Here is a 47,690-nt window from a genome sequence, read left to right on the forward strand (position 1 = left end):
AGGCGGTCAGGGCCGCCACCGTGGTCTTGCCGGCGCCGCCGCGCAGGGAGACCACCGCCAGGCGCCGTCCCGTGGTGACGGGGGACTGGACCGCCGAGGCGGAGGCGGCCAACCGGTCCCGGTTCCGGTCCGGCCCCCACAGGCCGCCGAGGGCCCGCCAGCCGCGGGACCAGAGGGACAGCGCCGGGCGGCGGGAGTAGTCGCGCTGGAGGCGGGTGGCCACGGACTCGAAGCCGGTGGTGGGGTCGTCCTGGGACCGGGAGATGTCCCGGCGGAGCTCGGACCGGCTGGACCACAGCGCATCACCCTGGTCTCCCGGCGCGGAGCCGGGGCGCGGACGGGCCGGTGCCGGGCCGGCGTCGTTCCAGGGGTCCAGGGGGGCAGAGGACATCAGAAGGTCTCCAACAGGGTGGCGTAGATCCCGTAGTAGCCGATGAGCAACGGGATCGGGGCGAGCAGGACGAGGGATTCGACGGTGTCACCGGCCTTGCGCATCCGGGCCTGCGAGTGGTCCGGCAGGTCGATGGACAGTCCGGCCCCGGTCGCCAGGGCCAGGACCAACAGGACGGCCAGGAACGCGCCCTCGTAGTCGGGCTGGAAGCCGCAGGCCAGGCGGACCAGCGCCAGGACACCGAGACCTGAGGCCAGGTACAGGGGGATGCGCTGGGAGGCCAGCGGGAAGGACCGGGCGCGCAGTCCCAGTCCCAGGACCAGACAGGCGAGGAGTGGGAGCGAGAAGGGGTAGGCCAAGGTGTCGCCACCGACCAGCCAGAGGGCCAGTCCGGCCGAGACGGCGCCGACGACGGCACTGGCCACCAGACCCCCGTGGGCGGAGTCGAGGGCGGTGCGCACGTCACGGCGCAGCACGGCCGCCCCGTTGGCGTGGCGGTCGTCCATCCCCGCCAGTCCCGAGACACCCAGGGCGATCTTCGGGAGCATGCCCAGCACGAGCAGGGTGGCGATCCCGGCGATCGCGGCCGCGCCCACCACCGGGTCCGCGCTCCTCTCGCCGATGGCCCACACGGAGACGGCGGGGGCCACGGCCCAGACGGCCACCAGCACGCCGATCACGGCGGCGGCGATGAACATGGACAGGGGGCGGTTGACGATGAAGCCGAGGACCCCGAGCACGACGGCGGCCAGGCCGCCGAGCGCGATGTACACCCAGGGCGTCGGCAGGCCCAGGCCCACGAGCCCGGAGACGGCGAACAGCGTGCCCGCCCCCGCGAGCGTGGCGGAGACCGCCTGTTGGCGGCCGGGGGAGGACAGCGCCGCGGCCGCCAGCAGTGCCGCGGCCGCCAGTCCCAAGGCGATCCAGTCCTGCTGCCCGGCGGCGTAGGTGGCCAGCAGCCCGGTGATGGCGAACCAGGAGCCGAGCGCGGCCAGCACGCCGCAGATGAGGTACCTGTAGACCGGCGACCAGCGGCCGGGGACGTCCTCGGTGGCGTCCGAGACCGTGTCGTTGAGGTCGTAGACGATGGGCGAGGGCGGTGCCTCCGTGCGGGAGACGAGGCGCAGCCGCTCGCCGTCGAGCACCTCGGCCTCGCTCAGCGACTGTCCCGCGGGAACCTCCTGCCCGTCCGGCCGGACGAGCAGCTTGGTCCCGAGCGAGTCCTGGGGCTGATCGTGGAGCACGTCCAGGATCTGGGGCATGAGGGTGCCGAGGGGGGTGTCGGAGGGCAGCAGGAGGTCCGCATTGCGACGCTGGCCCACCAGGGAGACGCGGGTATAGGGGGTGGGCACGTCAGGATCTCCAGGGGGTCGGCGGCTGGGTGGTCGGCTGGGTGGTCGGCAGGGTGGCCGGCGGCAGGGCGGCCAGCACGGTGGAATCCGCGGGCGAGGCGGCGGGGGGTGCTGCCGGCTGGGTGGGCGTGGGGGGCAGCAGGATGTCCCGCTGCTGGTCGAGACCTCGGCTCTGCTGTTGCGGTTGGTTCCGGGCCTCGCGTTCGGCCAGCCAGTTGCCGATGATGTTCACCACGAAGGAGATCCCCACGCAGAAGGCGCAGATCAGGGCGGCCAGGATGAGGCCGAAGACGAACAGGTTGGTCCGGTCCTTCCAGCGGCGCTCGGTGGGGTTCAACCCGAAGAGGAAGGAGGCGCTCAGACGTTGTCTGCGCACCTCGACCGACTCGATGAGCTGTGAGTCGAAATCCATGGCCATGGGCGGGGCCCCTTCCCCCGGAGACCTCCGGGCTCGTCAGGTCCCGGCGCATCCCGGCGCCGTGACCTCCCTCATCATTCCAGTATTCCTCTGGTCGTGGTAACGGAGGCGGTGGGGGTGGATGGGGAGAACTCCCCATCGGATCCGGTTGACCGGACTCCACCGGGAGTTGAAGGATGTAGTCATCGGGCCGGCGGGTCGCACTTCACAAGGACACGCCAGGCGCACAGACAGCGGACCACCGGTCCGAACCAGATCCACACAAGGGGAGAAACATGTCTAACGAACGTCTTGAACTGCAGGAGGGCGTCGACGCCTTCGACAAGGCCGCCAAGGACTCCGGTGATTCCGGCGAGCTCCTGATCGTCGAACTGCAGAACCTCGAGGACGCCGTCGTGTCCTTGGAAAGCAGCTTCAAGGGCGCCGGTGCCGCGGCCTACCGGGAGTTCATCAACAAGGTCAACCTGTGCCAGGGCGAGGTGATCGAGGCCCTGTCCCTGATCAACGTGGGCCAGGCCGAGCTGTACAAGGCCTACACCGAGCAGGAGCAGACCGAGCTCGACGACGCCCGGGCGCAGAGCGCCGGCGCCGAGCTGTCCTGGTAGGGCTCCCGGACCACCGCTTCCTCACCCTCCAACCCTCCGCAGTTTTCTCCGGGACACCCGGAACCCGAAAGGACTAGATCATGGTTATCAAGTATGACGCCGGCGAAGCCGCAGCCTATGAGTACCAGGTCGGCCAGATCGCCGACCGCATCGAGGGCATCATCGGCGATCGCGAGCAGCAGAAGGCCTACATGGACGAGAACTTCCAGTCCAGCTCGAACTCCGAGGAGTACCAGGCCGTCGAGACCAAGTGGCTCGACGCCTGCGAGCAGGCCAAGCAGCTCGTCCGCGACGCCCGCACCCTGATGGAGAAGAACGACATCACCGCCGCCGAGGCGGCCAAGGCCGCCGGCGCCGCCATCGGCGCCGCTCAGTTCCGCTGAGTTCCGCTGCGTTCCGCTGAGCGCTTCGCTCGATAGCTGAGGGGACCGGTCCTGCAGGGCCGGTCCCCCGGCCGTTAATGGTGTGGAAACGGTGCGGAGGCCCCCGGAACGTGCATTGCGTCACGGACACTGCGCGTATTTCGCCCCGTCCCGTTAGAATGGATCGCTGGCGGGACCTCTCGCCGGCCCACGACCCCGCGTGATTGGACATCCAGTGACCTCTGCCCCCGACCGCCCCCTCCGCCTCGCCATCATCGGTGCCGGCCCGGCTGGCGTGTACACGGCAGACCTGCTGACCAAGGCCGAACGCGACTTCGAGGTCAGCATCGACCTCTTCGACCGCTACCCGGCCCCCTACGGCCTGATCCGTTACGGCGTGGCACCGGACCACCCGCGCATCAAGGGGATCGTCAAGGCCCTGCACAAGGTCATGGACCGCGGGGACATCCGCTTCCTGGGGGGCGTGGACTTCGGCACGGACATCACCCTGGAAGACCTGCGCGAGCACTACGACGCCATCGTCTTCTCCACCGGCGCCATCAAGGACGCCGACCTGCACATCCCGGGCACGGACCTGCAGGGGTCCTTCGGCGGCGCCGACTTCGTCTCCTGGTACGACGGCCACCCGGACGTGCCGCGCGAGTGGCCGCTGACGGCCCGCGAGGTCGCCGTGATCGGCAACGGCAACGTGGCCCTGGACGTGGCCCGGATGCTCTCCAAGCACGCCGACGACCTGCTGGTCACCGAGATCCCGGAGAACGTCTACCAGGGGCTGAAGTCCTCGCCCATCACGGACGTGCACGTCTTCGGCCGCCGCGGACCAGCCCAGGTGAAGTTCACCCCGCTGGAGCTGCGCGAGCTGGCGCACTCGAAGGACGTGGACCTGGTGCTCTACCCGGAGGACTTCGAATTCGACGCCGCCTCCGAGGAGGCGGCCACCTCCAACAACCAGATCAAGACCATGGTCGGCACGCTGACCAACTGGCTGGTGGAGGAGCAGGACACCGGCGCCTCCCGCCGCCTGCACCTGCACTTCCTGCAGCAGCCCGTGGAGATCCTGGAGGGGGAGGGCGAGCAGGCGGGCTCCGTGGCCGGGCTGCGGATGGAACGCATGGAGCTGGACGGCACCGGCAACGTCAAGGGCACGGGCGAGTTCACCGACTACCCGGTCCAGGCCGTCTACCGCGCCATCGGCTACCACGGCTCCGAGGTGCCCGGGCTCGGCTATGACGAGCGCCGGGGTGTCATCCCCAACGACGCCGGCCGCATCCTGGGCGCCGACGGCGCCCCGGTGCCCGGACTGTACGCCTCCGGCTGGATCAAGCGCGGCCCGGTGGGCCTGATCGGCCACACCAAGGGCGATGCGCTCGAGACGATCGGCTGCCTGCTCGAGGACCAGCCGGGCCTGTGGACCGCACGGAACCCGGATGAGCAGGCGGTCCTCGACCTGCTGGAGTCCCGCGGGATCGACTACACCTCGTGGGAGGGCTGGCTGGCCCTGGACGAGCATGAGCTCGCCCTGGGGGCCGAGGCCAGTTCCACCGGTCCCGTGGCGCGCGAGCGCGTCAAGGTCGTGGAGCGCGAGGAGATGACCCGCATCAGCCGCGGGATCCTGACGCACCACGCCTGAACCCGGCCGGGCTAGGCTGTGGCGGTGCCCCGCCTCCTCGCCGACCTCACCCCGCTGAAGGTCAGCCCCGCGTACCGGCGGCTGTGGATCGGCAACTCGCTCTCGGCGATCGGCACCCAGCTGACCCTGGTGGCGGTCAGCCTGGAGGTCTTCCACCTGACGGGCTCCTCCCTGGCGGTCGGGATGCTGGGGCTCTTCGCCCTGGTGCCGCTCGTGGTGGCCGGCCTGTACGGCGGGGCCGTGGCGGACCACGTGGACCGGCGGAAGCTGGCGCTGGGGTCCTCCGGCGTGCTGTGGCTGACCACCGTGCTGATCGCGGCCCACGCCTGGCTGGGCGTCGAGAGTGTCTGGGTGCTGTACGGGCTGGTGGCGGTGCACTCCGGGGCGTCCGGCATCAACCAGCCCACCCGGGGCGCCATCATCCCCGCCCTGGTCGGCGTCAAGCTGCTGCCGGCCGCCAACGCCCTGAACATGATGACCTTCTCCGTGGCCATGATGCTCGGACCGCTGCTCGCCGGGGTGCTGGTGGCCGGTGTGGGCTATGCCTGGACCTACTCGGTGGACGTGGTGACGTTCCTGGCCGCGCTCTATGCCGTCTGGCGGCTGCCCGCCCTGCCGCCGCAGCACGACCCCGAGACTGAGGGGCGGCCGCGTCGCGTGGGCTGGCGCTCCGTGGTCGAGGGCTTCACCTTCCTCGCCTCCCGGCCCAACCTGCGGATGACCTTCCTGGCGGACATCGTGGCCATGGCCACCGCCTTCCCGCGCGCCCTGCTGCCCGCCGTCGGCGCCGTGGTGGGTTCCGCGATGCTGGGAGGCGGGGAGGCCGCCGTCGGGATGTTGCTGGCCGCCATGGCGCTGGGGGCCTTCCTGACGGGCCTGTTCTCCGGACCGCTGACCCGGATCGTGCGTCACGGGGCGGCCGTGTACGGCGCGATCATGGCCTGGGGGCTGGCGGTGGCCGGATTCGGCGTGGTGGTGTACTTCGCCTCCCGGGCGGACGCCGCCGGTCAGGACCCGGCGCCGTACCTCTGGGCGGCGGCGGGCTGCCTCGCGCTGGCGGGCTGCGCCGACTCCGTCTCCTCCGTGTTCCGGAACACGATCCTGCAGACGGCCACCCCGGACCACCTGCGCGGCCGCCTGCAGGGCGTGTTCATCGTGGTGGTGGCCGGCGGGCCGCGGCTGGGGGAGATGCTCACCGGCGGCGCGGCGGAACTGGTCACCGAGCCGGTGACCCTGATCGCCGGCGGCCTGCTGTGCGTGCTCGGGGTGAGCGCCCTGATGCGCTGGCAGCCCGGATTCCTGCGCTATGACGCCAGACACCCCGTGCCCTAGCAGGTTCCGCGCGGACTAGGCTGAAGGCATGAACAGGCACTACAACGGATTGAAGACGACGCTGCTGTTCGCGGGCCTGTTCGCGGTCCTGCTGGCCATCGGCGGGGTGATCGCCGCCGGCACCGGCCGGGCGATGTGGATCGGGGTCTTCGCCGTGATCGGGGTGGCCACCACCGCCTACAGCTACTGGAACAGTGACAAGATCGCCATCCGGTCCATGCGCGCCTACCCGGTCACCCAGCAGGAGCAGCCGGAGATGTACCGGATCGTGGCGGAGCTGTCCCAGGCGGCGAACCAGCCCATGCCCCGGCTCTACGTGGCACCCACCGCATCCCCCAACGCCTTCGCCACGGGACGCAACCCGCAGCACGCGGCCGTGTGCTGCACCGAGGGGATCCTGAAGATCCTGAACGCCCGTGAGCTGCGCGGGGTGCTGGGCCACGAGCTGATGCACGTCTACAACCGGGACATCCTGACGTCCTCCGTGGCCGCCGCGGTGGCCGGGGTCATCACCTCGGTGGCCCAGTTCATGCTGTTCTTCGGGGCCGGCCGCGGCAACCGCGGCGGCAACCCGCTGGCGATGATCGCCCTGGCGATCCTGGCCCCGCTGGCCGCCTCCCTGATCCAGATGTCCATCTCCCGTACCCGCGAATACGACGCGGATGAGGACGGGGCCCGGCTGACGGGGGACCCCCTCGCACTGGCCTCGGCACTCTACAAGCTGCAGAACGGCATCCGGGCGGCGCCGCTCCCGGATGACCAGCGGCTGCAGAACACGGCACACCTGATGATCGCCAACCCCTTCAAGAACGTGAAGAACATGTTCTCCACGCACCCGCCCATGACCGAGCGCGTCCAGCGGCTCGAGGGGATGGCGCGGGAGCTGGGGCAGGGGTAGCCCCCGCGGGGCGGGCTAGGTGGCCGGGACCAGCCCGCCGGCCCGCTGCCAGGCGCGGGCCAGCCGGTCCTTGACCGGCGCCTCCAACAGCTCCTCGGCCGCGGCCTCGGCCCGGCGGATCGAACCGCCGGCGGCCTGGCGGGCCTCTTCGGTGATCGCCCGCTGACGGCGGTGCCAGTCCCGGTCCTCGTGCCGGGGCTCCGCCGCGATGGACTGCAGCTGGGCGGCGATCCGGTTCTGGTTGCGCTCGGCGGCGCGCAGCCGCTCCGGCTCCAGCACCTGGTCGATGAACCCGCCGTGCACCACGAGCCCGACCCCGGCATCGAGCCCGTGCCGCAGGGCGAGCGCCAGCACCTTCTCCGGGGAGACGCCGCCGGCCACGGACGGCTGGGTCTGCCAGGGCTGCCGGGCCAGGGGCCGGCCCCGCTGGGCATCCACCAGGGCGTCGCCGAGCCCGGCCTGGGTGGTGCTGACGATGCCGTCAGGGGTGATCAGGTAGAGCATGGGGGGATCCTCAGCGGAAGTTGATGAACTGCAGGTCGGCGTCCTCGAATCCCTTGAGCAGGCTGATGGTGGCCTGCAGGTCATCGCGCGACTTGGAGGAGACGCGCAACTCGTCGCCCTGGATGGTGGCCTTGATGGACTTCGGGCCCTCATCCCGGATCAGCTTGGTGATCTTCTTCGCCGTCGGCTGGTCGATCCCCTCCTTGATGCTGGCCTCCAGGCGGTACTCCTTGCCGGAGGCGTAGGGCTCACCGGTCTCGAGGGACTTCAGGGAGATGTTGCGCTTGACGAGCTTGGACTGGAACACGTCCAGGACGGCCTTGACGCGTTCCTCGGAGGCGGCCTTCATCAGGATCGACTCGCCGCTGAAGTCGACCTCCGCGCCGACGCCCTTGAAGTCATAGCGCTGGGCGATCTCCTTCTGCGCCTGGTTCAGGGCGTTGCTGACTTCCTGCTTGTCAACCTTGCTGACCACATCAAACGTTGAATCGCTGGCCATGGCTCCTCTTCGGGTCCTCGGGGGTGGGTCTCGCCGACAGCCTACCGGTGGGCTGAGACCGATGGGCAGACCGGGCGGCGTCCCGATTCGAAATCTCGGCCCGGCTCCGCTAAAGTGAGGTGTCGCCGACCGAACGGACTGGTCCAGATCAGTTCCGGACGGGTGGCTGGCCCCGGCAGATTACCCGAGTGGCCAAAGGGGGCTGACTGTAAATCAGCTGGCATTGCCTTCACTGGTTCGAATCCAGTATCTGCCACACCGGGGGAAACCGCGGGAGTCGTCGGACTCCCGCGGTTTTCTCGTTTCTGGGCCCTTGATAGAAGCGGGCTGCTTTAGAAGCTCAGCACGAGGCGTCCGCGGACGCCGCCGGCCTCCAGGCGCCGGTGGGCCTGCGGGGCCTGTTCCGCGGGCAGGGACTCCGCCACGCGCAGGCTCAGCACGCCGTCCTCCGCCTGCTGCCGGAGCGCGTCCAGCTTCTGCTGTTCCCGGGCGTAGTCCACGACCAGGACCGGCTGGAACCTGACACCGCGTTCGGCCGGCTCGTCGTAGCCCCGGATGGTGACGACGGTGCCGCCGTCCCGGACGGCGGGGACGAGCGCGGAGTGCAGCATCGCGCCGTCGACGGCACCGTCCACGCCGTCGGGGAACCGCTCACGGACGCGCTCGGAGAACCCCTCGCCGCGCGCCAGCACGACGTCGGCGCCGAGGTCGGCGACCAGCTGTTCGTCCTGCTCCGCCGCGTCGGCGACGACCTGCAGGCCGTCAGCCTTCGCCAGCTGGACCGCGTACCCGCCCATGGCGCCCGCGGCCCCGGTGACGGCGAGGACGCTGCCGGAGGGCAGGCCGAGGGAGTCCAGCGCGAGGCGTGCGGTGAGCCCGTTCATGGGCAGGGTGCTGGCCTCGTCGTGGCCGGCGCCCCGTGGTGCGGCGGCCACGGACTCGGCGGGCAGGACCACCTGCTCCGCGTAGGCGCCGTGGGTGCCGCGCGGCACCACGATCGCCATGACCGCGTCACCCACCCCGAGCGTGGTCTCGGTGCCGGGACCGATCTCCTCGAGCACCCCGGCGACGTCCATCCCAGGCACCAGGGGCCGGGGTTGCCGGGACAGGTCCCGCTGTCCGGAGCGGAGCAGGGTGTCGGTCGGGTTGACGGCGGCCGCGTGGACGCGGATCCGTACCTCTCCCTCCGCAACCTCGGGTCGGGGCAGGTCAACGACCTGCAGGGCGTCGGGTGTTCCTGGTTCGTGTACTCCAATGGCTCGCATACCCCGGGGAACCGGCCCGCCCGGGGGATTATTCCGCCTGAGCGTGGTTCAGGGTGGCTTACGCCGCAGCGGGCAGGGGCGTGAGGTCCCAGATGGTGCAGTAGGCGCGGTCCGGGGCGCCCATGACCGCCTGGTAGTAGGCCCAGGCCCACGCCGGCGCCCCGTTGGAGTCGGGTGGGGCCACGGGGCAGGTGCCGGGGCTCAGCCACCGCCCGTCCGCGCAGATGAAGTCCAGGTGTTCCGCCACGGACCCGTCCTGGGGAGGGCGCAGGGAGTCCTTGAGGTCCTCGGCGAGGGCCACCCCGTAGAGCTCCGTGGCATCGGTGTCCAGGGCCAGTCCGCAGTCCCGTTCGAAGGCGTGCACCCACTCGAGGGATTCGCGCAGTGCCTGTTCCGGCTCGTCCTGCTGGACCACCACCATCAGGGTGGCGCGCCGTCCGGGGGCCATCCGGCCCGGATCGGCCGGTCCGTGCTTGGACTGCGGCGGGGGAAGGTGTCGGGGGGAGAGTTCGTGCGTCATCGGATGCTCCTGCCTGTGGCGTCTCTGCTGGTCTGGTGGATCGGCTGGTCTGGTGTATCGGTGCATCCGAGGCTAGGAACGCGGCTGGGCCCCGCATCAGGGGGCCGGACCGTGACGGTGGGCGACACGCGGGCGGGATGTCCGCTGTGGAGTGACGGGCAGCGCCTGTGGATGCAGCGCCTGTGGATCCCGCCTTCGCCGTCACAGGCCCTGCCGTTAGGGTGGGTGCATGGCTACCACTGAGATCACCGAAGCCGGTTTCGAACAGACCCTGACCGAGAATGACATCGTCTTCGTCGACTTCTGGGCCGGCTGGTGCGGACCGTGCAAGCAGTTCGCCCCCGTCTACGAGGAGGTCTCCGGCGAGCACCCGGACGTCGTCTTCGGCAAGGTGGACACGGAGGCCGAGGGCGGCCTGGCCTCGGCCGCCAACATCACCTCCATCCCGACCCTGATGGCCTTCCGGGACCAGGTCCTGGTCTATGCCCAGCCGGGCGCCATCAACTCGGCCCAGCTGCAGGAGCTCGTCACCGCCGTCAAGTCCCTGGACATGGACGAGGTCCGGGAGAAGCTGGCCGGCAACCAGAACCCCGACCAGAACTAGTCCGGCCCCGCCGGCTACCGCCGCCGGTGGTCCGCGGGCGCCAGCTTGGGACCGAAGCGGCTGTACCGGTAACCGGACAGCCCGATCAGGCGGACCACCCGCTGGCGGTGTCCGGCCCAGGGGGACAGCAGCCGCAGCATCCCGGCGTCGTCGGTCCGCCGGCCTGAGAGCACCTCACCCACGTGGTGCGCCAGGTGGTAATCGCCCACCGCCACCGTGTCCGGCGCCCCATGGGTCCGTTGCACGGTCTCCGCGGCGGTCCAGACGCCGATCCCGGGCAGGGTGGTCAGGGCGGACACCGCGCCGTCCGGGCCGTCGACCGGTCGGCCGGCGAGCCGTTCCAGGGCGGTGGCCCGTTCGGCCACCCGCAGCAGGGCCCGGGACTGCGCCGGCTGCACCCAGCCGGCGTGCCACTGCCAACTGGGGATGCGCCGCACCACCTCGGCGGTGGGGGCCAGCAGCATCCCCGCTGGCGCCGGAGCCGGGGCCGGCTCCCCGTGATTCCGCACGAGCCACCGCCAGCCCGCGCGGGCCTGGTCGTGGGTGACCTTCTGTTCCAGGACCACCATGAACAGCTGGTCCACCATCCGCCCCGTGGCGGGCAGTCGCAGCCCGGGATGCGCCCGCCGGGCCCGGATCACGGCGTGCGGCAGCGCCGCACCCCCGTCCCCGGCCACGTCCGGGGCGAGCCGCGCATCGAAGGCCGACCAGTCGTCGTCGAGCCCCAGCAGCCGGTGCGCACCGTCCACCGCCGCCCGCGCGCCCGGCCCCCACGCCAGCACCGGCACGGGCCCCGGCACCAGGGCGGAGGGCGCGGGCTGCACCAGCACCGTCACGGGATCCCCGCTCGCCGGGATCCGGAAGCAGAGCCAGACCCCCTCCGGCCGGGACTGCACGGTCGGATCCGCGTGGCCGCGCTGCAGCACCCCGAGTGTCAGCCGCACGTCCACGGGCACGTCCGGGCAGAGCAGCGTCGAGGCATCGGGGGCGGGCAGGGGAACGGGCACCCCACCATTGTTCCAGTCACGCGGATTCATGATCTTGGCGCGTCCCCGCGGCCCGGCGGTACCGTGGGGCCCATGACAGATCATCACGGCATGAGCTATGCCGACAACGTCCTCGGCCTCATCGGCGACACCCCGCTGGTGAAGCTGAACCGGGTCACCGAGGGCATCAAGGCCACCGTCCTCGTCAAGCCCGAATACCTGAACCCGGGTGGTTCGGTGAAGGACCGCATCGCCCTGAAGATGATCGAGAACGCCGAGGCCGAGGGCAAGCTGGCCCCCGGCGGCACCGTCGTGGAGCCGACCTCCGGCAACACCGGGGTCGGTCTGGCGATGGTCGCCCAGCTCAAGGGCTACCGCTCCGTGTTCGTCACCCCGGACAAGGTGGGCCAGGAGAAGCGGGACGTGCTGACGGCCTACGGCGCCGAGGTGGTGGTCACGAAGACCTCCGTGCCCCCGGAGTCCGAGGAGTCCTACTACGGCGTGGCCAACCGCCTCGAGCGGGACATCCCCGGCGCCTACCAGCCCAACCAGTTCTTCAACCCCTCCGCCCCGGAGTCCCACTACGAGACCACCGGCCCCGAGATCTGGCGGGACACCGCCGGGAAGCTGACCCACGTGGTGATCGGCGCGGGCACCGGCGGCACCATCACCGGCACCGGCCGGTACCTGCACGAGGTCTCCCAGGACCGGCCCTCCGGCCCCGTCAAGGTCATCGCCGCGGATCCGGACGGCTCCATCTACTCCGGCGGCACCGGGCGCCCCTACTCCGTGGAGGGCGTGGGCGAGGACATGTGGCCCGGCAACTATGACAAGACCGTCCCGGACGAGGTCATCGCCGTGGACGACGCCGCCTCCTTCGAGATGACCCGCCGTCTCGCCGCCGAGGAGGGCCTGCTCGTGGGCGGCTCCTCCGGCATGGCCGTCGTGGCGGGCCTGCAGGCCGCGCGGGACCTCGGCGAGGACGACGTGATGGTCATCATCCTGCCGGACTCCGGCCGCGGCTACCTCGGCAAGATCTTCAACGAGGCCTGGATGGAGGACATGGGCTTCACCACCACGCGCCAGGACTCGGTGCTGCCGGTAGAGGACGCCCTCCAGGCAGGGCCCGACGTCGGCCCCGCGGGTTCCGCTGTCCCGGCGCCCGGCGCGGTGCCCGCCGCCTGGGACGCGCGCGTCGGCGAGATCCTGGCGGAGAAGTCCGCCTGGCTGCCCGGTGCCCTGCCGGCCGTGGTCACGGCCCCGAAGGAGGCCACCCTGGCCGAGGCGATCTCCACCATGAACCGCTACGGGGTGGATGCCCTGCCGGTGGTCGGCGCCCCCCGGGACGATCTGCGGGTCGGCGAGATCCTCGGCGCTGTGGACGTGGCCACCCTGACCGACCTGCTGGCCTCCGGGCGGGCCCGGCCCGCGGACACCGTGTTCGAGCACGTCGGCGCCCCGCTGCCGCGGGTCAGCGTCAACGCACCGCTGTCCACCGCCCGTGAGGCCCTGCGCTCCGCCCCCGCCGTGATGGCCACCCACCAGGGTGTGGTCACCGGCATCGTCACCCTGCACGACCTGCTGGCCCGCGTGGCCCGCTGAGAGAGCCGAGAGGAACAAGCATGAGCACCTCAGATTTCACCGGTTTCAACACCCGGGCCATCCACGCCGGCCAGGCCCACGAGGAGGTCTACGGCGCGGTGGTCCCGCCCGTGCACCTCTCCACCACCTACGCCCCCGTGAAGGTGGGCGAGTTGCGCCACGGCTATGACTACGGCCGCGGCACCAACCCCACCCGCGACTCCCTCCAGGTGCAGCTCGCCGCGCTCGAGGGCGGGGTGGACGGGACGGCACAGGCCTTCACCTTCGGCTCCGGGCTGGCTGCGGAGAACGCCCTGATCCACGCGATCGCCGGCCCCGGCGCCCACATCGTGATGGGCAACGACGTCTATGGCGGCACTTACCGCCTCGTGGAGAAGATCCTCGGCCCCTGGGGCGTCGGGCACACCGTGGTGGACATGGGGGACCTCTCCGCCGTGGAGCAGGCCCTGACCGCGACGGCCACCACCGAGACCCGCATCCTGTGGTTGGAGACCCCGTCCAACCCGATGATGAAGATCTCGGACATCGCCGCGCTCGCCGAGGCTGCGCACGCCGTGGGCGCGCTGCTGGTGGTGGACAACACCTTCGCCACGCCCTACCTGCAGCTGCCGCTGGAACTCGGCGCCGACGTGGTGGTCCATTCCACCACCAAGTACATCGGCGGGCACTCCGACGTGATCGGCGGCGCCGTGGTGGTCAACGACCCGGAGATCGCCGAGAAGGTCAAGTTCCAGCAGTTCGCCGCCGGCGCCGTCAACGGCCCGCTGGACGCGTACCTGACCACCCGGGGGCTCAAGACGCTCGGGGTGCGCATGGACCGTCACAACGCCAACGCGGGCACGATCGCCCAGTACCTGCAGTCGGTCCCCGGCGTGGAGCGCGTGCTCTACCCCGGCCTGCCGGACCACCCCGGGTACGGACTGGCGGGGAAGCAGATGCGTGGCTTCGGCGGCATGGTCTCCGTGCAGTTCACCGGGGGAGCGGCCGCGGCGAAGCAGGTCGCCGAGACCACGCGCCTGTTCCAGCTGGCCGAGTCCCTGGGCGGCATCGAGTCCCTGATGAACTACCCGGCCGAGATGACCCACGCCTCGGTGGCCGGCACCGAGCTGGCCGTCCCGGACAACCTCGTGCGCCTCTCCGTGGGGATCGAGGACGTGGCCGACCTGATCGACGACCTGGACCGCGCGATCGGCTCCCTCTAGCGGAGGTAGCGGCGGACGGCGGGCACCCAGAGCAGGGCGGCGCCGGCCAGCAGCACCGCGGCCAGGGCGATCAGCGCCGGATGGCCGCGGACGATCAGCGGGATCCCCACGATGACGGCCACCCCGGTGAGCAGGCCGGCTGCGCTGCGCCGAGACCGCAGCAGCTGGACGGTGCCGGTCCCGGCGGCCACGGCCAGGACGCCGGCCAGTCCCGCGAGGACGAACTGCCCGGTGGGTGTGGTCTCCGGGGCGGCGACATCGAACCCGCCGGCTGATCCGGCCGTGGTGTTGAGTCCGGCCAGGAGGAAGGCCACGGCCACCAGGGCGAAGAGCGCGGTCGCCACGGCCCACCACCAGCGGGCCACCGTCAGGGTGGCCGGGGTGGCCGCCCGGCGGGCCTCTGCGGCCCGCTCCGCGGCCGCCTCGCCAGCTGCCTTGCGCTCAGCCCGTTCAGCACGCTCCACGCGGGAACGCTCGGCGTCGTCCTTCGAGGTATCCAGGAAGGAGCGGGTGGCCTTGCCCGCGGCGCGGGCGAAGCGGTGGTGTGGTTGGTCCTCAGGCACGTGACGAGCCTAACGGCCCGGATCGGTGTCCGGGCCACCGCCATGCGTTAGACTTGCTACACCATTCCGGTCAAATCCCCTGTGTATGTCCCGCCGTAGTTGATACAGCGAGGCATCGAGTTGTGTGGCCCGCTTCCGGCAGATTGCCGACGTTGCGGGCGGCCGGTCCCAAACCCCCTTCCGTTCCTCCGCTGTCGACCTGTGCCGCCCGTGCGGCTCGGACGCCCTCGGAACCGGCAGGGTGGGGACCGCCAGGAGAAATGGAACGGGCGTGATGTTGGACCACGCCACGGGGAGCACCGGAGAGCAACAATCCGATGCGTTGCGGCACCCAACCGGCCGCAATCACCGACCCCGTGAGGAATCACCGTGACTGATCACGCCCAGAATGACGCCCCCCAGACTGCCGTCCAGGACCCCGTAGAGGCCCCCGTGGAGGCCCCTGCCGAGACGCCGGCCGGCCCCACCTTCGCCGATCTCGGCATCGACGGCCGCGTCCTCGCCGCCGTCTCCGACCTCGGCTACGAGACCCCGTCCCCGATCCAGGCCGAGACCATCCCGCTGCTGCTGAACGGCCGTGACGTGGTGGGCCTCGCCCAGACCGGCACCGGCAAGACCGCCGCCTTCGCCATCCCGGCCCTGTCCCGACTGGCCGAGACCGCGGACGTCTCCGGGCCGGCGTCGTCCCCCCAGATCCTGGTCCTGGCGCCGACCCGCGAGCTGGCCCTGCAGGTGGCCGAGGCCTTCACCTCCTACGCCAAGCACATCAAGGGCGTGACCGTGCTCCCCGTGTACGGCGGGGCACCGTACGGCCCGCAGCTCTCCGGGCTGCGCCGCGGCGCCCAGGTCGTGGTGGGCACCCCCGGCCGCGTCATCGACCACCTGTCCAAGGGCTCGCTGGACCTGTCCGACCTGCAGTACATGGTCCTAGACGAGGCCGACGAGATGCTGCGCATGGGCTTCGCCGAGGAGGTCGACCAGATCCTCTCCGCCACCCCGGAGGGCAAGCAGACCGCCCTGTTCTCGGCCACCATGCCCCGCGCCATCCAGCGGATCTCCGGCAAGTACCTCAACAACCCCGTCGAGGTCAGCGTGGCCGCGAAGAACACCACGGCCGGCAACATCCGCCAGCGCTTCATGCAGGTCACCCACCAGTGGAAGCTCGAGGCGATGACCCGCATCCTCGAGACCGAGGAGCATGACGGCGTGATCGCCTTCGTGCGGACCCGTAACGCCACCGAGGAGCTCACCACCAAGCTCAACGCCCGGGGCTTCCGTGCTGCCGCCATCTCCGGTGACATCGCGCAGAACCAGCGGGAGAAGACCGTGGAGAACCTGCGCGCAGGCCGGGTGGACATCCTGGTGGCCACGGACGTGGCCGCCCGCGGCCTGGACGTGGAGCGCATCAGCCACGTGTTCAACTACGACATCCCGCATGACACGGAGGGCTACGTCCACCGCATCGGCCGCACCGGCCGCGCGGGACGCTCCGGCAATGCCGTGCTGTTCATGACCCCGCGGGAGAAGTACCTGCTGCGCGCCATCGAGAAGGCCACCCGCCAGACCGTGGAGCAGATGCCCATGCCGTCCGTGGCGGACGTCAACAAGACCAGGATGGGCCGTTTCAGCGCCCAGATCACCGAGACCCTGTCCCAGGGGGACCTGAGCGTCTTCCGCGAGCTCATCGACTCCTACGTGGCGGAGAACGACGTCGACGCCGAGGACGTGGCCGCGGCCCTGGCCAAGATGGCCCAGGGTGGCCGCCCGCTGCTGACCGAGGAGGCGGACATGCCTCCGGCCCGGATGGACCGCGGCGGACGGGACGACCGCTCCGAGCGGGACGGCCGGGGCTCCCGCGGACCGCAGCGCGGCCCCGCCGAGGGCAACGCCACCTACCGGATCTCCCTGGGCCGTCAGGACCGCGTGCAGCCGGGCAACATCGTGGGCGCGCTGGCCAACGAGGCCGGGCTGAAGTCGAGCCAGATCGGCCACATCGACATCCGCTCCAACCACTCCCTCGTGGAGCTGCCGGCGGACCTGTCGGGTGCGCAGTGGAACGCCCTGGGCAACACCACCATCAACGGCCGGCCGATCGAGATCCAGAAGGATACCGGGCGTCCGACCAACTCCGAGCGTGACTCCAAGCCCTTCCGCTCCGGCGGAGGCGGCTACCAGGGCAAGGGCGGCGGTTTCAAGGGCGGTTCCGGCGGCTACAAGGGCGGCGGGAAGTCCGGCTCCGGCGGCTACAAGGGCGGCGGCAAGAAGTCCTTCGACAAGCCCTCACGCGACCGTTACTGACCGGTTCTGACGTGGAGCCACCTCGATTTCATTTGTGTGAAAATCGCTGGTAGAGTTTCACGTCGTTGCCCCGATAGCTCAGTGGTAGAGCGCAGTCTTGGTAAGACTGAGGTCCCGGGATCGATTCCCGGTCGGGGCTCTGAATGAGAGCCCGTGCGTTGCGAGATGTCGCGGCACGGGCGTACTCATCTCATGGCGGCGTAGCTCAGCTGGTTAGAGCGCACGACTCATAATCGTGAGGTCGGGGGATCGAGTCCCCCCGCCGCTACGGAACTGGACCTGGACCCTCACGGGGCCGGGTCCTTTTTCGTTCCGGCTCTCGGCTCCGCTGCCGGCTCCGCCCGATCTCACCGGCCCCCGGCGCGGCGGTGAGGAACCTTTTCCCTGGCGGAAACCCCTGGCGAGCGCCGTGGAAACACCCCCTTGGCATCGTGGCGGTCAACCGCGAGCCGAGAGGGAACAGCCATGGCGTTGACCGCAGCCCAGACGTCCACCACCCAGCACCCCGGTGCCGCCCCGCCCACCGACCGCCTGGTGGTCGGCCCGGGGCGGTGGGTCACGAACTGGCGGCCGGAGGACCGGGACTTCTGGCAGGGCCCGGGCCGGCCGGCGGCCCGGCGGAACCTCTACTGGTCCGTGTTCTGCGAGTTCCTCGGCTTCGCCGTCTGGCAGCTGTGGTCCGTCACCGTGGTCTTCCTCCCGGCAGCCGGGTTCGAGCTGACGACCTCCGAGCAGTTCTGGCTGGTGTCCCTGCCCCCGCTCGTGGGTGCCGTGCTGCGGGTGCCCTACAGCTTCACCGTGGCCCTCTTCGGCGGACGCAACTGGACCGTCGTCTCCGCGCTGCTGCTCCTGATCCCCACGGTGGCGTTGGCGATCGCGCTCTCCAATCCGGCCACCCCCACCTGGGTGCTCTTCGTGGTGGCCGCCACCGCCGGGTTCGGCGGGGGCAACTTCGCCAGCTCCATGGCCAACATCACCTTCTTCTTCCCGGCCCGGGAGAAGGGCGCGGCCCTGGGGCTCAACGCGGCGGGCGGGAACCTCGGGGTGGCCGTGGCCCAGTTCCTCGTCCCGCTGGCCGTGACGCTGCTGGCCTTCGGCACGTTCGGCCCGAACCTGTCCATGGCCGGGTTGATCTGGATGCCGCTGATCCTCCTGGCCGCCTGGGGCGCCCATCGGCACATGCACAACCTCTCGCACGCCCGCAACGACCTCGCCGGCTCGCTCTCGGCCCTGCGCGAGCCCCACCTGTGGCTGATCGCCGTGATCTACGTGGGTACCTTCGGCTCCTTCATGGGTTTCGGCTCGGTGTTCCCCACCCTGATCTCCCTCATGTTCCCGGAGTTCTCCAGCCTCGACCTGTGGGGGGCCGCCATCTCCATGGCCTTCCTGGGCCCCCTGGTGGGCTCCCTGGCCCGGCCCCTCGGCGGCTCGCTGGCGGACCGCGGCGGCGGCGCCCGGGTGACCGTGGCCTGCTTCGTGGCCATGGCCGCCGTCACGGCCGCCGTGGTCCTGACCCTGCCGTGGCAGAACTTCTGGCTCTACCTCGGGCTGTTCCTGGCCCTGTTCACCCTGACCGGCCTCGCCAACGGGTCCAGCTACCGGATGATCCCCCTGGTGTTCCGGCTGACCGTGGCCCAGGACGATCCCGTGGGCCACGAGCGCAAGTCCTCCGCCGCCCTCGGGCTCATCGGGGCCCTCGGCGGCTTCGGCGGGTTCATGATCCCGCAGGTGCTGCGGGCCTCCCACGAGGCCAACGGCTCCTTCGACGCCGCCTTCTGGTGGCTCGCCGCGATCTACCTCGCGCTGGCCGTCTTCACCCTGGCGGTCTACCGCCGCCCCGGCTCGAGGCTGGCAGGTGCCCATGTCTGAGCCGGCGTCTGAGACCCGCACCCACTGCCCCTACTGCGCCCTGCAGTGCGCCATGACGCTCTCGGTGGACGACGCCGGCCCGGCCGGCACCGCACCCACCGTCACCGTGGCCGGTGCCTGGTTCCCGACCAACCGGGGCCGGCTCTGCCGCAAGGGCGCCACGGCCGCCCGGCTGCTGGGGGACCGGCCCGACCGGCTCACGGTCCCGCTGATCCGGGAGGGCGCGAACCGCCAGGCCACAGCCCTCCGGGAGGCCAGCTGGGACGAGGCGCTGGACCTGGTGGCGACCCGCCTCACCGCCCTGCAACACCGGCACGGGCCGGACGCGATCGGCATCTTCGGCTCGGGCTCGCTGACGAACGAGAAGGCCTACACCCTGGGCAAGTTCGCCCGGACGGCCCTGCGCACCTCCCGGATCGACTACAACGGCCGCTTCTGCATGGCGTCCGCGGCCAAGGCCGCCACCGAGGTCCTCGGACTGGACCGGGGGCTGCCCTTCCCGCTCACGGACCTGGACGAGGCCTGCACGGTGGTGCTGTTCGGCTCCAACGTGGCGGACACCATGCCGCCGTTCGTCCAGCACCTGCAGAAGGCCCGTGACCTGGGCGGGCTGATCGTGGTGGACCCGCGCCGCTCGACCACCGCCCAGCTGACCGAGGGCGGCGCCGGACACCACATCGCCCCGGCCCCGGGCACGGATCTGCCCCTGCTGCTCTCCCTCGCCCACGTGCTGCTGGCGGAGGGGCTGGCGGACGAGCGCTACCTGGGCCGGCGGACCACGGGCCTCGAGGACTTCCGCCGCAGCGTGGTGGACTGGCGGCCGGAGCAGGCCCAGGCCGTCTGCGGGGTCTCGGCGCTCCGGATCCGCTGGCTGGCGAGGCACCTGGCCGCGGCCGCCCGCGCCGCGAAGGCCGGCGGGGATCCCGTGGTGATCCTCACGGGCCGGGGCGTGGAACAGCACCGGGACGGCACGGACACGGCGAAGGCAGCCATCAGCCTGGCCCTGCTGCTCGGGCTGCCGGGCACCCGCCACGGCGGCTACGGCACCCTCACCGGCCAGGGCAACGGCCAGGGCGGCCGGGAGATGGGACAGAAGGCGGACCAGCTGCCGGGACTGCGCTCGATCACCGCTCCGGCCGACCGTCAGACGGTCGCAGGCCGATGGGGCACCACCGCGGAGGCGCTGCCCGGTCCCGGGCTGCCCGCCACCCAGCTGCTGCACACCCTGGGCACCGAGCGAGGAGTCAAGGCCCTGCTGGTGCACGGGGCCAACGTGGTGGTCTCCGCCCCGGACGCCCTCCAGGTGGAGCGCGGACTGCGGGCCCTGGACCTGCTGGTGGTCTGCGACTTCTTCCTCTCCGAGACGGCCGCGCTGGCGGACGTGGTGCTGCCCGTGCTCCAGTGGGCGGAGGAGGACGGCACCCTGACCAATCTCGAGGGCCGCGTCCTGCGCCGACGCCGCGCCGTCACCGGGCCGGCGGGGGCGCGGTCCGAGCTCTGGATCCTGGCCGAGCTGGCCCGCCGGCTGGGCAGCACGGTACCCCTGGCCGAGGAGCCGGAGGAGGTCTTCGCGGAGATCCGCCGCGTGACCGCCGGCGGCCCGGCCGACTACTCGGGGCTGGACTGGGACCGCTGCGCCGAGGTGGCGGCGTACTGGCCGCTGACCGAGCCGCCGAGCACCGAGACCACCCCCGAGACCACCGAGACCGGGGAGCCGGTCCTGGGCACCCCGCGCGTCTTCACCGATCGCTTCGCCCACCCGGACGGCCGGGCCCACCTGGGCACCATCACCGTCCGCGGGGCCCAGCCCGCCTCCGCCCAGGGACTCACCCTGACCACGGGGCGGCTCATGGAGCACTATCAGTCGGGAACCCAGACCCGGCGGGTGGCGGAGCTGCTGGGCGTCCACCCCGAGGCCACGGTCAGCGTGCACCCGGCCACCGCGGCCCAGCACGGACTCACCGACGGCGGGCGGGCCGAGCTGCGCAGCGCCACCGGGACCGCGCGGGCCCGGGTGGTCCTGGACGCCGGCCTGCGCACGGACACCGTGTTCATGCCCTTCCACTTCGCGGGCGTCGGGGCGGCGAACCGGCTCACGGCGGGGCTGCTGGACCCCCGGAGCCAGATGCCGGAGTTCAAGAGCACCCCGGTGGACCTGCATCCCGTGGGGGCGCACGATGACGACTGACCGTCCGCTGCGCATCGTCGTCGTGGGCGGCGGGCCCGTCGCCGCCCGGCTCGTGCAGGAGCTGCGCCCGGCCCTGGAGTCCGGCGCCGCCCGGGTCACGGTCCTGGGTGAGGAGCCCCTCCCCGCCTACCAGCGGATCCGGTTGGGCGAGGTCGCCAGCGGGCGCCTCGACGGCTCGGAGCTGGCCCTGGCCCAGTCGGCCGACGAGGAACGGGACGGCGTCGAGATCCGGTGCGGGGCCGCCGTCGTATCCCTGGACCGGGACCGCAAGACCGTCACGCTCGCCGGCGGAGCCGAGGTCGGCTATGACCGGCTCGTGCTGGCCACGGGTGCCAGCGCGCTCATCCCGGACTTCCCGGTCTCCGGGACCAGGGGCCGCGGCATCTCCGTGGCTCCGGCGGCCGGTGCCCGGCCGGAGGGCGTCATCGGCCTGCGGCAGATGCAGGAGGCCTGCCGGCTGCGCGAGGCCGTGCGCTCCGGAGAATCCGTGGCCGTGCTCGGCGGCGGCGTCCTGGGGGTGGAGGCGGCCCTGGCGCTCGCCGAGGTCGGCGCGGAGGTCAGCCTGCTCCACCGGGGCCAGACCCCACTGGGACGCACCCTGGACGTGGACGCCGGCCGGCTGCTGCACCGCCAGCTCGTGGACGCCGGCGTGCAGGTCCGCCCGGACTGCGGGATCCAGGAGCTCGTGGTCGCGGCCCGAGCCCAGGACCGGGCCACGGACCGGGACGGCATCCCGTACCTCACCGCCCTCCGCACCACGCAGGGGCGCCGGATCCCGGCGACGCTGCTCGTGGCCTGCACTGGCATCCGTCCCCGGGACGAGCTGGCGGCGGCGGCCGGACTGGACACCCTGCCCCGCGGCGGGATCGTGGTGGACCGGACCGGGAGGTGCCCGGAGGATGCGGCGGTCTTCGCCGTCGGCGACTGCGCGGCCCCGCTGGGGGCCCGGCCGAGCGGGCTGATCGGCCCCGGCTGGGAGCAGGCGCGTTCCGCCGCGCTAGCCCTGCGCGGTGAGGCCGGGCATCCGGAGGACACGGACCTCGATGCCGCCGGGCGTCCCGTCCCCGTCCCGTCCCCGGTCCCGCCGGGCCACCGGCTGGACCCGATCATCGTCAAGTCCCACAGCCTCTCCGTGGCCTGCGCGGGGAGCCCCTCCGTGGACCCCGCGCTGGACCCGTGGGACCCGCGGGGCCCGCACGTCTCCACCTGGGCGGACCCCGCGGCGGGGCAGTACCTGCGCATCGTCTCCGAGGGCGATCGGCTGCTGGGGTTCGTGGCCATCGGCCTGCCGCGGACGGCGGCCGAGCTGTCCCGGCACGCGGGGACGGGGACGCTGCCGGCGGCGGACCGCTCGGCCCTGCTGGCCCTGGAGCACGCCGCCGGGGACCGCGAGCTGGGTCCGGAGGACGTGCTGTGCCGGTGCTCCGGGGCCACCTTCGGGCAAGTCGAAGAGGCTGCAGCGGCCGCGGATACGGATAGCACCACGGTGGACGAGGTGGGACGTCGCTGCGGGGCCGGGACCGGGTGCGGGACGTGCCGCGAGAGGATCGGTGCGCTGCTGGCGGCGGGGGCCGTCAGACAGCGAGCCGGTAGCCCCGCTTGACCACCGTGGTGATCAGGCCGGGTACCGGCAGGGCCTTGCGCAGGCGCCAGACGAGCATCTCGAGGGCGTGCTCGGACTCGCAGTGGCGCAGCGAGCCGAGCAGCTGCTCCCGGGACAGGACCGCGCCCTCGGCGTCGATCAGCTCCCGCAGCAGCGCCAACGGTCCGGGCGGCAGCCGCACCGGCTCCCCGCCGAGCTGCGGCAGCAGGACCTGGGAGCCGCGGATCTCCAGCGGCCCGTGCGGGGTCACCAGGCGGAGGATCTGCTGCCGCTCCAGGTGCTCGCACACCAGGCGGATCATGGCGCCGAGCCGCCACCGGGTGGGGATGAGCGGCTGCAGCCCGGCCTCGTGCAGGGGGCCGGCGGTGACCTTCCCGACGACGGCCGTCGCCACCTCCGTGCGCAGCGCCTCGAGCAGCGGGTCCAGCCGGCCGTGCTGCTGCGCCACGGCCAGGAAGGCCTCGACCGCGGGGGCCGCCGTGAAGGTCAGCACGTCCAGCTGTCGCTCGATCACGGCGTCCATCAGCCGCAGCAGGGGAGAGTCCTCGGCGGGCCGCGCCCACGTGTAGGGCATCACCGTCAGGACCCGGGCCCCGGCCTTCTCCAGCCGCCCGATCTGCCGGTGGTCGAGCATCCCGTGCAGCTGGAACGCCACCGTCCGGCCGAACAGGTCCCGGGCCAGCAGCAGGTCCACGAGCGAGGCGGTGCGCTCGTCCCCGGGGGCCCCGGCGTCCCGGAGGCCGGCGGCCAGCACCGCCCCGCGGGCCTTGGGGCCGCGTACCAGGATGGCGGAGGCCTCCAGGGCCTCGTGCAGCTGGGGACCGATCCCATAGGCGTCCGCGGCCTCCATCCACCGCCGCATCCCGTAGGCCGTGGTGATCACGGTGTAGTCCGGCAGTGCGGCGATGACCCGGCGCGTGTCCCGGTGCAGGGTGACGGACTCGGTCAGCGGCGCGATCCGCAGGGCCGGGGCGTGCAGCACCGTGGCGCCGCGGCGCTCGAAGGCGGAGATCAGGTCCTCGCTGCGCCGGTCCGAGGTCACGCCGATGCGGAACCCGGCGAGGGTCTGGGGCAGCTGGGGCGCGGGGGCGCTCATGTGCCGCGCACCAGCTCGCGCAGATGCTGCTCCGCCCCCGGGGCCACCCGCACCACCTCCCCGATGACCAGCACGGCGGGGGAGGCCAGGCCCGCCACCGCGGCGGCCAGCTGGATCTCCTCCAACGGGGCGATGCACACCCGTTGCTCCGGGGTGCAGCCGCGTTCCACCAGGGCCACCGGGGTGTCCGGGGCCAGTCCGTGCCGGATGAGGCCGGCGGCCGTGTGCCCGAGGGTGCCGACGCCCATCAGCACCACCGTGGTGCCGCCCAGCTGGGCCAGCCCGGCCAGTGTCCGTTCGCTGAGCGGATCATGGCCGGTGATCACGGTGAAGGAGGAGCTCAGCCCGCGGGCCGTGACGGGGATCCCGGCGGCCGCCGGCACCGAGACCGCCGAGGTGATCCCGGGGACCACGCTCACCGGGACCCCGGCCTCCCGGCAGGCGGCGACCTCCTCGCTGCCCCGGCCGAAGACGAAGGGATCGCCGCCCTTGAGCCGCACCACCCGCAGTCCGGACCGCGCCGAGGACACCAGCAGCCGGTTGATCCGCTCCTGCGGCACCCTGTGGTGGCCGGGCCGCTTGCCCACGTCCACCCACCGGGCCTGCGGGGCCCAGTCGGCCAGCTCGTCGGTGGGGGCCAGCCGGTCGTAGAACACGACGTCGGCCTGGCCGAGCAGGCGCAGGGCCCGCACCGTCATGAGGTCGGCGGCTCCGGGGCCGCCGCCGACGAGGGCCACGCTGCCCGGTTCCAGGACGCTGCCCGGCGCCATCAGAGCCCACCCCGCAGCGGGATCCGCGGTCCGGCTACCACGGGTGGACCGTCACCGTCCGGTGCGTTGACGAAGCCGCGGAACCGGCGCAGCCGTTCCGGGTCCTCGAGGGTCGCGGCCCATTCGTCCCGGTAGGTCAGCTGGTGCGCGGCGACGACCTCCTCCAGGTCCCGGCCGATCCCCAGGGAGTCCCGGACCACCACCTCGTGCACGTGGTCGATGCCGCCGGGGAGCTCCTCCATCCACCGGGCGGTGCGCTGGAGCCGTTCGGCGGTGCGGATGTAGTAGACCACGTAGCGGTCGATGTACCGCAGCAGCGTCTCGTCGTCGAGGTCCTTGGCCAGCAGCTGGGCGTGGGCCGGGGTGGCGCCGCCGTTGCCGCCCACGTACAGGTTCCAGCCCTCCGGGGTGGCGATGACCCCGACGTCCTTGCCGCGGGCCTCGGCGCACTCGCGGGCGCAGCCGGAGACGCCGAACTTCATCTTGTGCGGGCTGCGCAGCCCCCGGTACCGCTCCTCCAGGCTGATGGCCATGGCCACGGAGTCCTGGACGCCGTAGCGGCACCACGTGGATCCCACGCAGGACTTCACGTTGCGCAGCGCCTTGCCGTAGGCCTGGCCGGATTCGAAGCCGGCGGCCACCAGCCGGGCCCAGATGGCGGGCAGCTGTTCCAGCCGGGCCCCGAACAGGTCGATCCGCTGGGCGCCCGTGATCTTGGTGTAGAGCCCGTACTCCTGCGCCACCTCCGCGATCACGGCGAGCTTGGCCGGGGTGATCTCGCCGGCCGGGATGCGGGGGACCACCGAGTAGGTGCCGTCCTTCTGCAGGTTGGCCAGGGCGCGGTCGTTGGTGTCCTGCAGCCCGCCCCTGCCCGCCTCCAGGATGTACTCCCCGTGCAGGGTGGCCAGCACGGAGGCCACCACGGGCTTGCAGATGTCGCAGCCGAGGTTGAGGCGCGGATCGGCGGGGGTGCCGAAGCGGGCGACGATCTGGCTGAACGTGGTCAGCCGGGTGCCGCGGACGGCCTCGAACATCTCGGACCGGGACAGGGCGAAGTGCTCGCACAGCGCGGTGGAGACCTCCATCCCCAGTTCCGTCATCTGCTGCTCCATGACCTTCTGGGCCGCGGGCAGGCAGGAGCCGCACTGGGTCCCGACGCCGGTGCACGCCTTCAGCGCCCCCAGGTCCGGGCAGCCCTCGCACACGGCCCGGCGCAGGGCGCCTGCGCTGACGTCCCGGCAGGAGCAGATCTGGGCGTCATCCGGCAGGTCCAGGTCCAGGGGCGCGCCGCCGCCGGCCGCGGACAGGAACGCCCCCGCCTCCCCGGGCAGCTCGCGGCCCAACAGCGGACGGAGGGAGGGATAGGGGGTGGCGTCGCCCACGAAGATCCCGCCGAGCAGGGTCCGTGCGTCCTCGGAGACCACGAGCTTCTGGTAGACGCCACCGGTGGGATCCGCGTAGACCACCTCGAGGGCGCCGGGGGTGCGGGCGAAGCCGTCTCCGAAGCTGGCGACATCCAGCCCGGAGAGCTTGAGCTTGGCCGCCGTGTCGAAGCCCGGGAAGGTCCCGGAACCACCGCACAGCCGGTCCGCCACCACCTCGGCCATCGTGTTGGCCGGAGCCACCAGGCCCATGCACTCGCCCCGGAAGCTGGCGACCTCGCCGATCGCCCAGACGTGCGGGGCCGAAGTGGCGCAGGTGTCGTCGATCGCGAAGCCGCCCCTCGGTCCCTGTTCCAGGATCCCGGCCCCCAGCTCGTCCCGGGGCGTGATGCCGGTGGCCGCCACCACGAGGTCCACCTCGAGCTCCGCACCGGAGCCGAAGCGCAGCAGCCGGCCTGCCGGCCGCTGCTCCCGCCGCTGATCCAGAGCGGTGGGGCGCTCGCCGAGCTGCAGCGAGTAGCCCTGGCCGTCCAGCAGCCGGTTCAGGGTGCGTCCCCCGAACTCGTCCAGCTGGGCGTTCATCACCCAGGGCCGGGAATGGACCACGGTGACGTCGGCTCCGAGGACCCGCAGGCCGCCGGCGGCCTCCAGGCCCAACAGTCCGCCGCCGATCACCGCGGCCCGCGGCGTGCGCCCGAGCGTGGCCGTCAGCTCCGCCACCTGGTCACGCAGCCGATCGACGTCGTCGATGCTCCGGTAGACGACCATGTCCTGTGCGCCGGGGATGTCCGGCCGGGCGGCCTCGCTGCCGGTGGCCAGCACGAGTTCGTCCCACGCGTGGGTGGAGCAAGCCCCGGCGCCATCCACCGCAGCCAGGGCCCGTGCCGCGGGGTCGATGCCGGTGACCCGGCGGCCGATGTGCAGCTCGAGGCGCGCGTCTTCGGCGGGCAGGGGCCCCAGGGACAGCGCGTCCTGAGGGTCCGTGAAGCGCCGGGACAGCGCCACCCGGTCATAGGGGGCCCGCGGCTCCTCGGTGAACAGGGAGATCCGCACCTCCTCGCGGCGGGCCAGCAGGGCCTCCACCAACCGGTGGGCGGCCGGCCCGCCGCCGACCACGGCGATCCTCGGCCCGCCGGGCCGTTCATCAGAGCTCATCGTCATGGGTCCATCCCCTCGCCTCGTAGGCCACCCACGCTAGGAGGGTGCCGTTTCCCTGCCGTGTCACCGGTGTAACGAGCCGATGACGCCGCCCTCACCGAGGGGGACCGCGCCGGAGAGAGGAGAACGTTGCACGGGCGAAACATCCCCGGACCGCCCCGGAAACACCCGCTTCCTAGCGTGGTGCCATGACCCTCACAGCAGCCCCTGCGGTACCCCAGCCATCCATCGCCGGCACCTGGCAACGGGTGTGCCCGCTCGATGCCCTCGAGCCGCTCTGGGCGGAGGCCGCCCTCGTGCGGGGGGAGCAGGTGGCCCTGGTCCGCCTGCCCTCGGACGAGGTCTTGGCCGTCTCGCACTGGGACCCGCAGTCGGAGGCCTTCGTGATGGCCCGCGGTATCGTCGGCTCCCGGGACGGCACCCCGACGCTCGCCTCCCCGCTGCACAAGCAGGTCTACGACCTGTCCACGGGCCAGTGCCTCTCCGACCCGGACCTGCGGATCCAGACCTTCCCCGTCCGGGTCAGAGGCCGGATCGTCGAGGTCCTGGCCGCATGAGCGCCCTTCCCACTCTCCTCGCCGTCTCCCACGGCACCGCGGACCCGGCCGGCCAGGCCCGGATCTCGGCGCTCGCGGAGGCCGTGGCCGGCCGGACCGCCGCGGAGGTCCGCCTGGCCCACGTGGACGTCCAGTCGCCCCGGGTGGGGGAGGCGTTGGCGAGCCTGCCGGAGCACCGGCCGGCCGTCGTCGTGCCCGTGCTGTTGTCCGCGGGCCACCACGTCCGGGTGGACCTGGCCCGGGCCGCCGCCGGCCGCAGCCCCGTGGCCGGCGCGCTGGGACCGGACGAGCGCCTCGTGGACGTCCTGGTGCGCCGGACGCTGGAGGCCGGATTCGTCCGCGGCCGTCACCGGGTGGTGCTGGCCGCGGCCGGATCCACCGACGCCGCCGCCGTCGCCGATTGCCGGGCCGTCGCCGGTCGCCTGGCCCACCGGCTGGGCACCCCGGTCTCCGACGCCTACCTCTCGGCCGCGCACCCCACCGTGGCGGCCGCCGTCGGCCCCGGGGGAGACGGGTCCCCGGAGTGGCCGGTGATGGTGGTGAGCTACCTGCTGGCCCCGGGCTATTTCCACTCCCGGCTGGCGGCCGAGGCGGCCCGGGCCGGGGCCGAGGCCATCACGGCCCCGCTGCTGGGCACCTCCGGTCCCGTGCCGGGGGAGCTGGCGGATCTCGTGGTGGCGCGTTTCGCGGCTACCGTAGAGGGGTGTTCAATCCCTGGGACAACGGCTCGAGACCGTACCGCATCACCCTGCTGACCGGCACGGGGCTGATCCTGCTCGGCATCATCCTGGCCGTGCTCGGGGGCGCCGTGAGCCTGCTGCCCATCCAGTGGACGGCGATCGGGCTCATCGGCCTCGGCCTCGTGACCCACCTCGCGGCGCAGGTCCTGCGCGCGCGGGATGCCCAGCGGCGGAACCGCGGCTGAGCCCACCAGCCAGGCCGAGAGCCGGCCGATGTCACCGCCCGGTGGCCGGGAGTTCACCAGGGTGTCGCCCAGCGGTCACCGGAAGCGGGGAGAAGCGGGATTGGATGGGCGGGCCCCACGCCGTTCTCGGAAGGAATCCCCTCGCCATGAGCATCCATCATCGTCTGTCCGGTGCCGTCGCACTGGGCCTCTCCGCGGCCCTGACCGTGGGGTTCGCCGCCCCGGCCTTCGCAGCTCCCACTGCCCCGGAGGCCCCCGCCGTTCCCGCCGGCGAGGCCGCCGACGGTCATGCGTTCCACCGTCTCGCCACGCTTCCCGCCTATGAGAACCAGCTCGCCGCGGACGAGGGCGCGGACCGGTCCGCGCCCACCGTCGCCGAGATCTCCACCGTCACCGCGGACGGCAACACCGTGATCCACACCGACGCCGAGGCCGGGGGCATCGGCTTCGTGGACATCACCGACCCGGAGAACCCGGCGGCGGACGGCTTCAAACCCACCGACGGCTCGCCGACCTCGGTGTACGCCACCGAGGCCTACATCATCGTGGTCACGGACAAGACGGAGGACTTCGAGGACCCGGCCGGCAAGGTCGAGTTCTGGGACCCGGAGACCCGCGAACTGATCCACGGCGTGGAGCTCAAGGGCCAGCCCGACTCGATCGACGTCTCCCCGGACGGCACCACCGCCATGATCGCCATGGAGAACCAGCGTGACGAGGACCGCGAGGACGTGGACGGGGGCCTGCCGCAGCTGCCCGCCGGCGAGTTGGCCGTGATCGACCTGTCGGTGGAGGACATCACGTCCCTGTCCGCGGACAGCATCTCCTACACGGACCTGACCGGGCTCGAAGGCCTGGACACCCCGGAGGACCCGGAGCCGGAGTACATCAAGTTCTCCCCGGACGGCACCAAGGCCGCCCTGACCCTGCAGGAGAACAACGGCGTGGTGGTCTTCGACGCCGTGGGCACCGTCCTCGATCACTTCTCGGCCGGTACGGTCACCGTGGACGGCATCGACACCGCCGAGGACGGCAACCTGTCCCTGGACGGGGCCATCACGGACGCCGTTCGCGAGCCTGACGCCATCGGCTGGGTCGGCAACAGCCACGTGGCCACCGCCAACGAGGGCGACTGGAAGGGCGGCAGCCGCGGCTGGACCGTCTTCAACGCGGACCCGGAGTCCGAGGGCTTCGGCGGGGTCGTCTGGGACGCCGGCAACACCTTCGAGAACATCGCCCACCGCTACGGCCAGTACCCGGAGCATCGCTCCGAGAACAAGGGCTCCGAGCCCGAGGGCCTGACCGTGGAGACCTACGGGGACACCACCTACGCCTTCGTCGGATCCGAGCGCGGCAATTTCGTGGCCGTGTACAACGTCGACGACCCCGCCAACCCGGTCTTCACCCAGCTGATGCCCTCCACCAACGGCCCCGAGGGCCTGCTGGCCATCCCGGAGCGCAACCTCATGATCGTCTCCTCCGAGGAGGACGACGCCGAGGTGGGCGTCCGTGCCACCGTCCAGGTGTACCGCCTGGGCCAGGGCCCGGCGGACGTCCCGACCCTGAAGTCCGCCGACCGGCCGGGGGAGCCCGGCCAGCCGATCACCTGGTCCGCCCTGAGCGCACTGTCCGCCGTCCCCGGCGAACCCGACCAGGTCTACGCGGCCCCGGACAGCTTCCTGTCCCCGTCCCGCATCTACACCGTGGACACCACGACACAGAACGACGGCGGCCCGGCCACCATCCTCTCCGAGCTCACCCTGGAGAGGGGGTACGACATCGAAGGCCTCTGGGCCGATGAGGACGGCACCTTCTGGCTGGCCGTCGAGGGCACCGCGGTGAGCGACGGCGAGGTCGGCTCCGAGGGCAACCGCCTGGTCCTCGTGGACGCCGAGGGCCAGGAGATCGCCTCCGTGGAGATGCCCGCCGAGATCGCCGCGGGCCTGAAGGGCCAGGGCTTCGAGGGCATCACCGGCTACGGCACCGGCGAGGACGCGGTGCTCTACGCCGCCGTCCAGCGTGAGGCCGCCGGAGAGGACTTCGCCCGGATCGCGAAGTTCACCCCGGCGGCCGACGAGGGCGCCGGTGCTTGGGAGTGGTTCGGCTACGAGCTCGGAACCACCGAGACCCAGGGCGACTGGATCGGCCTGAGCGAGATCACCGCCGTGGACGAGGACACCCTCGCCGTCATCGAACGGGACAAGTTGAACGGCCCGGACGCCTCCATCAAGAAGGTCTTCACGGTGGACGTCCCGGAATCCGGCGCGGCCACGGATGCCCCGGAGCAGGTCGAGGTCCTCGAGAAGACGGAGGCCATCGACGTGCTGCCGGCGCTGCAGGCGCTCAACGGCTGGACCCAGGAGAAGCTCGAGGGCCTGACCATCGCCGGCAACGGCAACGTCTATGCCGTCACGGACAACGACGGCGTGGAGGACGCCACCGGCGAGACCGTGTTCCTGAACCTGGGAGCGGCCGAGGAGCTCTTCGCCGCGGACCTGGTCCCCGCGTTCACGGACAACGCTCCGGGCTCCAAGCACTTCGCCCCGGTCCGCTGGCTGCAGCTGGAGGGCCTGACCAACGGGTACTCCGACGGCTCCTTCGGCAAGTACCGGGAGATCTCCCGCGGTGAGTCCCTCGCCTTCGTGTACCGGTACCTGGACCCGGAGTTCAGCCCCGAGGGTGCCCCGTTCCCGGATGTCACCGGCGAGCACACCCACTACGCGCCGATCTCCTGGGCGAAGGCGAACGAGATCACCCAGGGCTATGCGGACGGCGAGTTCAAGCCCACCCGCGAGGTCACCCGCGGTGAGTTCGCCTCCTTCCTGTACCGGGCGATCGACCCGGAGCACATGGGGCCGGAGGACACCGAGTTCACCGACGTGCCCACCTCTGATGCGGCCTACCAGGCCATCACCTGGCTGGCCAGCGAGGCCCTGTCCGTGGGCTATCACGACGGTTCCTACCAGCCCGACCGGAAGATCACCCGCGCCGAGGTCGCCACGATCCTCTACCGCTACGAGACCATGATCGCCACCGAGGGCTGACACCCGCGGGCTGACATGCCCACGGCGCGGCCTCGGGGGAGCCGGTAGGCTGGGAGGCGGCCATCGGCCGACCATCCCGTCAACCATCCCAGGAGGACCGCCGTGGGCGTGAACCCGGACCTGCAGGGGCGAGACTATCCGCCCACCGAGCCCTACGTCGTCGGCCGGGAGAAGATCCGCGAGTTCGCCGCGGCGGTGCAGGCCACCCACCCCGCGCACACGGACCTGGCCGCCGCCCAGCAGCTCGGGTACGCCGATCTGGTGGCGCCGCCCACCTTCCTGGTGACCCTGGCGCAGCGGGCCGAGGCCGTCGTCGTGAACGACCCTGACGCCGGCATCGACTTCTCCCGCGTGGTCCACGCGGACGAGCGATTCACCCACCACCGGCCGGCCGTGGCCGGGGACGAGCTGATCGGCACCACCTCGGTGGAGTCCGTGAAGACGCTGGGCGGCCACACCATGGTCACCACCGCCACCGAGATCACCACCACCGGCGGTGAGGCCGTCAGCACCGTGCGGTCCACCCTGCTGGTCCGCGGAGAGGATGCCTGATGACCGAGCTGACCAAGGGCGACTCGATCGGCTCCACCACCCTCACCCTCACCCGCGCCGACCTCGTGCGCTACGCGGGCGCCTCGGGCGACTTCAACCCGATCCACTGGTCCGAGTCCACGGCCCGCTCCGTGCAGCTGCCCGGCGTGATCGCGCACGGCATGCTGACCATGGGCGCCGCCGTCCAGCTCGTCACCGACTGGTGCGGGGACCCCGGGGCCGTGGTGGACTACCAGACCCGCTTCTCCGCCATGGTCCCCGTGGACGAGGCGGCCGGCGCCACCCTCGAGGTGTCCGGCAAGATCGGGAAGGTCAACGACGACGGCACGGTGCGGATCGACCTGACCGTCACCGACCCCGGGCACGGGAACGCCAAGATCCTGACCAAGGCGCAGGCGGTCGTGCGCCGGTGAGCGGGCCCGTGAGGCTGGCCGAGCACACCACCAGCCGCGTCGGCGGGCCGGCCGCCGACTGGATCGAGGCCACCTCGGCCACCGAGGCCGTGGAGGCGATCCGGGCCCTGGACTCCTCCGGCACCCCCCTGCTGGTCCTCGGCGGCGGGTCCAACACCCTGATGGCCGACGCCGGCTTCCCCGGCACCGTGGTCCGGCTCGCCTTCTCCGGGACGCAGGTCATGGAGGAGGAATCCGGCGGCACCACGCTCGTGCGCCTGGCCGCCGGTCAGGACTGGGACGAGGCCGTGGCCTGGACCGTGGACCAGGGCCTGACCGGGCTCGAGGCGCTCTCCGGCATCCCCGGCTCGGCCGGCGCCACCCCGGTGCAGAACGTCGGCGCCTACGGGGCGGACGTCTCCCAGACCCTGGTCTCCGTGCAGGCCTGGGACCGGGCCGCGGACGACCTCGTCACGCTCACCGCCGCGGACCTGCGCTTCGGCTACCGGGACTCCGTCATCAAGCGCAGCCTCCTGGCCTCCGACGACACCACCCCCCGCTGGGTGGTGCTCTCCGCGGACTTCCGCCTCCACCACACCGGCCGCACCGCGCCCGTGCGGTTCTCCCAGCTCGCCCATGCCCTGGGCGTGGAGGAGGGTGAGTGGGCCCCCCTGGAGACCGTCCGCCACCACGTGCTGCACCTGCGCGCGGCCAAAGGGATGGTCCTGGACCCCGAGGACCATGACACCTGGTCCACGGGCTCCTTCTTCACCAACCCGATCGTGCCCGCCTCGGTACGTGCCCGGCTGCCGCAGGACGCCCCGGCCTTCGGGGCCGGCCAGGACGAGGACGGCACCGCCCTGGTCAAGCTCTCCGCCGCCTGGCTGATCGACCGCGCCGGATTCTCCAAGGGCTTCGGGCTGGGACCGGACGAGCACGGCATCGCCGGGGCCCGCGCGTCGTTGTCCACCAAGCACACGCTCGCGGTGACCAACCGGGGCACGGCGCGCACCGCGGACCTGCTGGCCGTCGCCCGGACGGTGCGGGACGGCGTGCGGGACCGGTGGGGCGTGGACCTGCACCCGGAGCCGGTGCTGGTGGGCTGCACGCTCTGAGCGTTCGGCCACCCTTCACGGGGCCGTCACCGGCCGGCCACCGGATGGAACGCCGCAGGCCCTAGCGTCAGCCCCCATGGGCGGATTGTTCGTGGCCATCGGGGACTCCTTCACCGAGGGCGTGGGGGACTGGGACACCCGGCACCCCAACGGGGTGCGCGGTTGGGCGGACCGGGTGGCCAAGCAGCTGTCCAAGGCGGACCCGGACAGCCGCTACGCCAATCTGGCGATCCGCAGCCGACGCCTCGCGGGTGTGGTCGAGGAGCAGATCGGCCCGGCCCTGGCGATGAAGCCGGACCTCATCAGTTTCTACGCGGGCGGCAACGACCTCCTCGAGGTGCGCCAGGACCTGGGGCTGGTCCTGCGGGGGTACACCCACGCGGTGGAGCGCCTCGTGTCCTCCGAGGCGCGGGTGCTGCTCTTCACGGGCTTCGACGTCCCGCTGCACCCCGTGCTGGAGCCGTTCAAGCGCAGGAACTGGGCGTTCAACGAGCACGTGCGCGGGCTCGCCCGCCAGTATCCGGACTCCGTGACCCTCGTGGACTACTGGACGTGGGACGCCTACCGTGACCGCCGCATGTGGGACATCGACAAGCTGCACATGAACCGGGCGGGACACCGCTTCATGGCCATCCAGATCCTGAACATCCTGGGCGTGAGGCACCAGCTGGAGTTCGAGCCCTTCGGGCCCAGCGAGCGGGTGGGGCCCGTGCAGTCCCTCAGCCGGGACGTGGAGTGGCTGCGCCAGTGGGTGCTGCCCATGTTCGGCCGCCGGATGCGGGGCGTCACGCTCGGCGACGAGCTGCAGCCCAAGTGGCCCGAGCCGATCCGTCCCGCGGACGGCATGAAGAAGATGTACCGCAAGCGGCGCCGGCCGTAGCCGCATTTGCTGTTCGGCAAGAATCTTTGCGGTTCGGACAGGGTGGTTGCAGGATGGCATCCATGAGCCCAGAACATGACACCCCAGAACATAACACCCCAGAACTCGACGTCCTGGTGGCCGGCGGCGGTGCCGCGGGCCTCGCCGCCGCGGTGACCCTGGCCCGGGCCCGCCGGAGCGTGACGGTGGTCGACTCCGGCCGCCCCCGCAACGCCCCGGCCGAGGGCGTCCACGCCCTGCTGGGCCGGGAGGGCATCAGCCCGGCCGAGCTGCTCGCCGCCGGGCGCCGCGAGGCCCTCGGCTACGGGGCGGAGGTGGTGGACGGGGAGATCACCGCGGTCCGCCGCCTGGCGGACGGCCGCTTCCAGGCCACGCTGGCCGGTGGTGAAGACGGCAGCGCGGGCCCCGTCCTCACCGCCCGCCGGCTGCTCATCGCCACGGGACTCACGGACGAGCTGCCGCAGCTCCCCGGGCTGGCCGAGCACTGGGGCCACAACGTCATCCACTGCCCCTACTGCCACGGCTGGGAGGTGCGGGACCGCTCCATCCTGGCCCTGGGGACCTCGCCGAACTCGGTGCACCAGGCCCTGCTGTTCAGCCAGCTCAGCGCGGACGTGACGTTCCTGGAGGACACCGCGCACGGGCCCGGCCTGGGAGCCGAGGAGCGCCGGATGCTGGTGGCCCGCGGGATCACGGTGCTCGCGGGGGAGGCGGCCGCCGTCGAGTCCTCGGAGGAGACCGGCCGCCTCGCCGGCGTGCGGCTGGCCGACGGCGAGCTGCTGCCCGCCGAGGTGCTCGTGGTGGCCCCGCGCATGCTGGCGAACACCGAGGCATTCGAGCCGCTCGGCCTGCAGATGGAGGAGAATCCGATGGGCCGGTTCGTCTCCACCCAGGAGATGGGCCACACCACGGTGCCGGGCGTCTGGGCCGCGGGCAACTCCTCGGACCTCTCCGCCCAGGTCGGTGCGGCCGCCGCGGCCGGAACGATGACGGCCGCCCGGATCAACGCGGAGATGGTGATGGAGGGCCTGGTCTAGGCGGCGGGGCTCAGAGGTTGCCGGTGGCGATGGCGAGCATGCGGCGCACCGGCTCGGCGGCACCCCAGAGCAGCTGGTCGCCCACGGTGAACGCGGAGAGGTACTCCGGGCCCATCTCCATCTTGCGCAGCCGGCCCACGGGGATCGTCATGGAGCCGGAGGCCGCCACCGGCGTCAGGTCCGCCATGGAGGCCTCCTTGGTGTTCGGCACCACGGAGGCCCACTCGTTGTCCGCGGCGATGATCTGCTCGATCTCGTCCAGCGGCACGTCCTTCGTCAGCTTCAGGGTCAGCGCCTGGGAGTGGGAGCGCAGGGTCCCGATCCGCACGCAGAGGGAGTCGAAGGGGATCCGCTGGCCGGCGGAATGCCCGAGGATCTTGTTGGTCTCGTCCCCGGCCTTCTTCTCCTCCTTGGACATGCCGTTGCCCAGGTCGGCGTCGATCCAGGGGATGAGGGAGCCGGCCAGCGGCACGCCGAACTGCGAGGCGTCCAGGGATCCGTCGCGCTGGGCGGCGGAGACCTTGCGGTCGATCTCGAGGATGGCGGAGGCCGGGTCGGCGAGCTCGTCCGCCACCAGGCCGTGCAGGGTGCCGAACTGGTCCAGCAGCTCGCGCATGTGGCGGGCGCCGCCGCCGGAGGCGGCCTGGTAGGTCATGGCGGTGCCCCACTCCACGAGGCCGGCCTTGAAGAGTCCGCCCAGGCCCATGAGCATGCAGGAGACGGTGCAGTTGCCGCCCACGAAGTCCTTGACCCCGGAGGCCAGGCCGGCGTCGATCACGCCGCGGTTGACCGGGTCGAGCACGATGATCGAGGAGTCCTGCATGCGCAGCGTGGAGGCGGCGTCGATCCAGATCCCGTCCCAGCCGGCGGCCCGCAGCTTCGGGTAGACGGCCTGCGTGTAGTCCCCGCCCTGGGTGGTCAGGATGACGGGCAGCTTCGCCAGCGTCTCGATGTCATAGGCGTCCTGCAGGGTGCCGGCGTCCCCCTGCATCCCGGGCAGCGACGGCGCGGGCTTGCCGGCGGCCGAGGTGGAGAAGAACACCGGGTTCAGGCGGCCGAAATCGCCCTCCTCGGCCATCCGCTGCATGAGCACGGAACCGACCATGCCGCGCCAGCCGATCAGTCCCACGGTGGGGGTGGCGGCAGTCTCGGGGGTGGGCACAGTGGTCGAATCTGGGGAAAGCATGTGGGCCAGTCTACGGGCCCTCGGTGTCCGACGTCAGTGACCTGCGCTTCATCAGGGCCCACAATCCGCCGACAATGAACACCTGCGTGAGCACCACGAGGAAGACCACGCCCATCACCACGTTGCCCGTGAAGATCATCACCAGGCCCATCACGGCGGTGACCAGGCCGAGGATCGGGCACGCGATGAACGCGATGAAGGTCAGGGTGGTCTTGTTCATCAGGCTCATGGCCTCTCCCAGCGTTCGAAGCGGTAGGTCTCGTGCTCGTCCACGGCGGTGCGGCTCCACTGCCCGTCCAGGGCGGGGGCGTGGGTGTCCCCGGTGACGTCGGTGTCGATCACGGTGATCTCGGCCAGCGTCGCCACGTCGAGGGCCTGCTCGTAGAGCGTGGCCCCGCCGATCACCCAGATCAGGTCCAGCCCGTCGGCCTCGGCCGCGGCCTCGAGGGCCTCCTGGAACCCGGGGACGACGACGGCCCCCGCCTCGCGCATGGACCTCGCCGACTCCTGGCGCCGGGACACGACGATGTTGGCGCGCCCCGGCAGGGGGCGGACCTTCTCCGGGAACGAGTCCCAGGTGCGCCGGCCCATGATGACGGGGTGGCCGAGGGTGAGCTCCTTGAAGTGGGCGAGGTCCTCGGGCAGGTGCCACGGCATGGTGCCGTCGGCGCCGATCACGCGGTCCGGGCTCTGGGCCCAGATCATGCCGATGCGGCTGGTGGTGCCGGTGGTGCTGGTGGTTCGGGGTCTGTCAGACGGCAATGGGGGCCTTGATCGTCGGGTGGTGCTGGTAGTCGACCAGCGCGAAGTCCTCGAGGTTGTAACTGAACAGGTCATCCGGCGTGCGGGTGAGCTGCAGCCGCGGGTAGGGGTGCGGCTCGCGGGTGAGCTGCTGCGTGACCTGGTCCACGTGGTTGGCGTAGATGTGGCAGTCGCCGCCGGTCCACACGAACTCGCCGGGTTCCAGGCCGGTCTGCTGGGCCACCATGACGGTCAGCAGGGCGTAGGAGGCGATGTTGAACGGCACCCCGAGGAAGAGGTCCGCCGAGCGCTGGTACAGCTGGCAGGACAGCTTCCCGGGGCCGTCGTCCTGCGGGGCCACGTAGAACTGGAACATCGCGTGGCACGGCGGCAGGGCCATCTGACCCACCTCTGCCGGGTTCCACGCGGTGACGAGGTGCCGGCGGGAGTCCGGGTTGGTCCTGATCGACTCCACGACCTGGGCGATCTGGTCGATCTGCCCGCCATCCGGGGTGGGCCAGGAGCGCCACTGCACGCCGTACACCGGACCGAGCTCGCCGTCAGCGTCAGCCCACTCGTCCCAGATCTTCACGCCGCGTTCCTGCAGCCAGCGGACGTTGGAGTCCCCGCGCAGGAACCAGAGCAGCTCCAGCGCCACGGACTTGAAGTGCACGCGCTTGGTGGTGATCAGCGGGAAGGACTCGGAGAGGTCGTAGCGCAACTGGCGTCCGAAGACGCTGCGGGTCCCGGTTCCGGTGCGGTCGGTCTTGACGGCGCCGTCGGCCAGCACCTCGGCCAGGAGATCCTCGTACGGGGTGGGAATGCTCACCGGCCCAGTCTACTGGCCGCCCGGGCCACGATCTCCAGGGTCTCCTGTCGGCTGAAACCGGCCTCGCTCGCCGTCAGCACGAACTCCTCGGCGGCCTGCACGACGCCGGCCGGTGCCTCGGCATGGACGGCTCGCCCCGGCGGCGCCTGCGCCACCGTGGTGCCGTGCCGGCGCCGGGACAGGACGTACCCGGCGGCCTCGAGTTCCCGGTAGGCCCGCGCCACGGTCCCCACCGCGATCCCGAGGTCGGAGGCCAGCGCCCGGACCGAGGGGAGCCGGGCGCCGGGGGCCAGCGTGCCGTCGTCGACCAGCTCGGTGATCCGGGCCCGGAGCTGCTCGAACGGCGGGACCGGCGAGTCCAGGTCGAGGGTGATCTCGGCGCTCACGGGCGTGAGGTCTCTCGCACGGCAGCGGGCACCCGGGGGGCCGGGGCGATGAGACAGGCCACGATGAGGCCGAACAGCACGAACAGCAGCAGGCCCCGGGTCATCAGGAGCACATCCGGCAGCTCGTTGATCCCGGGATCGAAGATCGCGGAGGTGATGAAGCCGTTCCACACCTGCACGCCGGCGAGGAGGGCCGCGCCCGTCACGGCGAAGATGCCGGCGGCTCCCACCGCCAGGATCCGGTCCGCCCCGCCGGCGCGGATCGCCGCATCCTGCGCGGCGGTTGCACGCCCGAGGGCGGGCCGGCGCAGGGCCAGCCGGGCCAGGGCCAGGGAGAGGAGCGCGAACCCTGCCGTGGTGGCCGCCAGCGCTGCGGCGAGGGCCGCAGCCTGGTCGGTCTGGAAGGCCGGCACGACCAGGCAGAGCACGCTCCACACGGCGGCCAGCAGCACCGCCAGCCCGAGGGCGGGCTGGGGCCAGCGCGAGGACTTGCCGGTCGTCGAGGGCTCCTCGGCCGGGCTGTGGCCGCGGCGGACGCCGAGCTCGGTGAAACCCAGGATCGCCAGGGCGGCGGCGAAGGGCACGGCGGTCCCCAGCAGCAGGGCCCACGGGCCCCCGCGGTCGGAGGGGGCCGCCGCGACGAAGGCGAGTGCCGCCACCGCCACCACCCCGATCGGCACCGCGGCGATCCACGCGAGCAGCGCCCCGTCCAGGCGCAACCGCAGCACGGCGCGGGCCGTACCGGGCAGCGACGGTGCGCCGGACGCCCGGGGCGACCGGCCGGCGTCGTACCCCTCCAGGCCGGGCACCGTATGGGAGCCGAGCTCGGAGACGTGGGGCGAGCGCCAGAACAGCAGGACGAGCATGACGGTGATGGAGACGCCGGCCGCCCAGGGCGCGCCCGGCTGGTCGGAGGGGATGCCGTCTGTCCGCCACGCCTGCTCCCGGAGACCCTCCGACCAGACGTTGTAGCCCGCCAGGCCGATGCCGAGGACCATGGCGGCCGCGGTGCGCAGGGCCCGGTTGACGGCGATCCGGCGGACGAGGTCGTCGTCGTGGGGGTGCAGGCCGCCCAGCACCGGTCGGCGGGCGATGGTCCGCAGCACCACCGCGAAGGCCACCGGCACGAGCACCACCGCCAGCAGCAGCCACGGCGCGACGTCCTCACCGGCGCGCGCCCCGGGCTCGAACCACGAGCTGCCGCCACTGCCGAGCTCATCCCGCCACTGCTCGTCGACCTGCCGGGCCTCGACGCCCGGAGCGGTCCAGGACAGGGCCACCATGCCGAGGGCCGCCACCGCGACCAGTGCCGCGAAGCCCGTCAGGTACCTCGGCAGAAGGTCCGCGGGCCGGCGGTCCTTCAGTCGCGCGGTCCGCACCGCGCCGGACTGCCGGGGCCAAGTGTACTGGGCCACCACGTAGACCAGGGCGAAACCGAGGATCGGCCCGAGGAGGATGCCGAGCCCCTCGACCCAGCTCAGGGCGGGCACGGGGGCGCTGATGATCTCCCGGGTCAGCTCGCCCTCGGTCTCGGTGGTGACGGGGTAGGCGCCGCTGCCGAAGACCTGGTACTCCTCGGCGGTGGCCAGCCGGCTCAGCCCGGCGGTGCCGGAGGCGAAGAGGGCGATGAGCGCCGTGATCATGGCGTGGGCGCGGACGGCCCGGACGGGATCGCCGCGACCGGGACTCCACGCGGTGCCGCGCAGGATGAGGTAGAGCACCCCGAGTCCGAGCGCCAGCCCGAGGCCGGCTGAACCGGCCCAGCCGAGCCATGCGCCGCCGTCGTCCACTTCACCCATGGTGACCCCCTCGTGTCTGTATCAATGTATCAAGCCATTGACACATTGCGAAGGGGTGGGAGCGGGTGGCGCGGGAGGGTGCGGGAGGGTGGGGGCTACTCCGGCAGCTCGCCCTCGAACACCATCGGCTGGTACTCCGGGTAGCGCCGCAGGTAGTCCTGCACGTAGGAGCACTGGGGCACGATCGAGTAGCCCTCGGCCTTCAGCCGCTCCAGCACGATCGTCACGAGGGCCCGGGCGTAGCCGCGGCGCCCGAAGGACTCGTCGATGATGGTGTGCTGCAGCTCCACCACGGTGTCCTCGCCCACGGTGTGTTCGGCATAGCCGAGGAATCCGATGAACTGGTCCCGCTGCCACAACTCGATCCGACCGCGGTCGGGATCGCGCTCCACGCGCAACTCGTCGTGGACGATCTTGGGGGCCTGCTCGGATGTCTGTTCGCCGCCGGTGGTCATGTGCTGACCCTACGTCAGTCGTCCCAGAACGTCAGTCATCCCAGACGTCGTAGGTCTCCACCGAGACGATCTTCCCGCCGCGGTCCAGCGCCTGGTGCGCCACGATCACCGCGCCGGGGGAGAGGAAGGGGTCCTTCCGGGGCAGAGCGGCGAGGACGGCGGCCGGGAGGCCCTGGGCCAGGACCTCCAGCAGCAGCGGCAGCACGGGCCGGTGGGTGCACAGCAGGGTGGAGCGCTGCTTGCCGAGCAGCTTGGCCATCTCCTGGCGTGCCTTGTGGGGCTTGTTCTTGGCCGACTTCTCGGTGAAGGCGGACACCTCCTTGAAGCCGCGTCTGGTGTCCTTGACGAAGGGGGTCACGGTCTCCACGCAGCGCAGCCACGGAGAGGTGATCACCTTCTGCGGGTCCCAGGCGGACAGCAGCCGGCGCACGGCCATCGCCTGCCGCTGGCCCGTGGCCGCGAGCGGGCGCTGGCCCTCCGCACGGGACCACGAGGAGCGCGGCTTGGCCTTGGCGTGGCGCAGGATCACGAAGGGGGCGGTGCGCAGGGTCTGGTCCCGGTGGGCGGCGATCAGCGCCTCCAGCGGCTCGGCGTCCGTGGCGTTGCTCAGCAGTCCGCGGGCCTGCTCCGCGGTGACCCACCGGGTGCGGTCCACCTCCTGGCCGTCCGGCACCGGAGCGGCCCGGCCGACCTCGGCGGCCCAGTACCAGACCTCCTTCGAGATCTTCTTGCCGTTGCCGACCGTGTAACGGGTGATCGGCAGCGGGAGGCCGAGCTCGACCTGGAGCCCGATCTCCTCGAGCACCTCGCGCCGCGCGCATTCGGGCAGGGTCTCGCCATCGTCCAGCTTGCCCTTGGGCCAGGACCAGTCGTCGTAGTGGGGGCGGTGGATCAGCAGGACCTCGAGCCCCTGGCCGGCGGCGCGCCACGGCAGGACCCCGGCGGCCAGGACCTGTGCCGTGGGGCCGGCGTCCAGGATCCCGGCGGTGGAGCGGGCGGCGGCCATCCGGGCGGGGGGCTGTGACATGCGCGGACCCCTCAGGCGCCGGGGGCGTACATCACGTCGGTGTCCCAACGGACGAAGCCGAGTGCGCGGTACAGCTGGACGGCGGGCGTGTTGTCCGCGTCCACGTAGAGCATCACGGCATCCACCCCCTGCTGCTGCAGGTGGCGGATGCCGGCCACGGTCAGGCCCCGGCCCAGGCCGCGACCCTGCGCCGCCGGGGCGATCCCCACCGAGTACACCTCGCCGAGCGGAGGGCTGTCCTGGTCGCCCGGGTGGATCTTCGTCCAGTGGAAGCCCAGCAGCGTGCCGTCGGCGTCCTCGGCCAGCAGGAACCCGGCCGGGTCGAACCAGGGCTCAGCCATCCGCGCGTCCAGATCGGTCTGGTCCAGGGAGCCCTGCTCCGGGTGGCTGGCGAACGCCGCGGCATTGACCGCCAGCCAGGCCGCATCATCGGTGCCGGGGACGAAGGCGCGGATCGTGACGCCGTCCGGCAGCGGCAGCTCGCTGAAGGGCTCCTGATGGGTCAGGCGCAGCCGCAACAGCTCGCGGACGGGCGTGTAGCCGAACTGCTCGGCCAGCCGGGCCGCGGCCGCGTGGTTGCCATGGGCCCAGGCGTTCAACGGGACGGGGCGGCCGGGGCGGTCCTGCACGCCGTGTGCCAGCGCGGTGGCGACGCCCTGGGAGCGGCAGTTCGGGTGCACCACCAGTTCCAGCGTCCCCGCCGCATCGGCGCCGGCGCCGGGTGCCGGGGAGATGGCGACGGCGGCGCCCGCCAGCTCGCCCTCGCGCCCCTGATGGTGGTCCAGCCAGGCGGTCACGGTGTGGACCCGGTCCGGATCGTCCGTGGTGCGCAGCTCGACCCAGGTCTGGTCGGAGAACGGGGGGTTGCCGTCGGCCTGTTCGGCGGCCTCGGCCAGGGTCACGAGGTCCCGTAGCCGGGCGGGCTCGAGACGGCCGGCGCTCGTGGACAAGGTCGGGGATTCGTGCGGGTGGTCCATGGGGCCAACCCTAGTCGCTCGGGTGTGCGTTCTCCCGGCCGTTCTCCCGGCCGCTGTCCCGGGGTACGAAGCGGTAGCCCACGTTCCGCACCGTCCCGATCAGCTGCTCCTGATCCGGTCCCAGCTTGGCCCGCAGCCGCCGCACGTGGACGTCCACCGTGCGGGTGCCGCCGAAGTAGTCGTAGCCCCACACCTCGTGCAGGAGCTGTTCCCGGGTGAAGACCCGGCCGGGGTGCTGCACCAGGTGCTTGAGCAGCTCGAACTCCTTGAACGTGAGGTTCATCGGCTCACCGTGGACCTTGGCCGTGTACGTGGAGGCGTCCACGAAGATCCCGGAGGCGCGGATCGGCTGCTCGCCCCCGGCCGTCGCGTCCGGGCGCGGCTGGGTGGCCAGCCGCAGCCGGGCCGTCACCTCGGCGGGGCCGGCGGTGTCCAGCAGGAAGTCGCACGCCTCCCAGGCGGGGGAGAAGCCGGCGAGCCCGCCCTCCGTCAACACCGGCAGCAGCGGCAGCCCGGGGGAGGCGGCAGCCAGGGCCCGGCACAGGTTGCGGGCCCCGGTCAGGTCCCGGCGGGCGTCCACCAGCACGACGTCGGCCTCCGGGTGCCGCAGGACCGTCTCGGCCCGTGGTGGTCCCGCGATCGAGCGGTGGTCCAGGAACGCCAGGGAGTCCAGGACCGCCTCGGGGCGGTCGGACGCGCCGGAGAGCATCAACAGCAGGGCCATGAGGGACCTCCTCTTCCGGGTCAGGACGATTATAGGGAACGGTCGGTGCCCGGTCGGAGCCCGGTCGGTGCTCAGTCGGTGCGGGGAGGGAGTCAATGGCAGGATGGAAGGGTGAAGCATCCACTGTTGGCCGTGACCGCCGCGGTCGCCGCCGTGCTCGTGGCCGCGGGCGGCCTCGGAGCGCTCTGGCTCGGCGCCCCGTGGATCATGGTCCTCATGGCGGCCGCGCTCGTGCTGGTCGTCGCCCTGGGGTGGCCGCAGATGCTCGGCGCCCCCGCCCGGAAGTCGCTGACCGCCGTGCTCGGCCTGACCGGGCTCGCCGCCGCCGTGGCCGCGGTCCTCTGGCCCGGGCAGGAGCCCGGCGAAGGGCCCGAGGAGTTCGGGGCCTCGCTGATCGAGCCGATCGCCGTGGCCATCGCCCTCGGCGTGGTCGCCGCCTTCATGGTCCAGCTGTTCCGTGGCTCCGGCAGCCCCCACCGCCTCGAGTCCACCGCCGGGACCATCGCCGGCGTGGCCGTGGTGAGCTGCGGCGCCGGTTGGGTCGCCCTCGCCCGGTACGACGCCGGCCCGCTGATCTTCTCGGTGGGCCTCTCCCTGGCGCTCGCGGCCCTGGCCGGGCTGGTGCCCTTCCCGAGTCGCGCCGGAAAGGGGACCCGAGCGGGACTGGCCGCGGTGCTCTCCGTGGTGCTGGCCGGCGTCGTGCCCTGGTTGTTGGCCGGTCTCTGGCCCGCGGCCTGGCCCGACTATCCGCTGCCGGCCGCCGTGGTGTCCGGCGCCCTGGCCGGGTTGGTGCTCGTGCTGCTGGGGCGGCTGGCGCCGGACGACGGCCTGGGCCGGCCGGTGGGCCAGCGCGCGGCGATGGCCCTGGGTGCGGGCCCGGTGGCCGTGGCCGGCCTGGTGACCTATTTTGTGTTCAGGATCATGCCGGTCTGACCGGCGGGAGGAGATGTCATGACTGATATGGCTGCAGCCCATTACACGGCGGCGCTGGAGGAAGGCGGGGACGACGCCTTCGAGCGGGCGTTCCGGTTCGTCGGCGGCGTGCTCACCCAGGTCTTCGGGGGGTCCGGAGCCGATGTGGTGGGAGTCTCCGTGGTGGTGCGCCGCCGCAGCGACGAGGAGGAGGTCCTGCGCATCGACGCGGTCAACGCGGAGGACGGGGACCAGATCCTGCAGGCGATCCAGGGGGACCTGGACACCTACCCTGAGGACGAGTTCGTGACCTATTGGCTGGAACAGGTCCACGGCGGACGTCATGTGGCGGGCCGCGACGGCGACGGAACGCGGCGGGACTAGCTCTGGAGTAGGATCGGGGGCATGTCGATTCTTGCACTAGAGGTTTTCTTCACGGCTCTACTCGTCATCGCGGGACTGGCCATGGCCGCCTTCGCCGTCCTCGTGGTGACCGGCCTATACAAGGGTCAGCGCTGAGGTAAGAGCCCGCGTGGCCACTGAACTGCCGTTTGACCTGACCCCTGAGCTCGCTCCACTCTCCTGGCTGATCGGTGCCTGGGAGGGGCAGGGGCGCCTCGGTTCCGGCGAGGACGGGACCGAGATCTTCTATCAGCGGGTCGACTTCACCGACCACCACCTGCCGTTCGTCGAGTACCGGGCCGAATCCTGGCTGTGCGAGGCGGACGGCACCCTGGTGCGCCCGTTGACCGTGGAGAACGGCTTCTGGGCGTTGGACCGGGAGCGCCGGGACGGCGATCCGGGCCCGGGCATGCAGCCCGCCGACGTGGTGCCGGTCCTGCGGTCCGCCGACGACGTGGAGGCCTTCCGCCGTGAGGACGGGTCCTTCCCGATCACCGCGCAGATCTCCCACCCCGGTTCCCTGACCGAGCTGTACTACGGCGTCATCAAGGGACCCCAGCTCCAGCTGAAGACCGATTCCGTCCTGCGCGGCTCGGCCGCCGGGCCGTACGAGGGCGGATCCCGGATCATGGGCCTGGTCAACGGCCAGATGTTCTGGCGTTGGGACGCCACGCACACCTCCGAGGCCGGCGAAGAGCCGCACGCCTCGGCCATCCTCGACCGGATGCCGGACCCCACCCAGGGGCGGCTGGCGCCCGGGAAGCCACGAACGGAGTCCTGAGACTGTGTCTGTCCTGCCCTCTGCACTGCTGAACCTCCCGGGGGCGGTGGCCGGAAACGGCCCCGACGCCCCCGTGGCCGCCCACTACGGCCACCCGAACGCCGAGCAGCGGGCCCTGGTGGAAGGCTCCGCGGTGGTGGACCTCTCGCACCGTGGCGTGGTGACCGTGAGCGGTGCCGACAGGCTGACGTGGTTGAACGTGCTGACCAGCCAGAAGCTGGACCGGCTGGCGCCCGGGACCTCCTCCGAGACCCTGTTCCTGGACATCCAGGGCCGGATCGAGTTCGACTGCCACCTCGTGGACGACGGCGAGACCACCTGGCTCACCGTGGAGCCCGGCCAGAACGCGGGATTGGCCGACTGGCTGCAGAAGATGAGGTTCGCCTCCCGTGTGGAGGTCGCCGACCGCACCGGGGAGATCGCGGTGCTGGGCTCGACCGCGGCCGTGCCCGGATGGGGTGCGGACGGTGATTCCGTGGCCGTCGCCCGGTGGCAGGACCCGTGGCCGGCCATCGGCGAGGGGGGATACCCCTACACCACCGACCCTGATCCCGCCCAGCACCCGGCGGCCGACTGGTCCTGGAACGAGTACCTGGTGCCGGCGTCGGTGCTGACGGAGTCCGGGGTGGACGCCCTGCCCGAGGGATGGACCCTGGCCGGCACGATGGCCTCGGAGGCCTTGCGCGTGGCTGCGCTGCGCCCGCGGCAGGGCATGGACACGGATGAGCGGACCATCCCGCATGAGATCGACCTGGTCCGCACCGCCGTGCACATGGACAAGGGCTGCTACAAGGGCCAGGAGACCATTGCCCGGGTCCACAACCTGGGCCGGCCACCGCGTCGGCTGACGTTCCTACAGCTCGACGGTTCGGGCCATACCCTGCCGGCCCCCGGCTCTGACGTGGTGGTCCGGCCGGAGGGCGGCACGGCTGACGAGGCCGAGGCGGCGAAGGCCCGGCCGGTCGGCACGCTCACCTCCGTGGCCCTGCACCACGAGATGGGTCCCATCGCGCTGGCCATGCTCAAGCGCAACACCGACCCCGAGGCCGAGTTGCTGGTGCGCAGTGGTTCGGCCGAGGACGGCTGGTCCTTCACCGCGGCGACCCAGGAGACCGTGGTCTCACCGCAGGCCGGACAGGTGGTCGGGCGTCAGACCGGGTTCCTCCGCAAGGGCGCGCGCTGAATCGGTAGGCGTTGGGTCGGTAGGCGTTGGACCGGTTGTCGCGGGGCCCGGTGAAGCTACGCGGCCCGCGCGTACTCCACCTGAGTCCCCGGAGTCCCGTGCCGGCGTAGTGGCCAGGCCAGATCGAAGCCTCGGTGCTGCGCTACCAGGATTCCCGCTGCCGTGGCTGCTGGGTGCGACGGCAGTTTCACCGTGACCGTGCTGGTGTCCGTGGTGCAGGGCACCGCTGGCTGGTCGGGCGTCTGGATGGGTGCATCTCTGGGTCCAGGATGTGATCCGGGTTCGTGGGCGTGAGAGGTCGTCGGCGCGGGTGAGGGCGTTCCGGTGGGCGGTGTTGCCTGGGGTGTGCCGGGTGGGGCTGTTGCGTGGCGGGGTGGTGGGGTGAGGGGTCGGGTTCGGCTGGTGTAGTGGTGGCCGGTGGGGGTGGTGACCTCGAGGTCGTGGGGTGTGGTCTGGTGTGTCCAGCCGGGGTGTTCTTTGGTGTAGTTGCAGCGTTCGCAGAGTCCGGAGCCGTTGGCGTAGCTGGTGGGCCCGCCCTGTCGGTAGGGGGTGGCGTGGTCGACGTGCCGGATGGGGGCCCCGCAGTAGGGGGTGCGGCAGATGTTGTCCCGGAGCATGATCATCCGGCGCAGGTTGCCGGTGAACTCGCGGCGTTGGGCGTCCATCGC

General features: G+C 72.1%; 48 protein-coding genes and 3 tRNA genes (1 of these 51 running past the window's edge). 28 read left to right on the plus strand and 23 right to left on the minus strand.

Going from position 1 to position 47,690, the window contains the following annotated elements; all coding sequences use genetic code 11:
- The 3 genes in view from AB0K08_RS03610 to AB0K08_RS03620 are tightly spaced (at most 1 nt apart) and all read right to left on the minus strand, a layout consistent with a single transcriptional unit that may run on beyond the window.
- Nucleotides 1–391: the beginning of a hypothetical protein gene (locus tag AB0K08_RS03610; protein WP_363351712.1), read on the minus strand. 674 nt of this gene lie to the left of the window's left edge; the window shows 391 of its 1,065 coding nt (coding positions 1–391); it begins with the start codon at nucleotides 389–391; its stop codon lies off the left edge, out of view.
- Nucleotides 391–1,743, minus strand: a complete 1,353-nt coding sequence (gene eccD / locus AB0K08_RS03615) for a type VII secretion integral membrane protein EccD (RefSeq protein ID WP_363351714.1) — start codon at nucleotides 1,741–1,743, stop codon at nucleotides 391–393. Before eccD ends, AB0K08_RS03610 begins: the two co-directional genes overlap by 1 nt.
- Nucleotide 1,744: 1 nt before the next feature.
- Nucleotides 1,745–2,161 (minus strand): hypothetical protein, encoded by a 417-nt coding sequence (locus AB0K08_RS03620; RefSeq protein WP_363351716.1) that lies wholly within the window; start codon nucleotides 2,159–2,161, stop codon nucleotides 1,745–1,747.
- 275 nt (nucleotides 2,162–2,436) lie between these two features.
- Between AB0K08_RS03620 and AB0K08_RS03625 the strand changes: the two genes are divergently transcribed.
- The 5 genes from AB0K08_RS03625 (at nucleotide 2,437) to htpX (ending at nucleotide 7,009) form a co-directional block, all read left to right on the plus strand.
- Nucleotides 2,437–2,766: a hypothetical protein gene (locus AB0K08_RS03625; protein WP_363351718.1), complete on the plus strand. Its 330-nt coding sequence runs from the start codon at nucleotides 2,437–2,439 to the stop codon at nucleotides 2,764–2,766.
- Between the two features lie 80 nt (nucleotides 2,767–2,846).
- On the plus strand, nucleotides 2,847–3,149 hold the full coding sequence (locus AB0K08_RS03630; protein WP_363351720.1) for a hypothetical protein: 303 nt from the start codon (nucleotides 2,847–2,849) through the stop codon (nucleotides 3,147–3,149).
- 214 nt (nucleotides 3,150–3,363) lie between these two features.
- On the plus strand, nucleotides 3,364–4,779 hold the full coding sequence (locus AB0K08_RS03635) for an FAD-dependent oxidoreductase (RefSeq protein WP_363351722.1): 1,416 nt from the start codon (nucleotides 3,364–3,366) through the stop codon (nucleotides 4,777–4,779).
- 24 nt (nucleotides 4,780–4,803) lie between these two features.
- Nucleotides 4,804–6,111: an MFS transporter gene (locus tag AB0K08_RS03640; RefSeq protein WP_363351724.1), complete on the plus strand. Its 1,308-nt coding sequence runs from the start codon at nucleotides 4,804–4,806 to the stop codon at nucleotides 6,109–6,111.
- 28 nt (nucleotides 6,112–6,139) lie between these two features.
- Nucleotides 6,140–7,009, plus strand: a complete 870-nt coding sequence (gene htpX / locus AB0K08_RS03645; RefSeq protein WP_363351726.1) for a zinc metalloprotease HtpX — start codon at nucleotides 6,140–6,142, stop codon at nucleotides 7,007–7,009.
- A 15-nt stretch (nucleotides 7,010–7,024) separates the two neighbouring features.
- On the opposite strand, the gene AB0K08_RS03650 is transcribed toward htpX, so the two are convergent.
- A complete protein-coding gene (locus tag AB0K08_RS03650; RefSeq protein ID WP_363351728.1) occupies nucleotides 7,025–7,513 on the minus strand; it encodes a hypothetical protein in 489 nt (162 codons plus the stop codon).
- Nucleotides 7,514–7,523: 10 nt separating this feature from the next.
- A complete protein-coding gene (locus AB0K08_RS03655) occupies nucleotides 7,524–8,012 on the minus strand; it encodes a YajQ family cyclic di-GMP-binding protein (RefSeq protein WP_363351730.1) in 489 nt (162 codons plus the stop codon).
- Between the two features lie 174 nt (nucleotides 8,013–8,186).
- Between AB0K08_RS03655 and AB0K08_RS03660 the strand changes: the two genes are divergently transcribed.
- Nucleotides 8,187–8,268, plus strand: a tRNA-Tyr gene (locus AB0K08_RS03660).
- 76 nt (nucleotides 8,269–8,344) lie between these two features.
- Here AB0K08_RS03660 and AB0K08_RS03665 read toward each other — a convergent pair.
- Nucleotides 8,345–9,277 (minus strand): NADP-dependent oxidoreductase, encoded by a 933-nt coding sequence (locus tag AB0K08_RS03665; protein WP_363351732.1) that lies wholly within the window; start codon nucleotides 9,275–9,277, stop codon nucleotides 8,345–8,347.
- Nucleotides 9,278–9,335: 58 nt separating this feature from the next.
- Nucleotides 9,336–9,797 (minus strand): hypothetical protein, encoded by a 462-nt coding sequence (locus AB0K08_RS03670; RefSeq protein ID WP_363351734.1) that lies wholly within the window; start codon nucleotides 9,795–9,797, stop codon nucleotides 9,336–9,338.
- Nucleotides 9,798–10,026: 229 nt separating this feature from the next.
- On the opposite strand from AB0K08_RS03670, the gene AB0K08_RS03675 reads away from it, so the two are divergent.
- On the plus strand, nucleotides 10,027–10,401 hold the full coding sequence (locus tag AB0K08_RS03675) for a thioredoxin family protein (RefSeq protein ID WP_363351736.1): 375 nt from the start codon (nucleotides 10,027–10,029) through the stop codon (nucleotides 10,399–10,401).
- Nucleotides 10,402–10,415: 14 nt separating this feature from the next.
- On the opposite strand, the gene AB0K08_RS03680 is transcribed toward AB0K08_RS03675, so the two are convergent.
- On the minus strand, nucleotides 10,416–11,408 hold the full coding sequence (locus AB0K08_RS03680; protein WP_363351738.1) for a 3-methyladenine DNA glycosylase: 993 nt from the start codon (nucleotides 11,406–11,408) through the stop codon (nucleotides 10,416–10,418).
- Nucleotides 11,409–11,498: 90 nt separating this feature from the next.
- Here AB0K08_RS03680 and AB0K08_RS03685 point away from each other — a divergent pair, with 90 nt between their 5' ends.
- Both AB0K08_RS03685 and AB0K08_RS03690 read left to right on the plus strand, forming a co-directional pair.
- Nucleotides 11,499–12,989: a cystathionine beta-synthase gene (locus AB0K08_RS03685; protein WP_363351876.1), complete on the plus strand. Its 1,491-nt coding sequence runs from the start codon at nucleotides 11,499–11,501 to the stop codon at nucleotides 12,987–12,989.
- 20 nt (nucleotides 12,990–13,009) lie between these two features.
- On the plus strand, nucleotides 13,010–14,191 hold the full coding sequence (locus AB0K08_RS03690) for a cystathionine gamma-synthase (protein WP_363351740.1): 1,182 nt from the start codon (nucleotides 13,010–13,012) through the stop codon (nucleotides 14,189–14,191).
- On the opposite strand, the gene AB0K08_RS03695 is transcribed toward AB0K08_RS03690, so the two are convergent.
- On the minus strand, nucleotides 14,188–14,754 hold the full coding sequence (locus tag AB0K08_RS03695; protein WP_363351742.1) for a hypothetical protein: 567 nt from the start codon (nucleotides 14,752–14,754) through the stop codon (nucleotides 14,188–14,190). The two genes, AB0K08_RS03690 and AB0K08_RS03695, sit on opposite strands and share 4 nt — an antisense overlap.
- A gap of 432 nt (nucleotides 14,755–15,186) precedes the next feature.
- On the opposite strand from AB0K08_RS03695, the gene AB0K08_RS03700 reads away from it, so the two are divergent.
- The 6 genes from AB0K08_RS03700 (at nucleotide 15,187) to AB0K08_RS03725 (ending at nucleotide 22,712) form a co-directional block, all read left to right on the plus strand.
- Nucleotides 15,187–17,052 carry a DEAD/DEAH box helicase gene (locus tag AB0K08_RS03700; protein WP_363351878.1) on the plus strand — a complete coding sequence of 622 codons (1,866 nt, stop codon included), beginning with the start codon at nucleotides 15,187–15,189 and terminating at the stop codon, nucleotides 17,050–17,052.
- 67 nt (nucleotides 17,053–17,119) lie between these two features.
- Nucleotides 17,120–17,191: transfer RNA gene (locus tag AB0K08_RS03705), tRNA-Thr, on the plus strand.
- 55 nt (nucleotides 17,192–17,246) lie between these two features.
- Nucleotides 17,247–17,320, plus strand: a tRNA-Met gene (locus AB0K08_RS03710).
- Nucleotides 17,321–17,517: 197 nt separating this feature from the next.
- Complete coding sequence (locus tag AB0K08_RS03715) at nucleotides 17,518–18,921, plus strand: MFS transporter (protein WP_363351744.1); 1,404 nt, start codon at nucleotides 17,518–17,520, stop codon at nucleotides 18,919–18,921.
- Nucleotides 18,914–21,109, plus strand: a complete 2,196-nt coding sequence (locus tag AB0K08_RS03720; protein WP_363351746.1) for a molybdopterin oxidoreductase family protein — start codon at nucleotides 18,914–18,916, stop codon at nucleotides 21,107–21,109. Before AB0K08_RS03715 ends, AB0K08_RS03720 begins: the two co-directional genes overlap by 8 nt.
- A complete protein-coding gene (locus AB0K08_RS03725) occupies nucleotides 21,099–22,712 on the plus strand; it encodes an FAD-dependent oxidoreductase (protein WP_363351748.1) in 1,614 nt (537 codons plus the stop codon). Before AB0K08_RS03720 ends, AB0K08_RS03725 begins: the two co-directional genes overlap by 11 nt.
- On the opposite strand, the gene AB0K08_RS03730 is transcribed toward AB0K08_RS03725, so the two are convergent.
- Genes AB0K08_RS03730 through nirB form a run of 3 tightly spaced genes read right to left on the minus strand, consistent with a single transcriptional unit; the run spans nucleotide 22,684 to nucleotide 27,115 of the window.
- Nucleotides 22,684–23,808, minus strand: coding sequence for a uroporphyrinogen-III synthase (locus AB0K08_RS03730; RefSeq protein WP_363351750.1), 1,125 nt, complete (start codon nucleotides 23,806–23,808; stop codon nucleotides 22,684–22,686). The two genes, AB0K08_RS03725 and AB0K08_RS03730, sit on opposite strands and share 29 nt — an antisense overlap.
- Nucleotides 23,805–24,578, minus strand: a complete 774-nt coding sequence (gene cobA / locus AB0K08_RS03735; RefSeq protein WP_363351752.1) for a uroporphyrinogen-III C-methyltransferase — start codon at nucleotides 24,576–24,578, stop codon at nucleotides 23,805–23,807. The genes AB0K08_RS03730 and cobA overlap by 4 nt, the downstream gene beginning before the upstream one ends.
- Nucleotides 24,578–27,115, minus strand: coding sequence for a nitrite reductase large subunit NirB (gene nirB, locus AB0K08_RS03740; protein ID WP_363351754.1), 2,538 nt, complete (start codon nucleotides 27,113–27,115; stop codon nucleotides 24,578–24,580). The genes cobA and nirB overlap by 1 nt, the downstream gene beginning before the upstream one ends.
- Nucleotides 27,116–27,306: 191 nt before the next feature.
- Between nirB and nirD the strand changes: the two genes are divergently transcribed.
- The 9 genes from nirD (at nucleotide 27,307) to AB0K08_RS03785 (ending at nucleotide 35,620) form a co-directional block, all read left to right on the plus strand.
- Nucleotides 27,307–27,675 carry a nitrite reductase small subunit NirD gene (nirD, locus tag AB0K08_RS03745; protein ID WP_363351756.1) on the plus strand — a complete coding sequence of 123 codons (369 nt, stop codon included), beginning with the start codon at nucleotides 27,307–27,309 and terminating at the stop codon, nucleotides 27,673–27,675.
- Nucleotides 27,672–28,430, plus strand: a complete 759-nt coding sequence (locus tag AB0K08_RS03750; RefSeq protein ID WP_363351758.1) for a CbiX/SirB N-terminal domain-containing protein — start codon at nucleotides 27,672–27,674, stop codon at nucleotides 28,428–28,430. Before nirD ends, AB0K08_RS03750 begins: the two co-directional genes overlap by 4 nt.
- On the plus strand, nucleotides 28,379–28,600 hold the full coding sequence (locus tag AB0K08_RS03755; RefSeq protein ID WP_363351760.1) for a hypothetical protein: 222 nt from the start codon (nucleotides 28,379–28,381) through the stop codon (nucleotides 28,598–28,600). The genes AB0K08_RS03750 and AB0K08_RS03755 overlap by 52 nt, the downstream gene beginning before the upstream one ends.
- A 146-nt stretch (nucleotides 28,601–28,746) precedes the next feature.
- The gene (locus AB0K08_RS03760) at nucleotides 28,747–31,644 is read left to right on the plus strand and encodes an esterase-like activity of phytase family protein (RefSeq protein ID WP_363351762.1); all 2,898 of its coding nucleotides are present in this window, start codon (nucleotides 28,747–28,749) and stop codon (nucleotides 31,642–31,644) included.
- Between the two features lie 102 nt (nucleotides 31,645–31,746).
- The gene (locus AB0K08_RS03765; RefSeq protein WP_363351764.1) at nucleotides 31,747–32,196 is read left to right on the plus strand and encodes a MaoC family dehydratase N-terminal domain-containing protein; all 450 of its coding nucleotides are present in this window, start codon (nucleotides 31,747–31,749) and stop codon (nucleotides 32,194–32,196) included.
- Nucleotides 32,196–32,609 carry a MaoC family dehydratase gene (locus AB0K08_RS03770; protein WP_363351766.1) on the plus strand — a complete coding sequence of 138 codons (414 nt, stop codon included), beginning with the start codon at nucleotides 32,196–32,198 and terminating at the stop codon, nucleotides 32,607–32,609. Before AB0K08_RS03765 ends, AB0K08_RS03770 begins: the two co-directional genes overlap by 1 nt.
- Entirely contained in the window at nucleotides 32,606–33,703 is a 1,098-nt protein-coding gene (locus AB0K08_RS03775) for a UDP-N-acetylmuramate dehydrogenase (RefSeq protein WP_363351768.1), read from the plus strand. The genes AB0K08_RS03770 and AB0K08_RS03775 overlap by 4 nt, the downstream gene beginning before the upstream one ends.
- Nucleotides 33,704–33,779: 76 nt before the next feature.
- A complete protein-coding gene (locus tag AB0K08_RS03780; protein WP_363351770.1) occupies nucleotides 33,780–34,583 on the plus strand; it encodes an SGNH/GDSL hydrolase family protein in 804 nt (267 codons plus the stop codon).
- A 62-nt stretch (nucleotides 34,584–34,645) separates the two neighbouring features.
- Nucleotides 34,646–35,620 carry an NAD(P)/FAD-dependent oxidoreductase gene (locus AB0K08_RS03785; RefSeq protein WP_363351772.1) on the plus strand — a complete coding sequence of 325 codons (975 nt, stop codon included), beginning with the start codon at nucleotides 34,646–34,648 and terminating at the stop codon, nucleotides 35,618–35,620.
- A gap of 10 nt (nucleotides 35,621–35,630) precedes the next feature.
- Here the strand turns inward: AB0K08_RS03785 and asd are convergent, their stop codons facing one another.
- The 10 genes from asd to AB0K08_RS03835 all read right to left on the minus strand — a co-directional run bounded on the left by asd (nucleotide 35,631) and on the right by AB0K08_RS03835 (nucleotide 43,744).
- Nucleotides 35,631–36,806: an aspartate-semialdehyde dehydrogenase gene (asd, locus tag AB0K08_RS03790; RefSeq protein ID WP_363351774.1), complete on the minus strand. Its 1,176-nt coding sequence runs from the start codon at nucleotides 36,804–36,806 to the stop codon at nucleotides 35,631–35,633.
- A gap of 10 nt (nucleotides 36,807–36,816) precedes the next feature.
- Complete coding sequence (locus AB0K08_RS03795; protein WP_363351776.1) at nucleotides 36,817–37,035, minus strand: NF038396 family protein; 219 nt, start codon at nucleotides 37,033–37,035, stop codon at nucleotides 36,817–36,819.
- Entirely contained in the window at nucleotides 37,032–37,511 is a 480-nt protein-coding gene (locus tag AB0K08_RS03800) for a dihydrofolate reductase (protein WP_363351778.1), read from the minus strand. The genes AB0K08_RS03795 and AB0K08_RS03800 overlap by 4 nt, the downstream gene beginning before the upstream one ends.
- A 46-nt stretch (nucleotides 37,512–37,557) precedes the next feature.
- The gene (locus AB0K08_RS03805) at nucleotides 37,558–38,376 is read right to left on the minus strand and encodes a thymidylate synthase (RefSeq protein ID WP_363351780.1); all 819 of its coding nucleotides are present in this window, start codon (nucleotides 38,374–38,376) and stop codon (nucleotides 37,558–37,560) included.
- The gene (locus AB0K08_RS03810; RefSeq protein WP_363351782.1) at nucleotides 38,373–38,762 is read right to left on the minus strand and encodes a GntR family transcriptional regulator; all 390 of its coding nucleotides are present in this window, start codon (nucleotides 38,760–38,762) and stop codon (nucleotides 38,373–38,375) included. The genes AB0K08_RS03805 and AB0K08_RS03810 overlap by 4 nt, the downstream gene beginning before the upstream one ends.
- Entirely contained in the window at nucleotides 38,759–40,561 is a 1,803-nt protein-coding gene (locus tag AB0K08_RS03815; protein ID WP_363351784.1) for a hypothetical protein, read from the minus strand. Before AB0K08_RS03815 ends, AB0K08_RS03810 begins: the two co-directional genes overlap by 4 nt.
- Nucleotides 40,562–40,656: 95 nt before the next feature.
- Complete coding sequence (locus AB0K08_RS03820; protein ID WP_363351786.1) at nucleotides 40,657–41,016, minus strand: GNAT family N-acetyltransferase; 360 nt, start codon at nucleotides 41,014–41,016, stop codon at nucleotides 40,657–40,659.
- 31 nt (nucleotides 41,017–41,047) lie between these two features.
- Nucleotides 41,048–42,043 (minus strand): NUDIX domain-containing protein, encoded by a 996-nt coding sequence (locus AB0K08_RS03825; protein ID WP_363351788.1) that lies wholly within the window; start codon nucleotides 42,041–42,043, stop codon nucleotides 41,048–41,050.
- A gap of 11 nt (nucleotides 42,044–42,054) precedes the next feature.
- Nucleotides 42,055–43,020, minus strand: coding sequence for a mycothiol synthase (mshD, locus tag AB0K08_RS03830; protein WP_363351790.1), 966 nt, complete (start codon nucleotides 43,018–43,020; stop codon nucleotides 42,055–42,057).
- Nucleotides 43,021–43,030: 10 nt separating this feature from the next.
- Nucleotides 43,031–43,744, minus strand: a complete 714-nt coding sequence (locus AB0K08_RS03835; protein WP_363351792.1) for a response regulator transcription factor — start codon at nucleotides 43,742–43,744, stop codon at nucleotides 43,031–43,033.
- A gap of 111 nt (nucleotides 43,745–43,855) precedes the next feature.
- On the opposite strand from AB0K08_RS03835, the gene AB0K08_RS03840 reads away from it, so the two are divergent.
- From AB0K08_RS03840 to AB0K08_RS03855, 4 genes are all read left to right on the plus strand, one after another.
- A complete protein-coding gene (locus AB0K08_RS03840) occupies nucleotides 43,856–44,677 on the plus strand; it encodes a hypothetical protein (RefSeq protein ID WP_363351794.1) in 822 nt (273 codons plus the stop codon).
- An 18-nt stretch (nucleotides 44,678–44,695) separates the two neighbouring features.
- On the plus strand, nucleotides 44,696–45,040 hold the full coding sequence (locus AB0K08_RS03845) for a hypothetical protein (protein ID WP_363351796.1): 345 nt from the start codon (nucleotides 44,696–44,698) through the stop codon (nucleotides 45,038–45,040).
- 148 nt (nucleotides 45,041–45,188) lie between these two features.
- Nucleotides 45,189–45,839, plus strand: coding sequence for an FABP family protein (locus AB0K08_RS03850; protein ID WP_363351798.1), 651 nt, complete (start codon nucleotides 45,189–45,191; stop codon nucleotides 45,837–45,839).
- A 4-nt stretch (nucleotides 45,840–45,843) separates the two neighbouring features.
- Nucleotides 45,844–47,022: a folate-binding protein gene (locus AB0K08_RS03855; protein WP_363351800.1), complete on the plus strand. Its 1,179-nt coding sequence runs from the start codon at nucleotides 45,844–45,846 to the stop codon at nucleotides 47,020–47,022.
- Between the two features lie 56 nt (nucleotides 47,023–47,078).
- Here the strand turns inward: AB0K08_RS03855 and AB0K08_RS03860 are convergent.
- Nucleotides 47,079–47,690 (minus strand): HNH endonuclease (locus tag AB0K08_RS03860; protein WP_363351802.1); only part of this gene is annotated, 612 nt, incomplete at its 5' end.

The sequence above is a fragment of the Citricoccus sp. NPDC055426 genome, from assembly GCF_040677445.1.
Taxonomy (GTDB): Bacteria; Actinomycetota; Actinomycetes; order Actinomycetales; family Micrococcaceae; genus Citricoccus.

Excerpts from the sequence above, each read along its gene's own strand:
- AB0K08_RS03835 (WP_363351792.1), bottom strand. The coding sequence starts at position 43,744 with ATGGCCCTGCTGTTGATGCTCTCCGGCGCGTCCGACCGCCCCGAGGCG.
- AB0K08_RS03820 (WP_363351786.1), bottom strand. The coding sequence starts at position 41,016 with ATGACCACCGGCGGCGAACAGACATCCGAGCAGGCCCCCAAGATCGTC.
- AB0K08_RS03670 (WP_363351734.1), bottom strand. The coding sequence starts at position 9,797 with ATGACGCACGAACTCTCCCCCCGACACCTTCCCCCGCCGCAGTCCAAG.
- asd (WP_363351774.1), bottom strand. The coding sequence starts at position 36,806 with ATGCTTTCCCCAGATTCGACCACTGTGCCCACCCCCGAGACTGCCGCC.
- AB0K08_RS03815 (WP_363351784.1), bottom strand. The coding sequence starts at position 40,561 with ATGGGTGAAGTGGACGACGGCGGCGCATGGCTCGGCTGGGCCGGTTCA.
- AB0K08_RS03675 (WP_363351736.1), top strand. The coding sequence starts at position 10,027 with ATGGCTACCACTGAGATCACCGAAGCCGGTTTCGAACAGACCCTGACC.
- AB0K08_RS03665 (WP_363351732.1), bottom strand. The coding sequence starts at position 9,277 with ATGCGAGCCATTGGAGTACACGAACCAGGAACACCCGACGCCCTGCAG.
- AB0K08_RS03630 (WP_363351720.1), top strand. The coding sequence starts at position 2,847 with ATGGTTATCAAGTATGACGCCGGCGAAGCCGCAGCCTATGAGTACCAG.
- AB0K08_RS03750 (WP_363351758.1), top strand. The coding sequence starts at position 27,672 with ATGAGCGCCCTTCCCACTCTCCTCGCCGTCTCCCACGGCACCGCGGAC.
- AB0K08_RS03730 (WP_363351750.1), bottom strand. The coding sequence starts at position 23,808 with ATGAGCGCCCCCGCGCCCCAGCTGCCCCAGACCCTCGCCGGGTTCCGC.
- AB0K08_RS03625 (WP_363351718.1), top strand. The coding sequence starts at position 2,437 with ATGTCTAACGAACGTCTTGAACTGCAGGAGGGCGTCGACGCCTTCGAC.
- nirB (WP_363351754.1), bottom strand. The coding sequence starts at position 27,115 with ATGAGCTCTGATGAACGGCCCGGCGGGCCGAGGATCGCCGTGGTCGGC.
- AB0K08_RS03825 (WP_363351788.1), bottom strand. The coding sequence starts at position 42,043 with ATGTCACAGCCCCCCGCCCGGATGGCCGCCGCCCGCTCCACCGCCGGG.
- AB0K08_RS03720 (WP_363351746.1), top strand. The coding sequence starts at position 18,914 with ATGTCTGAGCCGGCGTCTGAGACCCGCACCCACTGCCCCTACTGCGCC.
- AB0K08_RS03690 (WP_363351740.1), top strand. The coding sequence starts at position 13,010 with ATGAGCACCTCAGATTTCACCGGTTTCAACACCCGGGCCATCCACGCC.
- AB0K08_RS03685 (WP_363351876.1), top strand. The coding sequence starts at position 11,499 with ATGAGCTATGCCGACAACGTCCTCGGCCTCATCGGCGACACCCCGCTG.
- AB0K08_RS03800 (WP_363351778.1), bottom strand. The coding sequence starts at position 37,511 with ATGATCTGGGCCCAGAGCCCGGACCGCGTGATCGGCGCCGACGGCACC.
- AB0K08_RS03655 (WP_363351730.1), bottom strand. The coding sequence starts at position 8,012 with ATGGCCAGCGATTCAACGTTTGATGTGGTCAGCAAGGTTGACAAGCAG.
- AB0K08_RS03785 (WP_363351772.1), top strand. The coding sequence starts at position 34,646 with ATGAGCCCAGAACATGACACCCCAGAACATAACACCCCAGAACTCGAC.
- AB0K08_RS03795 (WP_363351776.1), bottom strand. The coding sequence starts at position 37,035 with ATGAGCCTGATGAACAAGACCACCCTGACCTTCATCGCGTTCATCGCG.
- htpX (WP_363351726.1), top strand. The coding sequence starts at position 6,140 with ATGAACAGGCACTACAACGGATTGAAGACGACGCTGCTGTTCGCGGGC.
- cobA (WP_363351752.1), bottom strand. The coding sequence starts at position 24,578 with ATGGCGCCGGGCAGCGTCCTGGAACCGGGCAGCGTGGCCCTCGTCGGC.
- AB0K08_RS03760 (WP_363351762.1), top strand. The coding sequence starts at position 28,747 with ATGAGCATCCATCATCGTCTGTCCGGTGCCGTCGCACTGGGCCTCTCC.
- AB0K08_RS03725 (WP_363351748.1), top strand. The coding sequence starts at position 21,099 with ATGACGACTGACCGTCCGCTGCGCATCGTCGTCGTGGGCGGCGGGCCC.
- AB0K08_RS03845 (WP_363351796.1), top strand. The coding sequence starts at position 44,696 with ATGACTGATATGGCTGCAGCCCATTACACGGCGGCGCTGGAGGAAGGC.
- AB0K08_RS03770 (WP_363351766.1), top strand. The coding sequence starts at position 32,196 with ATGACCGAGCTGACCAAGGGCGACTCGATCGGCTCCACCACCCTCACC.
- AB0K08_RS03650 (WP_363351728.1), bottom strand. The coding sequence starts at position 7,513 with ATGCTCTACCTGATCACCCCTGACGGCATCGTCAGCACCACCCAGGCC.
- AB0K08_RS03780 (WP_363351770.1), top strand. The coding sequence starts at position 33,780 with ATGGGCGGATTGTTCGTGGCCATCGGGGACTCCTTCACCGAGGGCGTG.
- AB0K08_RS03715 (WP_363351744.1), top strand. The coding sequence starts at position 17,518 with ATGGCGTTGACCGCAGCCCAGACGTCCACCACCCAGCACCCCGGTGCC.
- nirD (WP_363351756.1), top strand. The coding sequence starts at position 27,307 with ATGACCCTCACAGCAGCCCCTGCGGTACCCCAGCCATCCATCGCCGGC.
- mshD (WP_363351790.1), bottom strand. The coding sequence starts at position 43,020 with ATGGACCACCCGCACGAATCCCCGACCTTGTCCACGAGCGCCGGCCGT.
- AB0K08_RS03620 (WP_363351716.1), bottom strand. The coding sequence starts at position 2,161 with ATGGCCATGGATTTCGACTCACAGCTCATCGAGTCGGTCGAGGTGCGC.